Here is a 57,671-nt window from a genome sequence, read left to right on the forward strand (position 1 = left end):
ACGCTGCCCAAGTTTTTTCTCAGCATCATAAACACCGTGATATCCGTATACTTCTAGGTCATTTATATATATTTTATCCATCTCATTCACTCCATCTACCTATCACTTTTCATTATAGCTTCAGTCATGACTGCAGCTCTTAAGTTTTCTTTAACATCATGAACACGTATAATACTGCAACCTTTCATAATCCCTATGACAGTGGTAGCCACAGTTCCCTCCACTCGCTGCTCCACGGGCAAATCTAAGATTTTACCTATCATAGATTTTCGTGAGGTACCTAATAGTACTGGGTAGCCTAAATCAAAGAATTCTTCAAGATGGTTCATGACAACTAAGTTATCTTCAACTGTCTTAGCGAAACCTATTCCAGGATCAAGTATAATATTTTCTTTTTTGACCCCCGCTTCTAATGCGATGCTAATTGATTCTGCTAAGTCTTTTTTCATATCTTCAATTAAATGCTGATAATCCTTATTATCTCGATTATGCATAAGGCAACATGGGACATTATATTGAGCAGCCACTCTGGCTATTTCTGGTTCAGCTTTAAAACCCCAGACATCGTTAATTAAGCTTGCCCCCGCTTTAATTGCAGCTTCAGCTACTGCAGCCTTGGATGTATCAATGGATATGGGCACATCGATATGTTGAATAAGTTCTTCAATAACTGGTACAACCCTATTTATTTCTTCTTGTACACTAACTGATTCATGACCCGGCCGAGTAGATTCACCTCCAATATCAATGATAGCCGCTCCCTCTTCTATCATTTTTTTCGCATGACTAATAGCGTTCTGAATAGTCGTATATTGCCCACCATCCGAGAAGGAATCAGGCGTTACATTGAGGATCCCCATAATATAGGTATTGTTTTCTAAGTCAAATTTTTTATTTCCAATTTTCATGAATCTTCCTCCTATGTATATATTATATCAGGCGCTTTTCGGATGTTTCCTGAACGCCTTCTACTTGAGAAAACATGACTAATATGGTAAAATATATAAATAACATCCATTTATGAAGGAGAATACATATGATTAGAAAACTGGACTATATCCTATTTTTTGCTTTGCTTTTCACAAGCTTCCTAGGTTACTCCATACTAAGGGATGCGCTTCAACTTAATATTCTCTTAGGTCAACTGGTTTTCTCGATTTTTATGACTCTTATTCTCGGTACGATAACCAATTTTATATTTCAGTCAAAAAATAATACTAAACTCTAATTTGTAAGTTTTTTAAATCCTTATCCCAATAACATTGACCATTAACATCACAACTATGGCACTCTCTTGACATTTTATCCGCTTTACATATGATACCTACCAGTGACTTTTCATCAATACGCTTAAGATTATTATGATTTTCTATGGCTTCTAAAATGTTTGATATTGCCTCTGAATCAAAGCCCACTTCCTTTAAAAGCCCTTCTGCTAAGTGGGCACTTACTATGCTGTGTTTTGTACCATCTTCATATTGTTTATACTTACCGATATCATGTAACAAAGCAACGGTATAGATATATTCTTTTGGAATATCTAATCCCATCTCTAATGATAAAATATAGGCAATTCGAGCTACGTTTAAAAAATGAACCATATCGTGCTTACAAAATAACCGTTCTTTTTCATGTTCTTCAATCTTGGTTAACCACTGCTGATATTGAGGATGTATGAAGATTTTATTTAACTTTTCCATTCATACTCTCCTCTCTTAATCTTAATAGATTTTTCATAAAGTGCCCTTACTTTAATAATACTCTCTTGTATCCCTATTTCCTTCTCAAAATACGTCACCGGCATGATACCCATTAAACTGTTGGTTAGAAACATACCATCGCAAGACCTGAGAAAATCTAAATCAATTCTTTCTTCTCTCACTTTAAAATGGTTAATAACCCACTGTCTAACAATTCCCTTTAATAAGCCAGTATCAGCATGGGGTGTATAGATACATTCACCTTTAACAGCAAAGAGATTACTAATACTACCTTCTGCTACTAGGTTATGTTCATTTAAGAATAGGCATTCATTAAATCCTTTATCCAATGCTTTTTGTCTCGCAACAATATTATCACCAAAATTAAGTGTCTTCATGTAAACAAAGGGGGATGTTGAATGTCGCTTAATTGGTGCAACAGTTAACCTAAAACCTTTTAAATAGTCTTCCTCAACATATGGTATTTTCCTAATGTTGTATATGGTGTTTTCTTCCGATACCATGATTTTTAAAGCACAAGACTTTATCCCCATCTCTTTGATTTTAAGCCTCACCTCATCAATATCAAGAGCTTTATTCAGGTCTAATTGAGTTAAAGTGTAATTAAGTCTCTTTATATGTGACTCTAAAAAAACCGCATGGTCTGTAATGAGTATGGTTTCAAAAGCCCCTATACCAAACATATAACCTTTGTCACAGTTTATAACTTGACTCTTCATAAATCCTGTCCCTCGTTTCCCTTAGGTAAATCTCTCGAATAAGTCCCTAATACCTTATAGCCTTAAATAGTGCTTTAGCTTTTGTTAAGGTTTCCTCATATTCTTCTTCAGGGTTGGATTCCCAAGTAATGCCTCCTCCAACACCTATATAAGCTTTACCATCTTTCATTAGTACTGTCCTTATGACTATATTAAAATCAGCATTACCATCAAAACCAATATACCCAACGGAACCAGTGTAAATGTTTCTTTTAGTAACCTCTAACTCTTCAATGACTTCCATTGCTCGTATTTTAGGTGCACCTGTAATAGATCCTCCTGGGAAAGTAGCCTTTAATAGATCAACTATAGAAGTATTTTCTTTTAAAGCTCCTTTAACCGTAGAAACCAGATGGTAAACTGTAGGATAAGCCTCTAATTTGAAGAGCTCTGTCACTTCAACTGTCCCTGGCTTACATACCTTACTTAAATCATTTCTCTCCAAATCAACGATCATGAGTAACTCAGATTTATCCTTTTCACTTTCCAGCAATTCCTTTTTATAGAGCTGATCTTCTTCTACATTATTTCCTCTTGGTCTTGTCCCTTTTATAGGTCTCGCTTCTACAATACCATCACGTACTTTAAGAAACCTTTCTGGTGAAGAAGATACTATAGAAAAATCCCCTAAGGGTAAGTAAGCTGAAAATGGCGCTGGATTAATTTGTCGTAGGTGCTGATACAATGTACGACTATCCTTATTAGTCTCACACGTATAGGTATGAGTCATATTGGCTATGTAAATATGCCCTTTTTTAATAAACTGCCGCATTTCTTCTACAGCTTCCATATAGCTATCTCTAGTAAAAGGAGAAATAAAAGTTTCCTTATCTTCTTTTCCTATCATTTTTGTTGAAGTATCAATACTTGCTTCAATAATAGCTATGATCTGCTGACAAAGTACCTTTGATTCACCACGTACCCCTAAGCAGCAAACATAATGTTTATTCTTCTTGTGATCAATAAGAATATAGCTGTCATAGATATTAAAATAGCAAAGTGGTATAGATACCATTTCATTTGACATAGAGGGTAATTTCTCAATTGCATCTTTTAAATCATAACTTAAGTAACCTATCGCTCCTCCGACAAAAGGTAATCCAGTATCATTTTTCAGCTTATATTGCTTAATAAACTGATCTAACTCTTCAAAGACATTTCCCTTGTATTGTCGTCCATCACAGTTACAATAATCATTTTCATAGGAAAAATGATGTACAGGGTGAAAAGCTATAATAGAAAAATCCCCCAAACCATTATTATGCATAGAGCTTTCAAGTATGACGCTCTCTCTTTCATGATGAAACAATGTATAGAGTTGAAATGGATCAAGCTCTGTCTTTAATTCAGCAATATGATAGTTTAGCATTTCTTATCTTCGCACCCTTCAATAAAGTTCTGAAGCATTTTATGACCATCCTCTGTAAGCACTGCCTCTGGATGAAATTGAACTCCTTCAATGTTATACTCTTTATGGCGAATCCCCATAATAACTTGATCTTTAGTTTTACTCGTTATCTTCAGCTCATCTGGTAAGCTTTTTCTGTCTGCTATTAGAGAGTGATAACGTGTTACCTTTACAGATTCTTTTACACCTTGGAATATCCCCAAGCCATCGTGTTGAATAGAAGAAACCTTACCGTGGACGGGCTCCTTCCCTTCAATAATATTACCACCAAAAGAGTGAATAATAGCTTGATATCCTAGGCATATACCGAGAATAGGGATTCTCCCCTGAAAGGCTTTAATGATATCCAAACAAACGCCAGCATGAACTGGAGCCTTCGGACCTGGTGATATAATGATTCCTTTAGGATTAATGTGCTCAATTTCCTCAATGGTTATTTCATCATTTCTATATACTACGATTTCTGTACCTAATTCTTCAAAATAGCGAACAAGATTATATACAAAAGAATCATAGTTATCAATCATTAGAAAGATACAGACCACTCCTTTAAAATTGATTAATACTATTTAAATATCCCTTAAGTCTAAAGAGAGCACATGACTAAATGTCTTCAACAGTACTTTGTACTACTTCTACATTAATCATGTGCTTTTAGGCATAAATCTACTTCAACATTAAGCATTATACAATAACATTAATTGATTCTGAAGTACTGGATTGGTTTTAAATTGACCTCGTAAAGTTGTTGTTAAAGTCTTAGCATTATTCTTTTTGATACCTCTAGTTGTCATACAAGCATGTTCGCCTTTAATAATAACTGCAATATCTTTTGAATCAGTTATTCTACTCATAACATCAGCAATATCTTGTCCAATTCTCTCTTGAAGTTGAAGACGTCTACCAACCATATCCGCAATGCGCGCTATTTTACTCAATCCAATAATCTTCTTGTTAGGTATATAGGCGATGGCAACAGTCATATTATACATAAGTGCTAAATGATGCTCGCAGTGACTAAAGATCTCAATGTCTTTCATAAAGACCATGTCCTTGTGTTCTTCTTCAATCATAACATCTTCTTCAAAAGTCTTATTAAACATATCAGCAATTTCATCGTTGCTATATTGCATGCCTTCAAATACTTCAGCATACATACTCGCCACTCGTTCTGGTGTATCTTTTAATCCTTCTCGCTCTGGGTCATCACCGAGCGCTTCAAGTATACCCCTGATGTGATATGCAATTTTGTTTTTATCAATCATCAATATACCCCCTTTTTTTGGGATATTTTTTTACTTCTACAAAAGAATTTCTTCATCTTTTAATATAATCATAAAACTACGTGAAAGTCAATATTTAATAATATTCCAGTAGAAATTCCTTAATAAAAAAACATCTCGCAAGGACTTAGTTCTTACGGGATGTTTTAATGTTTTAGTTTTCAATAATAACTTCTACTATAATATTGTTTACTACTTTAAACTGAGCATAGTTACCAGGGCTTAATATCTCTGGATTAGCACTTAGTAAATCTTTACTTACTAGATGTTGTGCTGTTTCACCATCTACAATACCTATTATTAATTTCATTCCTGAAGTTGTGAAGGATACCTCAATGATTTCACCAGTAATTTGTTCTACATTGTCTTCTACAGCAATTTTTGTAACTACATTATTTTGTAACTCAACCTCTACATTCATATTTACAACTATATCTTCTAATAAAGAATTTACTCCATTTACTATTATCGTTTCCATATTCTCAGCTAGATCATATTGTTCTTCGTCTATTCTTATACTTCTTTCTTCAAGGTCTATTTTCGTTAATAATCCTTGTACTTCTAACACTTCACTTTGCTGTATGCTGTTAGCATTTATTATTTCTACTAATCCATTATCTATTTCTATTTCAATCTTCATTTCAACTTCTAAATCTATTAATGTTGCTTCTGCTTCATCGATGAATACTTCTACTTCATCAGATAAGTTATATACTGCTTCATTCATTTCTATCTTTCTTTCCTCTATATTTATACTTGTTAATAATCCTTGAACCTTAATAACTTCTGAAGTCTTAGCATCTATTTTTGTTACTAACTCATCTTCAACAAACACATTAGCTTCCATACCTATCTCTAAATCTTCTAACGTTGCTTCTTTTCCGTCTATTGTAACTTGTATTTCTCTTGATAATACATATTCTTTAGCCCCTACTTTTACATAATAAACTCCAATTAGATCAATATCTTTTATTTCTCCTAATACTCTTTCTCTATTAACCATTGTAGCTTCTATCTTAATTATATCGTTATCAACTAAATAAATTATCGCTGACATTCCTAACTGTAAATCTTCTATTTGTGCTTCTTCTTCATTTATAGTTACAATAGCTTTACTTAAAAGATCATACTCTTGATCATCAACAGACAGATGATATATACCTATTAAATCTAAATCTGTTATTTCGCCTTCTAGCTTACTTGTCTCTATTATTTCAGCGTATATTTTAACTATTTCTCCATGACTTAACTCCGCTTCTACTAACATACCAACTATTAAGTCTTCTAATGTTGCTACTTTTTCATCAACTTTTACTATTGTCTCTGTTGCTAACTGGTAGTCTACTCCGCCAATTTCTACGTACCTGTCTTGTAAATTTATAGCTGATATCTTTCCTTGTACCTCTAAAATTTCTTCTTTAAATGCATTTATCTCTGCTATTTCACCATTAACTTCTACAGCATTAATTTCCATTTCTAAGCCTAAGTCTTCAAACATTGCTTCTTCGTTATTTAATCTTATTTCCACTTCTTTAGCTAACTTATATTCTACTTTATCTATTACTATATATCTATCTTCAAGATCTATACCAGTTATATTTCCTTCTATTTCTTCAATCTCAAACTCTACATTTACTTTAACAACTATCTCTTTCTGCAATTCTACAACAACACTCATACCTGTTTCTAGATCTTCTAAATCACGCGCGAAGCCATTGATAACTACTTGTGCATCTCGAGATAATTTATATTCTGCTTCATCTATTGTTATATGGTAAGTTCCTATTAAATCTAAATCTTCTATATTCCCTTCTATTTCTTCATATCCTATGCTATGAGCATAAATTCCAGCTACTTCTTCATCAATTATTTTAATTTCAGCTTCCATTCCAACTTCTAAATCTTCTAATGTTGCCTCTTCTTTATCTAAAATAACTTCTACTTCTTCTGCTATTTTATATTCTTCTTTATCTATTGTTATATGGTAAGTTCCTATTAAGTCTAAATCTTCTATATTCCCTTCTACTTCTTCATATCCTATGCTATGAGCATAAATTCGAGTTACTTCTTCATCAATTATTTTAATTTCAGCTTCCATTCCAACTTCTAAATCTTCTAATGTTGCCTTTTCTTTATCTAAAATAACTTCTACTTCTTCTGCTATTTTATATTCTTCTTTATCTATTGTTATATGGTAAGTTCCTATTAAATCTAAATCTTCTATATTCCCTTCTATTGTTGCTATTCCTTGTACACTTTCAGCTTCTATTTTCGCTTCTTCATCTTCAATTTCAAGTTCTACTTCCATTCCAATTTCTAAATCCTCTAAATCAGCCTCTTCTCCGTCTATTTCAATTTCTACTTCTGCTGGTAATTCATATTCTTTACCATCTATTTCTAGAACTTTATCTTCTAAGTCTATATCTGTTATATTTCCTTTTACTTCAATTTCTTCCTCTTTGTCATCTTCGTCATCATCATCTTCATCGTCACCTGAATATATTTCTTTTAATACTCCTCCTGGTAGACCATCTAATATTCCTTCTTCATCGAGGTCCTCTAATGAATCTTTTGATAAATCTAGTCCCAGAATTATTTCTTTTAAAACTCCTGGTGACAAGCTTCCTGAATTTTCTATAATTAGTTCTACTGCTTCTTCCTCTGATAAATCTGATTTTAAGATCATATTTTTCAATAATCCTGGTGCCATTCCACCTTTCCCTGACTTTGCGAATACCACTGGTGCTCCTGTAAGAGATAAAATAGTTATTACTAAAACAATCGATATTATTCTTCTTAATTTCATTCTTTCGACCTCCTATAAACTAAATATTATTTAAACTGCCAAACTAAAATATGTACATGCTCTTTTATCCAAAACCACTGTTTTCTTTTACTCATTATCATCCAATAACATGATGATATATTTTTTTACTTTAATACCTTGAACCACATCCCCTCTTTTTTTTATAGTACATCCTAAGTCTTAGGATTACATCATCTTAAGACAAGCCTTTTTCATACACATCCTTGTTATCTTTCTTCTCTTCTTTCTCTACTTCTTTTTCTGATTTTTTCTTTCTTGTTCTATTTCTTTTTCTGCCTTCTTGTTTTCCGGTTCTATCACTATTTCTTTTTCTGCTTTCTTTTCTTCTTGCTCTATCTCTTTTTCTGCTTTCTTCTCTTCTTGCTCTATCTCTTTTTCTGCTTTCTTCTCTTCTTGCTCTATCTCTTTTTCTGCCTTCTTCTCTTCTTGCTCTATCTCTTTTTCTGCCTTCTTCTCTTCTTGCTCTATCTCTTTTTCTGTCTTTTTTTCATCTTGCTCTATCTCTTTTTCTGCCTTCTTTTCATCTTGCTCTATCTCTTTTTCTACCTTCTTTTCTTCTTGCTCTAACTTTTTTTCTACCTTCTTCTCTTCATTCTCTATCTCTTTTTCTACCTTCTTTTCTTCATGTTCTAACTTTATTTCTACCTTCTTTTCTTCCTTTTCTTGCTTTTTCTCATAGCTTTGGTCTTGCCTTGCTATATCGATATCACCAATCATTGTAGTCACTTCTGTTGTAGTAGGGTTATTCTTAAGTTCGTTTTTAGCCATTTTACCAATAGACTCTTCTTTTGCTTCTTTTGAAATAATAAACTCCGCAGAAACTTCTACGTAAGTAATATCAATGTTTCTACTCCCATAGGCTTCTACAATTTGGTTGATCTCATCACTCAACCTTATATTACTATCTTCATTTAATATTCCTCCTGCAATGAAGACTGTATTGTTTTGAGTGGATAAATAGTTGAGTTCTACTGCCCTGTCAATAACCCTATTAATAACTTGCTCAACAGACATTCCAATATATTTTTCTGAGAGAAGTAACTCTGCTTCTTCATTGTACGGCTTAATGGATTGTACCCTTCTGTTTTCATCTATGTAAAACTCCATGCTTGGATTAATATCCACGCTCACAACTGCTATAGCATTTGATACCATCGGTTTATAAAGATTATAGCTCATCAAAATGATGATAAACATGAATGATGCCGCAATTGCCACCCATCTGTTTACAGATGTTTTTGATTCTTGAAATAAATCTTCCTCAATAAAATATATTTCATTACCTATCTGTGTTTTTATATCTTTCTTCACCTTGACATACTCACATTGATCAGTAAAAATAATATAACATTTCTTAGATTCCTCAATAACCGTACCCTTATACATCATCTTGACTCACCTCCATTTCAGTCATATATGTTTTTATTCTGTCAAATGAACTATTATATATAATGACACTTGCTATGATATAGTTTCTATGCCTTTTTATAAATTTAAGTGAATAACCATAAGTTCTACTTAACTTCGTACTAGGTAATTTTTTCTTTCGATATAAAGAGTTAAGTAATTCACTATTTGAGTGAACCACTTTCGCTGCTGCTATACATTTCCTTCTTGTGTCAATCCCTTTTGGTACCTGATCTGTTAAATTAATCAAAGATATTTTAAAGGTTTTCAATTCTTCTTTTAATAATTCCATTTCTTCTTTCAAAATATAATGTTCTTGAATATTTTCATGACTGGCTTCATTATATCTATCTATAGAAATAACCTGATTATTTTTTTCCTTTCGGATGTAATCAATAATGCGATTTCGAATAATCAATTCCGCAAAAGAAAAGAAATTACCTTTCTTTGGATTAAATTTTTCTATCGCTTCACTAAATGCAATCAATCCTATACTAAATTCATCATCATTTTCCGTACTAATATAGCGTTTAGTCGTCTTGGAAACAATGCTTATAATAAACGGCATATATTGTTTTATGAAAGCTTCTTTTTTTACTTCATTAGAAATTATGCTTTCTATATCAATTTGTTCCACTCTAATCCTCCTATCAGCTAAGTTAATCATTGGTACGTTTCTTTTCTTCATTATAGTTTAATTCCTAGTAAATGAAAAGATTAATCCACCCTAGATGGCTGTATTCATAGAAGAAATATTTGTCAACTAAATGAGTATACCGCTAATAACAATTCAGACTTTAATAAAAAGTAAGGTTCCTTACGAGCAAAACTCACTATTGCCCTATACTAAGAAAAAAGCGGGAAGGATCTCCCACTTCAATAGATCTTATCAATTAATTATCTTTTATTCATTATCACCATCGTATAAATCAAATTGCTCCGCAATAAACTCTAAAGGTGCATAGGGTACTTCTTCTGGATCAAGTAGATGAACTTTATCATTAACTATTACCACTAAATGATCGGTATCAAACTCCATCCAAGTGTCTCCATCTGTAATGATTACTTCATTATCTCCATCATAATATAAATCTAGCCCCATACCATCTACAATCATATTCGAAGGAATAATGATTGCTTTTCCTTGAATAAATTCCGGAACCTCATCTTCCTTGTCTTCGTCTTCCTCATCCTGATCCTTATCATCTTCTTCAAGATCAAGTACTTCTTCAATTTTTTCGATTTTATTAAGTATAGCTTCTCGCTCACTCTTACTAATATCTAAGTCACTAATTACTTCTTCAATGTCTTTCAGATATCCATAAATCTCAATAACATCATCATCTTTGTAAACATCAAAATCGGATAGATTATGCTTTTCAATATAACGTTCTGCATTACGCTCATGTACTTCTTTACTTTTTTCCTGACCATGATTAGTTTTTGTGGTTTTTGCCGAAGCTGTTAAAGTTAACATAAGCAAGAATCCTATTGTTACATACATTTTAAAATATTTCATCTTTCATGCCTCCAAATTTTTCTATTATTATATTATTCGTAAATACCATTTAAAAAAGGGACCAGAAATAAAAAAATTTTAAAACCCTACTAGACTAAGTTAGTAGGGTTTTAAATACTCTCAATTTATTTAACTATATGGCATGCAACAAAATGACCTTCTGATACTTCTCTAAATGCAGGACAGGCTTCTTTACAGATATGCTGTGCATAAGGACATCTTGTATGGAACTTACAACCTTCTGGTGGATTAGATGGAGATGGTATGTCACCTTCTAATACTGAACTGTCTTTCTTCAATCTTGGATGTTTCGCAGGTATTGAATCAATTAAAGCCTTTGTATAAGGATGTTTTGGATCCTTGTATATTTGATTCGTATCTGCTAACTCTACGATATTTCCTAAGTACATAACGGCGACACGATCACTGATATGTTTGACTACACTGAGATCATGGGAAATAAAGAGATAACTAAAGCCAAATTCCTCTTGCAAATCCATCATTAGATTAATAACCTGGGCTTGAATAGAAACATCAAGGGCTGATACTGGTTCGTCCGCAACAATAAATTCAGGTTCAAGGGCCAAAGCTCTTGCGATACCAATACGTTGTCGTTGACCACCAGAAAATTCATGAGGATAACGATTCATATGATAGGCACTTAGTCCACTTCGCTCTAGAGCCATGATCACCCGTTCTTCTATCTCTTTCCCCTTGCAAATATTGTGAGCTTTCAAAGCCTCTCCAACTGTCTGCATAACATTTCTACGGGGATTCAGAGAACTATAAGGATCTTGAAAAATGATTTGCATATCTGTTCTAAGTTGCTTCATTTTACTAGAGCCGTAATTATAAATATTCTCGCCCTTATAGTAAACTTCTCCTTCAGTAGCATCTAAAAGCCGAAGTAATGTTTTACCTGTTGTTGATTTACCGCAACCAGATTCGCCTACAATACTTAAAGTCTCTCCCTTATGAATAGAAAAGTCTACTCCGTCTACGGCTTTACAGTAACCAACAGTACGTTTGAAAAAACCTTTCTGTATGGGGAAGTATTTTTTTAGATTATTGACTTGTAATAAAACCTCTTGACTCATCTCTCACCCTCCTCATACAAAAGACAGCTAACTTTATGTCCTTCAACTACTTCTCTTAACTCGGGTAGTTTTTCTTTACAGAGTTCCGTTGCCTTTTCACATCTTGGATGGAATGGGCATCCCTTTGGCATAGATAATGGATTGGGTACAACCCCATCTATATTAGCTAGACGTTCTTTATCATTATCGATATCAGGAATAGAACCTAATAATCCTATTGTATATGGATGCATCGGATTATCATAGAGCTCAAGTGAATCAGCCTCTTCAACTATTCTACCAGCATACATAACTACAACATGATCCGCCATCTCAGCAACTACACCTAAATCATGGGTTATAAATACAATCGACATACCATACTTTTCTTGCAATTCATTCATCAACTCTAAAATCTGAGCTTGAATCGTCACATCAAGAGCTGTTGTGGGTTCATCTGCAATCAACAATTCAGGTTCACAAGCAAGGGCCATGGCAATCATAACACGTTGGCGCATACCGCCAGATAATTGATGCGGATATTCATTAACAACCTCATCCGCACGAGGTATACCTACACGAGTTAATAATTCAACAGCTTCTTTTTTTGCCGCTTTCTTTGACATTCCTCTATGCAAAATCAAAGGTTCACCTACTTGCCTTCCAATGGTGAAAACAGGATTAAGGGATGTCATGGGCTCTTGAAAAATCATGGATATTTTATTCCCTCGTACTTGACGAATTTCTTCTTCTCTATAATGAAGCAAATCTTTACCTTGAAAATTCACCTGTCCACTTATAATTTCGCCCTTTTTATCAATCAATTGCATGATGGATAGAGATGTAACACTCTTACCACAACCTGATTCGCCTACAATACAAAGGGTTTTCCCCTTGTCCACACTGAAATCTACTCCGTCAACTGCATGAACATCTCCCTTTTTCGTATGAAAATATGTTCGTAAATCTTTTACCTCTAATAATGTATTTTCCATGTCATCACCTACTTCCTACTCTTTGGATCGAAGGCGTCACGTAATCCTTCTCCGATAAGATTAATACTTAATACAGCTGTAAATAAGACTAAACCAGGTAAAATCCATAGCCACGTACGTTCAGTAAATATATAATAGTCTCTGGCAGAATTGATCAAGTTTCCCCAACTGGGTACAGGTGGTACTATACCAAGACCAATATAGGATAATACTGACTCAGTTATGATAGCTCCAGCCAAACCAAAAGTAGCACTAACGACGATATAACCTATAGTGTTTGGAATCAAATGCACAAAAATTTTCCTCATTGTCGATAAGCCCAGTGCAGTAGTAGCTTGCATAAATTCCTGCTCTTTTAAAGAAAGTATTTCACCACGTATCATCCTTGATAAGCCTGGCCATGACATGAGCCCCAGTAATACCATTACCAAATACATTCTATTTTCTGGTCTGATTATATCCATCGTCACAGCCGATATGGTAATCATCAGTGGTAAAAAAGGTAAACTCATAACGATCTCTGCAAAACGCATGAGAAAATTATCGATACGTCCTCCAAAATAACCAGCACTACCACCCACTATAATGGCCAAAATAGTACTAATGGTTGTCGCTATTAGACCAATTAATAGTGAAACTCTTCCTCCATAAAGAATTCTTGTTAAGTAATCACGTCCAAGATCATCGGTCCCAAACCAATGCTCCTCATTAGGCTCTAGATTAGAGTTCAAAAAATCCATGGCATCCCTTTCATAAGGCGTTAGTAGAGGTGCAAAAATAACAGCAAATAATATAATTGAAAAGACAACAAGTCCAAATACAGCTAGTTTATTATCTGTAAAGGCTTGCCATCTCAGCTTTCCAGGGCTTTCAATGGACTCTAACTTAACCTGCACTCTGCTTTTTCTTCTAGGTATAATTTTCACTCTGCTCCCCCCTTAATCCACTTTGATCCTTGGATCTACCACTGCATAGCATATATCCGCAAATAGATTACCGATTAAAGTTAGCAATGCAAAGAAAACCAAGGTAGCCATCATTAAATTATAATCCCTATTAAAGACAGAATCTAACATAATCCTACCAATTCCAGGCCAATTAAATACTGTTTCCAATACGGCTGCTCCAGAAAAAAGTAGTGGTATTTCAAATCCTAATAGGGTAACAATGGAAATAAGAGAGTTACGAAAAGCGTGAGAATAGATTACTTTACGCTCTGAAAGTCCTTTCGCCCTAGCTGTACGTACATAATCTTGATTGATGGAGTTGAGCATATTCATACGTACATATCGTATATAACGAGGAAGACTTACAATAATTAGCGTTAATGCTGGTAGGAACATATGATGTAAAACATCCATGAAGCTTTTGACACCTTCATAATGAGCTCCTGCGGTAACCATACCTGATACAGGGGTCCAATCTAGCTTGATGGAGAACAAAAAGATTAAAACTAGTCCCACGAAAAATGTGGGAAATGACACCCCTACATAAGACGTGACGGTGACAAAACGATCAAACAGTCCATCCTTATGAACCGCCACATATATCCCCAGAGGAATTGCTAAAAGGTATGTAAAAAGAAATACAAAAACATTGAGCTTCAAAGAGTTAATGATATAAGGTACTATGACTTCTTCAACAGGTTTGTTATAGATAGTTGATTTTCCAAAATCAAGTTGAAGCACATTAGTTATCCAAATACCATATCGTACATGTATCGGATCATTTAACCCTAATCGTTCTCTCTCTGCTTGTTTTTGTTCTGCTGTAGCTCTAGGATCCATATTGGCACCTATAGGTTCACCAGGCGTTAAAACAATAATGGAGAAAATGATGATTGATATGAGAAACATTACAGGTATCAGTTGCAGTAATCTCTTAATGATATATTTAATCATGTTCTACCCTTCTTTCTTGGTTAAAAGAGCCAAGAAATCTCTTGGCTCTTTTTTATTCCTTTGATTACTTAACAGCAATATCATGAATAATCATATCAATATCTACAAATGGAGACGTTGTATAGTTTTCAACTCTACCATTAACACATTCTAATTCTTCATTATTATTGATGAGTATATATGGTAATTCCTCATTAAATAACAATGCCCATTCTTCAAAGATTTCAATTTGTTTATCCAAATCAAATTCTGTAGAAGCCATATCTAACAATTCATCATTTCTTGCATTACGATACCCTACACTATTGTTTCCATCTGGTACATCAACACTTGAATGGAAAGTGGTATAGTTAGAAGTAGGAAGATTGGTTAAGCTCCATGCCATGTTATAGAGTTGGAAATCTCTCTCGAGATATACCTTTTCAACCAATGTATTAAATTCCATTTGTTCTGCTATAAGCTCAACGCCAACTTCTTTCCAATAAGCAGTTAGCATAGGAATTAAGGTTTCTACATAGCGACTATCTGTATAGGTTAACCATTTTAATTCAAGCTTTTTACCATCTTTATAGCGATAGCCATCATCGCCTGTCTTCCAGCCAGCTTCTTCTAATAAAGCAACAGCTTTCTCTTTATCGTATGTATAAGGATTAACCTTAGATTTAAGTGATTCTGTATTAGCATAACTTACTTCTGAGAAAGGTACATCAAGGACAATTGAATGACCATCATAGTATTTTTGAACAAAAGCCCTTCTATCAAATGCATAAGTTAATGCTTGTCGAACCTTCATATCGGATAAGATTTCATCACGCATATTAAAGCCCATATACCCATATCCATTTGATGGGAAAGTATGTGGCATAACATAATCTAGGCGATCAACTACACCAAAGTTTTCAGGTGTAGGAGCAACGTTAAGAAGGATATCTAAGTCGCCTTTTTCTAGTTCTGCCATTTGCGTATCCACAGTAGTCATTTTGTAGATTAATTTTTCCATCTTAGGAGCACCTAAGTGATAGTCATCATTACGTTCAAATTCAATAAATTGAGTAGGTTCAAAATGAACAATCTTGTATGGTCCAGAACCAACCCATTCATAAGCATTCATTTGATCTCTTAATTGTTGCGTATTACCATATTCATAAGCATAAACAGATTCAGGCATGATCTGCGTAGTCATATTACTTATATTATCAAATCGAGGTTCAGTAAATGTAAAGGATACTGTGTACTCATCGAGGACTTTTATACCTGTTACATCATCTGCCTCTCCATTTTTATAAGCTTCTACACCTTCCATAAATTCTACGACTGAGAAATAACGACCATCATAACTAGGATCAGCTAAAATCTCATATGTAAACTTAACGTCATTAGCTGTCAATGGCTCGCCGTTTGTAAAATTGATATTATCTTTCAATTTGAATGTGTAAGTTAAGTTATCTTCTGATAATTCATAACTTTCAGCCACGTCTGGAATAAACTGGCCTGACTCATCTACAGATAGTAAGCCATCGAAAATAATACCACATGTATAGCCATCATATGTTGTTGAGTAATACACTGGTAAAGCTTCTCCTTTTGGAGCTGGCATACCAACAACTAATGTATCTGCTGCATTAGCTCTTGTACTAGCCGGATTAGGGTCTTCTGTTGGTTCTTCTTTCTTGTCTTCTTTCTTTTCTTCTTTTTTATCTTCTTTTTGTTCCGTCGTAATACTGTTTTCTTCACCACTTGCATCTTCTGTTTCATTTGAGCCACAACCTACTAGGAGTAATGATAAGACAAAAACCATAGTCAACATTAAAGCAAAAACTTTTTTCATGTTTTCCCCTCCTTAAAAGGTAGATCACCCATCTTGGGTAATCATTATTAAAGTTTACAAATATCTACATTTGTAATAAATTGATTATAATATACTCGCCCACTATTGTCAATATGTACCAACTACAGCAAATTTTCCAGTATTTATAACTGGTTACCAATAAAATTGTATGTAATTTAATGAATATTATAAATATTTTAAATTAAAAAAAGGCATATAATTATTGATGAATTCTAATCATATGCCTATAAAGAGTACATTAAAAATTAATCTTCCGTAAGATCATCAATCTTAACAACCCGAGTACCATAGTCATCACTTAAACCTTCTACCTCAGCTTTATTTTCTTCTTCATTTAACCCTTTAATCCAAATAGAAGTCCCAAAATATGTGACGTCAATAACACCTTTTGATTCATATATTTCTTTCGCTCGTTTAAAATTCATGGAACTAACCTCCTTATAGATTCACTTTTCTATGTGCTTATTATGGCACTCTTATAATTTTTCATACCCAGTATAAAAAGAATTTATTTGATTCTGACTCAGTGAAATTGTCCAATACTTATACAGAAATTTTTTTTGCTAAAGCTTTAAAAAAATATTAAATAAATTTTACAATTTTATTACACTAAAGTATCAGATGAATTATTTTACAATGAGTATTACTTTGTTTCATACCAGTCAATAAGGAAATTAACAGGTTACTGGCTCTTTAAAAATCTATATAAATATGCAAGAATAGTATTATCAGAAAATCAAATGATTTTTCAATTTATTAAAGGTAAGGACGTTGATCATGATCTTTTTAGATTTTAAATTAAAGAATGATTCATCAAAATATATACAGATCGCTGATTATATTAAAGAACGAATTGTTGATGGGGCACTACGAACTGGTGATAAACTCCCTTCAACCAGACAGCTAAGCGCATTATTGAAGTTAAGTCGTACAACTATACAATCTGCCTTTCAGCTTCTTGTTGATGATGATTTTATCTATAGTCAGCCTGGTGAAGGTTATTATGTTTCTGATAAAGATCCAATCCTTAGAACGCCTTCACACATTCAATGGAAACATTATTTCAATACTAATGGTGAACTAGCGAAAAATATGGACTTAATCAAAACCGAGTTGCCATGGAAAAAGAATATGATTTCATTTACCAGCATCGCTCCTGACTCAAGCTACTTTGACACCGATGCTCTAAAAAAATCTTTTCTTGATATATATAGCCTTGAGAGTAATAAGCTTCTTAACTACGGTTATGCTAAGGGGTATCAACCTCTTATTGACACTTTAAAGACTTATATGCACTCAATGGGTATTCATCTTAAGGATAAAGACGTACTTATTACGAATGGCTTTACAGAGGGACTCAATCTTGTCTGCAATACCCTTACAGAACAAGGTGATTGTATTTTATGTGAGAATCCAACCCACCATACTGCCCTAAAAATATTTATGACTCATGGCTTAGTACCCATTGGCATACCACTTTCCGAAAATGGACTTGACCTTCAACTCCTTGAGGCTAAAATTCAAGAACATCAACCAAAGTTTTTATATTTAACTCCCTCATATCATAATCCTACTGGAATGGTCATTTCACCACAAAAAAGAGTTGCTATCATTAACCTTTGCAAAAAGTTAAATATTCCAATTCTTGAAGATGGTTTTAATGAAGAACTACGCTTTTCAGATATCCCCATCAGACCCTTAATGAGTTACTCCGGTTATGGGAATGAAGTCATTTACATCGGCAGTTTTTCCAAAATTCTATTCCCCGGTTTAAGACTGGGATGGGTCATGGCAGACCATGACGTCATTGATATTTTGGAGAGTTTTAAAAGGACTATGACGATTCATACTTCTACTCTTGATCAAGCTGTGCTTTATCAATACATGAAAGAAGGATACTATGATAGGTACTTAAAAAAAGTTCGACAACATTATAAAGAACAATATCAATACGCAGTTGATGAACTGAAGAAATACATTCCATACAAAAAACTCTATGGAGAAGGTGGCTTACACCTCTTTATTGAAGTCCAGATCAATGCAAGACAACTTCTAGAGAAATGCTATGAACGGGAAGTGTTATTTTTACCTGGAGATATCTTCCACCTTGATGATGAAGGCAAAAACACGCTACGATTAGGCATCTCTCGTGTTACTAAAAGCGAAATCACAGAAGGCTTTAAGATTATAGGTAACTGTTTGGAGGAATTACTATGACAGTCAGTATTATAATGGGTGGCCCCTCCAGTGAAAGGGATGTATCCATCCATACAGGAAATGAAATTATGAAGTATATTAATAACGATTATTATGATGTCAATCCTATATTATTTGATGATAAGCAGCAGTTAATCGATCAATTAAAAGGCACTGAATTTGCCTTCCTTGCTCTACATGGTGCATACGGTGAAGACGGTGTCATTCAAGGAACTCTTGAATCTTTAGGTATTCCTTATTCTGGATCTGGTCTCTTATCCAGTGCCTTATGCATGCATAAAGCTAAGGCCAAAATGCTCATGGAGCATCAGGGTATACCTACCCCTAATTGGCAGCTATTAACATCGGATAAATATTATTGGGTAGATAGAAATCGAATAAAGGTGGATCTCCCTTTGGTGATTAAACCCAATGCATCTGGTTCGAGTATAGGCACTTCATTGGTTAAGACAACTGATCAATTTGAAGCTGCTCTCAAACAAGCTTTTCATTATGATCATCAGGTATTATTAGAAGAATATATTGATGGATTGGAAATCACATGTTGTGTTTTAGGTGGCACTCTGTTGCCAATACTGAGTATACAACCTGAACATCAGTTTTTTGATTATACATCCAAATATGAAGAAGGTGGCGCATTAGAAGAAGTTATCACACTCCCCACTTCACTTCATACCAAAGTAGAAGAAACAGCTTTAGCTTGCTATCATTTATTTGAATGTAAAGCTTATGCAAGAGTAGATATGCTGATTAGAGATGATGAACTGTTTGTACTTGAAGTCAATACCCTTCCAGGTATGACTAAGAACAGCTTGTTTCCAAAAAGCGCTGAAGCCCAGGGTTTATCTTTTACAGAACTTATTGATCAAATCATTCAGTTATCCCTAGCGCCATGTTGTTAACTAATAAAAGTACTAAGGTAGGATTAGATAAAAGTTTCCTGAATCACAGAAAAAGGTTGGCTCATTTAGAACCAACCTTCGTTTCATTTATTGATTTTTCATGGCTATGGTTAGGCAAATACCAAATCCACCCCATAATAATCCCATTGCAATAATAGCAAAGATAATCGCGCTAGTACTCATTACATCTCAACTCCTTTAGAAATGTTAGCTTCGTAAGTTTGTGATCCCTTAATACTCTTAAAGATAAAGGCTGCAATAGCTGTTACAATAATTGTACCAACACCAAATACCATTAACTCTGATACGCCATAACCTTCATAAGGAACTGTTAGGTCAATAAACGTTTTATAAATAAACATAGTACCTAATAAAACAGGTGTTAAGAATTTAAGTGTAAAATTCCACCAACGCGCTACAGTGAAATCTGATAATCCATTGGCATACTTACGAATTCCTTCAAGGTTAAAGAACCATGCAATAAAAATAATCTCAAGTAAACCAGCAATAGCAATACAGTAAGTATTGATAAAGTGATCGACGATATCTAGAATGAAGATACCAGCACCTGTTACAAATAATAATGATATAGAAAAACCAACTAGAGTGGCTATTGTTAATACTTTCTTACGTGATGCATTAAACTTGTCCGCTGTACCTGCAACAAAAGTCTCCATGATTGACATACTGGAACTTACTCCTGCAAAGATCAAGCATAAGAAGAATATGGCTCCAAATGCAGCATTAAAACCTGGTAAAGCATTAATAGCCATAGGGAATACGATAAAGGCTAAACCAATACCGCCGGTTGCTACTTCTTCAACTCCTACACCTTGAGATGTAGCCATGAATCCTAGCACACTAAATACAGCTATACCTGCTAATAAACTGAATGAACAGTTACCAAAACCAGTAATAAATGCGTTATTAACGATATCTGTTTTCTTAGGTAAATAACTTGAATAAGCCATCATAACACCGAAACAAATACTTAATGAGTAGAATATTTGGCCATATGCGTTAATCCACACTTCTGGATCAGCTAAAGCTGAAAAATCAGGTGTGAAGAAATAATCTAAACCAGCACTTGCACCGGGTAAAGTAATACCTCTTATAACAATAACTAATAAACAAATGATTAACAATGGCATAAAAATCTTATTTGCTTTTTCAATACCGCCTTTAACTCCAGCCATTAAGATAACATAGTTAATTAGCCATACAAGTACTAAAGGAATTAATACAGCAGAATTAAATCCTCCTAGTTGGAAAGCTCCTTCAGTAACATTAAGGAATTCCCCAAAGAAGAAAGCTTTTGTATCTGTTCCCCAAGCACCACCTTGTAATGCAAATACAAAATAGTTAAAAGCCCATGCTATAATAGCAACGTAATAAACCATAATCGCAAATGAAATAATTGTTTGGAACCAACCTAGTGTTTCAAACTTTCTATTAATTTTACCAAAAACACCTGGTGCGGATGTTTTTGTCTTATGTCCAAGTGAAAACTCTAAAATCAGAATTGGTATACCTGCAGTTAACAGTGCGAATAAATAAGGTATTAAGAATGCTCCTCCACCATTACTTGCAGCCACATATGGAAATCTCCATATATTCCCTAAACCGATTGCGGATCCAATTGCGGCTAGAATAAATCCCATCCGTGAACCCCATTGACCTCTTTCACTCATAAAATTCCCCTTTCATATTTTGATATGAATATTATATAATGTTGTAAATAGTTTGACAATAACTATTTGTCAATAAATGTAAACACCTTTAAGCACATACTCTTTATCTATATATTATCGCTAAACTAAGCAAATAATGCACTTTTAGGATGATTGATGTTATTATACTTTAATAATCTGCTAAATGCAAGTTGAAAAACCCCCTATTCATCAAGTTTCAAATTTTTATCCTATATCTTTTGATATACAAAGTAATTTATCAAACTAAAGTGCAAAAGCGCTAAAATTTCATGCTTCAAATTAGTGTAGAAAAAATTTTCATTCAGGTCAACCAAGTACATTCTATAAATATTTCTTATAACTCCAATATTTTCTACTTAAATTAAAGTATTTATTCATCATTTACATAAAAAGTAATATGAACTTAGAAAGAGAGCTCACGAATGAGCCCTCTCAAGCTGTCGACGAAGTCAACGGTATTTTTATTAGTTATCATTTCAAGTCACTAGACTCGTTAGTTTCAATAATGTTAAGAATCACAGTTGCAGCTTCTGCTCTTGTCAATGTATCTTTTGGAGCAAATACACCATTTCCACGACCTTGTAGAATGCCAATACCAACAACATAATCAATACTCTCTTTCATAGTATCAGAAATGTTCTCAGTATCACTAAAAGTAATAGGCTTTACAGGATCAATAGGATCAAGTTTAGGTTCGAAGGATTTTCCTGATCGTAAAGCTATAGAGATAATAAACGCCATTTCTTCACGAGTAATGTTTTCATCTGCTTTTGCTTTGTGGACCTCAGTAATAAATCCTTCATCTAATGCTGCTCGCATATATACTTCATACCAGTCTCCAGTAATATTATCATCTAATTCGATGTCAAGAGTTACTACAAGCATCTTAATAAATTCTGCGTAAGTGACAGTACCTTCTGGATCAAAGATATTGTTTCCTCTACCACTAACTATTCCAAGTGAGGCAAGCTTCTCTATTCTATCTTTAGCCCAATGACCTTCCTTAACATCAGTAAAGGAGATTACTTTGACATCTACTTTATTTTCTTTTTCACTTGATGCTGAACTGCTAGACCCGCTTCCAGAATCATGATCATCATCGTCGTCATTGTCATTATTATTGTTGTTATTGTTGTTATTATTGTTATTGTTGTCGTTATCATCATTACCATCATCAGGATCAGTTGGAGTATCGTTATCTTCTTCAAGTGTAACAGTTAGTGTATAACTCCCCTTATTACCTACTTTATCCTCACCGGTAACAGTTATGTTATTTTCGCCTACCTTTAATGGCACTTTATACTCTTCGAGTTGAACGATAACTACACCATCTTCAGGTGTGTATTCAATATAATTCTTATCAATTGTTTCGACATGATGATTATTAACCCTTACTTCAAGGAATGCATGGTCTTCAGTGACAGTGGCGTAAACAGTATAATAGTATTGATCATTTTCCTTAACAATTTTACCTCTATTTCCGTGAACTCTTACAATAGGGTCTATTGTGTCAAAATATAGCTCATGATCAAATTCAATCGTATTTCCTGCCTTATCTTTTCCTCGTACACTGATTGTATTCTTTCCTTCATACCCATCATAAGGTACACTAAACTTCCATACTTCCTCATCAAAATCAAAAGTAGTTTCTACTTTCTTATCATTTATTTTAACATACTTGAGCGCTGAGTCATCTTTAACATATCCTTCAATCATAACAGATTTATAATCAAATGCATTTAAAAATCCCGGAGATGTTATCTTAATATATGGCGGCATACTATCTCCATCAGCAATACCCTTAGGTTCTTCTGTCTCGATCACGGTAACTTGTAAAGGCAAGACAAAATAGTCTTTTCCATCCACATAGCCTTCTAGATCTTCCATCTCTACTGCTGCAGAGGTTGTCATACTAACTACTGATGAAGATGTTGTATCAGCTTCTAAATCTTCTGTATTAGTAATTGATTCGTAAAGATCATCATTGGCTATATAGACAACTTGAGTAGTCGTTACACCTACACTCTCAGCTGATATGATTAAAGTTTCTTCATCGATATTAATAATTTCCTCATCATACCCATCCATTACAAAAGTTCGCTCTTTTTCTCCATCCTGTAGGATATAATTATTTGCATCATCAACAATACCTAACTTAATTGTTACTCCTATAGTTTCTTCTTTATTTGAAGACAAATTAAGTACAATATCATCATTGTTTAACATAGCACCTTTTACACCATTTGTCTCAAAATCACCATTGATTAATAACCCAGTATCAGTTATAAAATCAACTGATTCATTCCAACTTTGAACGCCTGGAAAAAGTATAATTGGCTGAGAACCTAATTCCTTTTTAACATCTTCCAAATTAATAATCGCTGAATCACTTATATATAGGTCTGTAGAACCATCTAATAGATTTTCAGCTAGTAACATGTACGCACGGATACCTCTGCCTTGTTCATTGGCATCTATGGTAAGTGTATTGTTATCTAATAAAATATTTTCTACTGTTGATTCACTATGGTCAACGTAAACAGGGTAATCATATTCTTGCCATTCTGCACCTACAAAATCTATTTTTGCGCGAACACGAATATAGTATTGACCATCAGAAACAAGTTCACCATTTACAGTCATATCCCACGCGAACTCATCTTTCAGGATATATTGTTCATCATCTGATAATGTAGATTTTCTTGTCCTTCCATCATTACCCAATTCTCTAATTACGTTCTTTTCTTCATCAAGTACTTCAACAATTATCTCATCTGTATTACGAAGTAACGAAATTACGGGATTTGCAACTTTGTTACTCAACTCATCATCCAAATTACCAATGACGATGTTTTCCATAAGTAAGTTGCCATCTATATCTTCACCGAGGAAGAAGTTATTTTGATCTACTAGAACAGCTCCGGTTGGTAAACAAGAAGGTCTTGTTTCCTCTCCATATACTGATGCTTCAATAATCGGTGCATCATCCCACTCACCATAAAAGCCCATGAAAGGAATACTTAGTTGAGGTGCAGTATCATTTTGACTATCAAACACAATATAACCATCAATAAAAGTACCATTTGGATAAGCATCATTTATTGGTCCACCATAATAAAGCTCTCCTCCTGTAAGGTCAAAACTAACATTTACATCAATACTACCATTAGCTGGTACTGTAATTTCATCTTCATTTCCATTAAAGGCTATTGGTAACCGTATTATCCCCTCACTTGATGGGTCTGGTAGAGTAATAGCTGTACTATCAGAAACATTTAGTCCAATAATTGTACCATCGGAGTTAACTTGACCCGACATATCATAAGTAATATCATTATCTGAGAAATTAGTTAGTGTAACTTTAAAATCAACTTGTTCATCGATCTCCCCTAATACGACTTTAGAATCACCTAAGTATTGGTCTGTTATAACCACAGGAGTTGTTATAGCACCATATAAGTCCATAACCCCTGCCCCAGCTCTTCTTGGTGATACATATGATTTAAAAAGATCACTATCATCAAGGTCTTCATTTAACATCCCTGCTGAAAGATGAGGTGTAGCTGTACTCATCGCTAAATTCTTAGCCATCTGAACTCTATCAAATCCAGTAAGTTCTGGAAACTCTTCATCAACTCTTTGCAATACTAAAGCCATTCCACCTGCTACATGTGGAGCAGCCATACTTGTTCCACTATTGGAACCATATGTATTATCATTATAAGTAGAATAAATATTACCACCTGGTGCTGTAATCTCTGGCTTCAAATCTAGTGTTTGTGGTGGTCCCCATGATGAAAAACTTGACATCTGTCCTGCAGATGGGCTTTCTATATTAAGGTTACCCTCTACAAAACTTAATGTATTTACAGTTGAATCTTTGAGCTTCAATCCATCGGAGTTCTTAATAAAAGTCGCAGGTATTTTAATATTTTCAAGTCCTCCCATGAACATAAGTTCCTCAAGTCCATCTTTATTAAAGATAATAACGGCAACAGCACCATTTGCATAAGCGTTATCAACTTTTTCAGAGAAATAATAATTTCCTCTCTGAATTAATGCCACTTTACCATCCACATCTAAACCTTCAAAATCACCAGGTCCGCCAAGACCACAATAAACATACTCATATTCCTCAGTCCCTAATTCTTCTGAAGGTCTGAATGGTCCATTAGGAAGATGCTTGATTTCAAGCTCTTCATCACCATTAACTTGCTTAAGCATCCCTGCTCCAGCTAGGTGCGTATTTTCTATTGATGCTACTTGAATAGAATTAAGTGCAATACCTGGTGCTCCAATCACTGATGTTTCTGGATTGGAAGCATAAGAGTATGGATAACCTTCTGTAAAATCGGAACCAAAGTGCCCAGAATTACCTGCTGAAATAGAGCAAACGATACCATTATCTACCGCTCTTTGTACGGCTATCTGTTCAAGATCGGAGCTATCTTGGAAGCCAGCTGATGCACCTAAAGACATATTAATAACGTCGGCTCCCATAGCTATGGAATCATCTATTGCTGCTATAATAATATCACCATAAGTTGAGGGGTATGCTGGATTATTTGAAAATACTTTCATACCAAGAATTTGACATTCTGGAGCGATACCCTTTAATCCATCTGTATCAGCACTATTTGCACCAACAGTACCGCTAACATGCATACCATGTGCTTCAACATCATATGTATCTTTTATTGTCTCATTATTATCAAAATAGTTATAACCATACGGTACTTTTTCAGTATAATACTCACCTTCTAAACCTTTTACCTTGATAATTGACTTTACATCTTTTTTGGTTAGTTTCACATCTGTTTCTTCTGATATTCGCATATCTTGGTGTAAATGATCAATACCTGAATCTATAACAGCGACAACCATACCTTCACCATTATATTTTCCATCATAATTAATTAATGTATCTTTATTGATAATTGAACTACTGCTAAACATTTCAGGACGCTGATACTCTGTAGCTAAATAAACATTTTTAACGGCTGGCATGTCCTCAATTTTTTTAGCATTTTCAAAGGTTGTTATCGTGCTAAATCCATTGACTACATTAGTAAAGGATTTCTCCACCACCATACCATTTATTTGTTCTTCTATACTTGCTATAGAACTTTCCTGCTCCAACTTAATAGAATCAATTATGCTCTGATTCTCATCGCTATTAATACTTCCTACATTAAACCCCTTGTAGTTAACTGCAGGATCACTATCAAGTTCAACAATTATTCTTACTTCTTCTTGGTCTTGAACACCTAATAGATCTTGAACAACTTCTAGTCTAGTTTGATTTTCTGTACTATCACTTTTCCATATTTTCGCAGACGTAGGCAACATGTTAGTTAGAACCAGTGTTACGATTAAGAGAAAGCTTAGAAGTTTTTTTCTCATCACTTAGACCTCCTATAGTATATTTACAAATTACGTATTGGTAATTTATGGAATCATTATATACCAGAAGGAAACTAATTGTCAATATTTACCAATTTTATTCAAGCAAAAGTAATACACATTACATTATTACTAAATTTTGTAATATTTATTACTTTTGCGCAAAATTAAAACACATAATCAATGTTTATGGAAAAAATAATTCCTTACATTAATTATGTGTTGCATACATAGTTACATTATCCTTCAAACCCAATTAAATCTTTAACTACTTCAGATGATATAATTAGACCAACAACTGAAGGAACAAATGCCACGCTACCTGGTATTTGACGTCTCTCGACACATGTACGGTCTTTATTAGGACAAATACAGTGTTCTTTGCACCCTCCACCAAGTTCAATTGGCTTCATAGGTTTCTCTTTTGAATAAACGACCTTCAGTTTCTTTATTCCCCGTTTTTTTAATTCAGAACGCATTACTTTTGCTAATGGGTCGTATGAGGTCTTATAGATATCTGTTACCTCAAACATGGTTGGATTTAATTTATTACCTGCTCCCATACTGCTTATAATTGGAATCTGCATATTCTTACAGCGCTGAATTAAGTCTAATTTTGCTGATACCATATCAATGGCATCTATAACGTAATCGTATTCTGCTCTTAATAATCGCTCTGCGCTCTCAGCATTATATAATTCTTGATAAGTTTCAACATCAGCTTTAGGATTAATAGATAAAATACGTTCTTTCATCACTTCTACTTTAGGCTTACCTACAGTCTTACGAGTTGCATGTATTTGTCGATTAATATTGGTTAAACATACCTCATCATCATCAACTAAAATAAATTTTCCAACACCGCTACGTGCAAGACCTTCAACAGCATAAGTGCCAACTCCGCCAATACCAAATATAGCAATCGTACTATTTTTCAATTTATTTAAACCTTCTGTTCCTATAAGCATTTCTGTCCTAGAAAATGAATGTAGCATTCAGTCATCACCTCATTACAATTTTTTCACCACTTCATTATATTATACTCCCTCCTTAAAATCAATGAGGTTTTATCTCATGGTGTTATGGAAATTAACGGAGCTTATAACTTTTTTATTTACATGGAGGCTGAAATTTAGTATTATTGAATAATGTGCGTTTTTTAACCTTATTCAAAGGGTTTTAGCGGAATTTTAAAAGTATTGCATAAGAAAGGCGGATTTTGACTTTATGTCTATAACTCAAACTAATAAATTGATTCAAGAATATGGATATGATCAAAAAATGATCAAAGACCTTTTTCCTGAAATGAAAGAGCCCTTTAAACTCAATGATTTTTTAAATAAGATGCCTAAAGCAGAATTGGATCAAATAAGACGTAATTTGGATATTAAAGGGGTTAGTCAGTTAAAGAAGGGGGATCTTATTAATGCATTATACCATACCATCGATGAGAAATTGCCACACCTCTTATCTTATATAGATGATCGACAATATCAGTTTTTATATCAACTTTCAACCAACGCATTTCAAACTATTGATGATTTTGATGATATACCCCTTATCTATTTTTATCGTCAAACTGGTTTGGTTTATACCTGTACCTATGAGAATAGATTAGTTTATGTTATGCCAGAAGAAATACGTTCAATAATTACCGAACTACCCAAAACTGACATTATATCTCGAAATGAGGAATGGGTCAGACTTGCACAAGGTATGCTTTATTACTACGGTGTTCTTGAAGAAGAAAAGCTGATAGAACTTATTGAAAAAAACAGTAAATACAAAATGGATCGTGAAGCATTTTTGAAGGTGCTTGATATTGCATGTATTATTTATGAGCAAATCATTCGTACAGATTATGGCTTCTCTTTTTGCACGTTATTGGATCCAGAATTTATACTTACTCAACAAAAGAAATGTTCAAAGGATTATAATTCTGTTAGTTACAAAGAGCTCTATAAAGCTGGTGAATTAGATTTCATCGAAAACTCCTACCATGTGAAACAGTTATTCTCTTTTTTAATGAGTCACTACGATATCAGCTATGACATGGTCGATGATATTGTGACTGGATCAATTTTTGATATCAAAAACTTGATACCATTGGATAACATTCTATTATCTTTACAGAGTGCTATACAAATAGATAATCCTGATTTATTGAAATCTATTACTTCTCATCTGTATAATATAAAAGACCATACTCCTTTATGGTCTCTGAAGGGTTATTCAGAAAAAGAATACGATTCTGGTTACAGTGTACTTGTATCCAAAAAAAAATCCAATGTGGTTCAACTTACTAATAAAAAAATTAGCAGAAATGCTCCCTGCCCATGTGGTAGTCAAATTAAATATAAATTTTGTTGTGGCCAAGAAAAGTAATGAAAAGCACCCCAAAGCTAATATGCAAATGGGGTGCTACTTTTTATACTTATTTTATAACTCTTTCAAAATGGCTCTAATAGGAGACCCTTCTAGTCCTTTTAACTTCAAGGGTAATCCAATAAATTCATATATTCCTTCTCTTATATTTTTGAGACGAAGTCCTTCAACTATGGGTATCCCTGCTCCTAGTATTTGTCGATGAGTAGCATAATCTGATTGGCTACGCTCTATTCCTAATGAATCAATTCCTACTAACATTATTTGCTTCTCTACCAAATAATTAGCAGCAGTATGATCTACATAGATAAAATCCATATTAAAGGTATCATCATTGGAGTTCTTTGTTTTCAATAAGATGCGATCACCAGCAACTATATCTTTATTTATTAAATCCTCTTTAGATATATGATCTTCTATTTGAGTTAAGTCTAGTACCTTACATGGTCCCATACATTTTTCTAATGTTGTCTCATCGATGGTTGCACCATCCTTTAGCATATGCAAAGGAGCATCCATGTGGGTTCCTGTGTGCAAATCCACTTGTATAGTGCTTTCATAATGCTTACCATTATCATGATTGGCTCGATTGATAAACTTTGGTTTTTTTTCCTCTTTATTTTTGTATACCATCATTTCCTCTTGAACAGTCATCGATATATCATAAATATTCATCAACTTTCACCCCCTGTCCACCAAGTACGATGATCTTTTTTTAGTAACCATTCTGCTTCATTTGGTCCATTACTTCCTATTTCGTAGGAAGTAATCAGCTGTCGTTTATCTTCTAGACTTAAATTTGTGATGATACTTTCAACAAAGCGCCATGAGCTTTCTACTTCATCCCAATGGGTAAACAAGGCTGCATCTCCCTTCAGCACATCCCAAATCAAGCGTTCATAGGCTTCAGGTGACTTATAGTCTAAGTTACAATTTTGACAAAAATCCATTTTTGCAGGAAGAATATTATATAGACTACCTGGTTCTTTCATATTAAACCGTAAATAAACACCTTCAAAAGGTTGAATACGGATAACTAAAAGGTTAGGATCGAGCATTGTTTGATGCATAAAGTTTAACTCTGGAGCAGACTTAAACTGTATGCTTATATAGGCTGCTTTATCCTTCATTCTTTTGCCTGATCGTAAATAGACAGGAACCCCTTGCCAACGCTCATTATCAATATATAATCTTATGGCAGCAAATGTTTCAGTTATAGAATCAGGTGCTACATCAGCTTCTTCGAGATAACCTTTTTCTTTACCATTACCTGAATATTGACCTAGTATAACATTATGCCGCACTTCATTTTGCTCCATTAATCTAAGTGATTTTAACACCTTTACTTTCTCATTCCTAATTGCTTCAGTAGTAAAACTTACAGGAGGTTCCATGGTTACTAATGCTAAAATTTGAGATAAATGATTTTGAATCATATCTTTTAGAACACCGGATTTCTCATAATACCGTCCCCTGTTTTCGATTCCTATTGTCTCTGAAACAGTAATTTGTATATTATCTATATTATCTTTATTCCATATAGCATCAAAAATTCGATTAGTAAAACGAAGGTACATAATATTTTGAATCATTTCCTTACCCAAATAATGGTCAATACGATAAATATCCTCTTCTTTAAATACTTTACTTATTTTTTCGTTTAAATAAACAGCAGATTCAAGATCTCTGCCGAAAGGCTTCTCAATAACCACTCTTTGAAAACCAGCTCCACTTTGATTAACAAGATTATTACGATTCAAAAAATCTACAATAACCTCGAAAAATCTAGGTGCCGTTGCTAAATAAAAAACTCGGTTTCCTTGTGTCCCTTTAGTCTTATCTGTTTCCTCTAAATACTTTTTCAAAATACTATAACCAGACGGCCTAGTAAAATCAAATTTTACATAAGTAATCCGCTTTTTTAGCCTTTGCCAAACAACATCATCTATTTTTACTTTTGCATACTTTTTAACACCTTCGAAGATTTCCTTCGTATATATATCACTATCTTTATCTCTTCGCCCTATAGCAGCTACCTGAAAATTCGGGGGTAACATATTCTTAAACTCAAGGTTATACAGGGCAGGTATTAGTTTTTTATGAGTCAAATCACCCGTTGCTCCAAAGATAACAAATACACTGGACTGATCCATCATTCCACCTCCAATATATATTAAACCCAAATAATAATTCGAGGTTAACTTATTTTGTTTTATTTCTATACATGTCTTTTGCCTATCTACTTCTTATGAATATAATGCCCTCCAAATTGATTTCTCTGAGCTGCAACTACTTTTCCTGAGAAGGTATCCTGTTGCTTTGAACGATAGCGAGTAAATAATGCTTGTGTAATAACTGATGCCGGCACTTGTAGTTCAAGTGCTTCTTCAACTGTCCATAACCCTTCTCCTGAGGAATCTACTATTCCTAAAATATTCTCAAGCATTGGATCTTCCCTAAATGCTTGTTCTGTCATCTGCATAAGATATCCTGAAATAATTGAACCATTATTCCAAACACGTGATACTTGCTCCATATCCAAATCAAACCGACTTTGTTGTAAAATTTCAAACCCTTCACCTATAGCTTGCATCATACCATATTCTACACCATTGTGAATCATTTTAACAAAATGCCCTGCACCAGCGGGTCCCATATGTCCATATCCATTCTCAACACATAACGCTTTAAATGTTGGTTCCAAATTCTCAACTACTTCACTGTCTCCACCAACCATCATACAAGCACCATTACGAGCCCCTTCTGTACCACCTGATGTCCCGGCATCAACTAAATGAATGCCATGATCTCTTAACAACTTATATCTTCTTAATGTATCTTTATATTTTGAATTACCGCCATCAATTATAATATCTCCTTCATCTAACATTGGTAATAGTTTATCTATGGTATCGTCTACTGGTTTTCCTGCAGGAATCATTAACCATATAATTTTGGGCGATACTAGCTTGTTAACCAATTCTTCAAGACTGTAAGCGCCTTCTATCCCACTCTCTTCAATTTCTTTAACTTTATCCAGCGTACGATTGAACGCAACCACATCTATATGATGATCTTTCATATTTTTTGCTAAGTTTGCTCCCATTTTTCCTAATCCGACTAGACCAATCTTTATCTCCATTAACTTCACCTCATTTTTATTTAATAATTATTATTAACTACAACTTATAATTATTTTATGTTATTTTCTTCCGACTGTCAATGTTATTTTAACCAAAATTAAACCTGATACAAGTATATTTTCATAGAATATTATATGAACTAATTTGAGGTGCTCTTATGAAATTTTATAATATGTTAGCTAGAGCTGATTTAAAAGGTAGTTCCAAATATCCTGACATAAAAGGTACTGTTTGGTTTCAGGATGTCCCTTTAGGAACAAATGTATGTGCCTATGTTAAAGGTTTACCTCCATATCAACCAGCTCACGATAATGAAGCTCCAATAGGTCCCTTTGGGTTTCACCTTCATGAATTCGGCAATTGTAGCATCGGTGATGAGGAAAATCCTTTCCAAGATGCTGGTGGTCATTATAATCCAACAAATGAACCTCATGGTAATCATGCAGGTGATTTTCCTGTACTATTTTCTAACGCTGGTATAAGTAAGATGTGCTTCTTTACAGATAAATTTCACGTCGAAGATATTATACAACGAAGTGTTATTATTCATGAGAACCCAGATGATTATCGTAGCCAGCCTGCTGGTGATGCTGGTAAACGAATCGCATGTGGTATTGTTCACTCTATAACTCCCTATAATTTTTACCCCATCTTTTTTCATTAATAATGAGTAAGCCAGGATTATTCATGATAAACGTTGATGAAATGTGCTAATTTAGGATTAATAAGTGTTCTTACATTTAAAAATTGTACCTGGAGGGTTCATTTTAAAATTGTAAGGATGCTTAGAGATTCAAATTATAAAATTCACTGTTTTGGATATAATAAAACCTCATAGAACTTCATCTTACGAAGTACTAAAATGATTATCGATCTTGGTGAAATGAATGAAAAAATTTGAATTGGTACAGGGCAAACTTCTAAGGAAATTACTAGAATATATTAACCCTTTTAAAAAATTAATTATTACAACTGAATGCGAGGTTCACGTCTTTAATAACATTCAGGCACTTGAAGTACTTAGAAAATTTAATTATTCTAAGGAATATAATTTGCTAAATGACTATCTGAGTTTCATAAATAAAGGCTCAATATGGGCTGATCAGGATTTTAGAAGCATAAATCATTTTTATAGCCCGAATAAAAAAAGAGGATTATTTGGTCACAGTAATGCTCTTAATTTAGCATCAGATTATTATGATAAAGCTTCCTATTTTTGGCGTATTAATGATAAGGATTTAAGCATGTTTTATTTAGGTGCTTGCGTGCACGTTATCCAGGACGTTACGATTCCTCAACATGTAACTATTCGACTATTATCCAAACATCGTCATTATGAAAACTTTGTTAAGTATACTTATGACCTTATTAGTGAGTATAAAGCAACTGAAAAACCTATCTTTCTAAAATCTCCAGAAGAATATATTCAATACAATGCCAAACGAGCATATTACGTAGGCTGGAAATTGAGACCTCTAGAAGATGACAAACTAAGGTTTCATAAACAGACATTGTATTCTCTTCCATTAGCTCAAAGAACAACTGCGGGTGTTTTTCTTATGTTTTTGAACGCCCATCCTCAAAAGTAACTAACACCCCTTTTCTAAATTATAATAAGCCGATAGATCTAACTCTATCGGCTTTTGCTTGATATTTTATGGTTATTCAAATTTGATATCCCAAGACATCTCTGCTACCTTGGAAATAGTTTGATAAATTGAGCAATATTGTGAAGCAAGTTCCATAGACTTAACTAAGCCCTTTTCCTTCTCGGCATTTTTTATAGTAACCTTAACATTTACCCATTTCAAAGTTGTTGGAACCTCTTCACGCTTTTCTCCACTCACTTCAAAGTGTGCAGCATCAAATCCAATACGTTTTTTCTGAGCTATTTCTAAAAAAGTAGCATATAAGCAAGATGCTAGACCGCCAAAAAGCATATCATATGGCGCAATAGTCCCTTCCGCACTACCTATTTTTGCGTTTCCATTTGGTGCAACTAATTCACCTTTAAACTCATTTGTAAAATTAACCTGTACTTTTTTTTCAGACATATTCTACCTCCGATATTTGTCATTTAATATATTTAGGTAATTTACCTCACATAACTCTATTATAATATATTCTACTATTTTAACAAGAATAATGTTGACTTCATCCATGCAAAAATGATTAAAGACGTCGTGGCATGTTCGTATAAACGAGTATTACTGTGAATAATTGATTGGCTCAATAGATTGCATATTCAGCCAATTTATCGCTTCAACTTCTAAGGAATACTTTAGTCTTGGCAAAACAATTTCTCCCCATGCTCTTATGAAATAGTTTCTCGCTTTTCTCCAATCCTCACCTTGTCCAAACCCAATGTTTCTAAAAACTATTCTTGTTTTACCACTTTCCTCAAATAAATAGAAGCTAGCCATTGTTCTTTGTAGCCTAATGGTAGGTATCTCAGGGGGTGCACTCCAAGTAAAGGAGAGTAGTTTTTCTTTTTCTAAGGCAAGGATAGTCATTCCCTCTGATCCTTGCTTGCCGGCTTCTTGTGCCGTATCAAAAAGGATTTCAAACCTACCTCCAACCTCAAAATCTACCTTGAAATGAGGCGCAAAAAAGGACTTGATACCTTCTTCCGTTGTTAATTGCTTCCAAACACCACTGACTGGAACATTAATAACAAAATCAAAGTAAATATCATTGTTCTCAATTATAGTCTTAAGTTTCCTACTCATGCTTATCCTCCCTTATTATCGTCCAAAATTTATACATCTTTTAAACTATCCGTAAAATATTTGATGATATCAGCAGTAAACCCCCAAATAATGTAATCCTTATATTCATAAAAGTATTTAGTATTATTTCCTGTTCTGAAAGGATAGTTCTTCCCACCCCTTATTTTATCAAATGGAAAATCCTTAAAATTAACAGGTCCCACTTTGATATTATAACCTTTTGGCTTTTCCTGTATAAAAAAATCAAGAGGAACATAAAAAATATGGTCTACTTCATCACTATTGGGGGACATAATAACATTGTTATCTAGAATACCAATGTGTGGATAGATTCGAATACCATAGGGATTTTCTAGATAATCCATGGCACCAATATACTGAATGCCACTTTCATCTATTCCAAGTTCTTCAACTGTCTCTCTAATAGCAGTATCTTTATGTGTTTCATTAAGATCTCGTTTACCACCAGGTAAACAGATATCCCCAGGCTGGCTATTGAGATGAAATGCCCTAACTTCAAACACTATATGCCAAACCTCTTGAACTTTTTTTAATAGAATCATAACTGCACTTTCTCTATATGTAATCATTGAATCAGGATAATGATTTTTATATTTATTAATTATTTTTTCAATCATTAGATCACCTTCTATAAGCCATTTCTTCTTGTATTATAGCACACTATTAATAGCAAATTAAAGTATGCTTATTCTCTTTTATTTCTTAAATAATTCAAGGTTAACTTCAATAATATAGAATATATTTCTTAGATGTAGTCTATCTCTTTTAGATTGTCCTTTATTAGTGCTATAATACACTTAAATGATATAAAACTTATTAATTATATAGGGGAGGTTATCGGGATGAAAAAGGGTGATTTTATATGGGGAGCCATCTTACTTTTAGCAGTATTTATTATCATTTCTCCATTTACTAAAGATGCTTTTATCGCTTTCACAACAAGTTATCCCTACCTAGGGGGCTTTCTGAAATTTGCTTTATTAGCTACAATGGGAGAGATGCTTGCTGTCAGAATTAGATCTGGTAAGTGGGTTAAACTCAGTGGATTGGGTTATCGTGCATTTATATGGGGTTTTATAGGTGTTGTCATTACTTTAATTTTTGTTATATTTGCTACTGGAGTAGAGGGAGCTATGGAAAAAAATTATTTACCTGGTCTTCATTCACCATTTCTAAGTGCATTTTTCATTAGTACTATTATGAATATCATTTTTGCACCTACAATGATGGGTTTTCACAAGTTAACAGATTCATATATTGATTTGAAGTTCGGCCAAAAAACAAAAGTAGTCAAATTGGAGCAAGTTATAAATCATGTTGACTGGTATGGATTTATTCATTTTGTTTTATTCAAAACAATTCCACTCTTTTGGATACCAGCACATACTATAACCTTTCTTTTACCACCTGAATATCGTGTAGTCGTTGCTGCCCTTTTATCTGTAGCTTTAGGTATCTTACTTGCTATTCCCAAGAAAAAATAATGTGTCCCAATGAGGAGTTGACTTTAGCAGAGATAATTATTTTCTCTGCTTTTTTTGTGACTGACGTCATTTAACAACAATCATGATGAAGACGGATACAAAAGTTTAATGCAACTTGTCCAGCATCAGGAAAACATATGGTAACAGTAAGAATTGAATCAATGTCTGCCATTATTATAGTTCTTGTGTCGACTAATGTTAGATTAAAAAATTCTAAAGTTCCATCCTTTTTAAAGATAATAACAAAAAAAAGCGAAACTGTACCAGTTTTTTCAGTATTGAAACTCATTGTAGCCACTTGATTAATTAAACCATTTGAAACCCATATTTGATCAACTCTAATTGTAGATGCATCGCAAGGAAAAAGAAAACACTGCTTCACTTCATCCGCTACTCTTTTTGAAGAACAATTGTTCATTATTATCAACTCCTTTCTCATCTTTTCTTCTTTAGTATATTAGAGGTATTTAAATCTTAATAACTAACAACATTCATAATTGCAAATAACGCAAAGCTTAAATCTACAAACACCAGTACCAGCAATACATACAACATCAATTTGTGTAAGAGGGCTTGATGAAATAATAATGGATTGTCCTGAAAGAAGAGGATTTGTATTAATTACTGTAGCACCACCATTTAAAAGAATATTGACGCCTGCACAAGCAACATCAACAGACAATACTAATGTTCCACATGGATTAAGAATGCCATCACTACTCCACACAGTCTGCGTCGTTCCATCACAATTCAATTCAAAACATTCTTCAAAAATATCTTTTTCTATTCTTTTATTGCAACCTGATAGCATACTTTGACATGTACAATCACTCATGATATCACCTCCTAAGTCACAGAATTTTGAGAACGGTTTAACAGCAATCATAGTGTATTAACATACAGAAAAATACTACACAACCATCATTATCTGTTCCAGCTATACAATCTGCTGTAATCGAATCAATTCGATCTACTGTTATAGTTCTTGATTCTCCCTGAAGTAAATTATCAATCTGTATTGTATTGCCATTTGTTTGGTTGATGGTAATATTGACACCACCGGCGGCAGAGGTATCACAAGCCTGCTCTACATTAAAGATAAGAGTGGCACATTGATTAACCAAACCATTTGAAATCCAAATTTCATTATCAGTGGAACCACATGCTAGTCGAAAACATGCTTTAGCTTTGTCAGTATCTCTTCGTGAATCTAAACAACAAAAACTCATTCATTTCTCACCTCCATGATTCTAGATTAGTCTGTATTTTACAATTACCTCCTAATTCTCTCTAGGTACATCAATATCTGGCTCATCCTTTCAATGTCCTTTATACTATTTAAAGCTTGTCTCTCTTTATTATTATATTCACTATCAAAGTAGTTGGTTCTCTACATTTCTTCTCAACTTCGTTTTACTTTAATATAAACACAGAGTTTTTTATATTTTCATATATTATATAAGAAGTTTTTTCTGCTTATGTAAAGAACTACAATATTTCTTTAATACTTTTAAGGGAGTTGATATTATTGAGTTGTTGTTTATCCAATGAAAGACAGATTTTAAATACTTGTTTTCAGAATCAGAAGTATACTCTGAATTGTACCAATGACGCTGATGATCTCACATTATTATGGGAAGCCGATGGTTTATTTAACCCAAGTGGAACATTTATTATTACTATTGTTAAAGCTTGTTTTCAAGTACGTCTATTTGTTAATGACGATGAGGTAGAACTTGATAATAGTATTCAAGAAGGGGATACACTGGCCTTTACCTTTGACCCACTAGAGAAAATTGAGGCAAGGTGTACTGGTAGTCTAGTTGATGGTTGTGAAATCCTTTTATCTTTATCTGTTAATTACGATGCGTAAGCTTCATTTTATATTAGAAATGTAACCATTATTTCTTTCAATATCTGCAAAAACAAGGAAAGTATGATTCCTTGCTTGATCATTTCGCGTAACGAAATGCATCAAACATAATGAGATTCGATACCTCATACTTTTATAAACAAAATGCGAGCTTTCCTACACTAAAATAAAGGGAATAGCCACTGGCCATCCCTTTATTTTTTCTATAATCCATTACGAATTTGTTTAATCTCTTGATTACAGAAATGTCTAGACTCTCTCCTGCAATCATCTTCAGGATAATGTATAAGTAAGCCTATACATCCTGAACACTTCTTCTCTCTACATGCTCCAATACATGCAAGCTGAACACTAATTATACATGTAATCGTAAATATCTTTTCAGTGCTAGGAGGTACTATAGCAAATATAGGTTTTTGGTCATTACTTCTTTTTATTATAACAATCATATAACAATCCGATGTGTTTTGGATTTTTACTGTTCCAGATGGCAGCACGCCAATTGCCTTCCAAATAACTCTGAGAATACCGTCACAGGATTGATTTATTTTACTGCAAATTTCTTCTGTTATTAACTGTTTATATTTTTTATAATGGCAATCGTACATAGAGAGTAAGCACCTCCCAATAATACTTCTCAACATTATTATATTCCACGATCATGGACTTAGTTCTTATCATTATGCAACATAAAATAAAACTATGGCAGACATATAAATACAATAAGTTACTGTAATTAGTAAGGTTCGCTTATAAAAAATATATAGCTCATATGTATTTGCAATAAGTCCAAAGCATCTCCCAAATAATTCTAATATTCCCACTAAACAAAAGTGAAAACTCTACAGCAAACAAATAGCCGCATTCATCACATAAGCCTTCTATTTCAACACATCTTCCACATATGTATTTCTTTCTATCTTCAATAACGATACACTGATAGCAAGGTCTCTTCCACTTGTTTTTCATATATGTATCTAGTGCACTATACAAATTAAAAACTGGGATATTACTCTTCATCATCTTTTTTATTTTGCTCACTACCAGTTGCTTTTCTTGATAATTGAGTCGAAGATGTTCTGTTCCTTCATAAGGAGTATGGAAATTAAATGAGATGGCTTTAATATGAGGGTGTTGCTTCGCAAGTTCACCAACTTCTCCAATTTCATTATAGTTCATCTTATTAACTGCCATGTAGATACAAATATTAGAGTCATTAGCCTTATCCAAGTTCTTTATAATAGTGTCAAAGGTTTCACCTCTAATAAGATCATGAGTCTGTTTATTACCATCAATACTCAGAAAGATCAAATCTGCTTCTGGAATATTTAGATTTATAGTTCCGTTTGTAACAACATTAACGATATAGAATCCCATGGCCTTTGCTTCTTGAACTAGATGCCTTATGTTCTTATTCCCATCTTGCCACAGCAGTGTCTCACCACCACAGAAGAATAAAATTCTAATTCCCTCTGAATATAATGATTCCATGTCTTCCTTTATATGTTCATAAGAATATATTTTTTTATTAATATTGCCTACAGCACAGTGTTGGCAATTTAAGTTACATTGATCCGTAAGTATAATAGTTCCCAAGATTGCTTTTTTCTGTCTCATTAGTATGGTTTTCACCCCAAACCATGATAGAGAAATAAAGTGATTTATTTTCATGACCTACCCCCATCTACAATTTTACTTCCTCTATCCATGGCTTTCTCATGGATATTTCCCATAATCTATTTAAGTAATGAATTGAATATTGCTTTTCAATGTAGTGGTAAATAAAACGCCCTAGGTTTGTTAAAACAATATTATCCCCTTTATTCTTTGTCATACCAAATAGCTTGGCAATTCTAAAAGCTAGTTTAAATTCTTTTAGCATATCCTTATGGAACAAATTTTTAAATCGCTTTTGATTGATGACTCCTTCATAACATCTCCAGAAAAACCAAAAGATCATTTTCTCTCTTTCAGACATCCTATTGACAAGATTAATTGGCTTTCTTCTAGCCTCTATAGCTTCAATATATGCGTTAACGTTAAAGGTATTAAGATAAAAGTATGTATCAAAGTGAGAACTAGCTCCTGCGCCAAAGCCAATAAATGTTTCTCTTGTCACTGATGTATACCGGTTACTCTTTGATTTACCATATGTCCATACAGAACTTCTATCATAATCGTATTCCTTGGATATTATATCAATAATTTTTAGTATTTTACCTTCTTGCAACTCACTAAATCGACTTAATTTATTCTTTTTTATAATCTGACTCATTGGGGTCAAAGGAAATACTATTAATGGATAAATGGACAACTGATCAATATCATAGGAGTATACCTTTTTTAGATCATACTCAATATCTTTTAAGGTTTGCCCTGGTATATTGGTCATGATATCCACATCAATGCATTTAAAATTATATTGTTTAACTAATGTGAGAACTTGCTCTATTTCTCTTTCTCTATAATCTCTCCCTAGGAATTCTAAAGCTCGATCATTAAACGTTTGTACTCCAATGCTAATTAGATTAACTCCCATTTCAAGTAGTTCATCTAATAATTGGTTATTGACCTCTGTTGGGTAAACTTCCACACCTATATTCCCACTAAATCCATATAACTCTTTAAGAAGATTTATTACTTCTTTCAATGTAGGCAGCATTAGAGTTGGTGTACCTCCTCCAAAATAGACAGAAGTAATTTGTTGGTTATTAAATTCATCTCTATAATAGGTAATTTCTTTTAATAAAGCTCTTCTATAGTTTTCTGCAATTTTCTTATTATAGAGCGTCTTATTGTAAGGACAATAAGGACAGATTTTCTTACAAAAAGGAATATGTATATAGAAACCTATATGGTCATTAATACTATTAAAATCAATCATCCCATCCATATAGCTTACAAACTTAAATTTCTCTTTTTTTCCGAGTATGACTCGACGTAATATATTAGTAAGCATTTTTTCCCCCTTATAGCTTTTGGTAAAATTTCTACTAACCCCCATTTTAAACTAAGCTCCTTAACAAGTAAACAAATAACAAATAATTTTAAGTATATTTTAATAAGAAAGTGACTATTGTCATGTTTTATTTATGAATAAGAAAAGTAGAGTGAATCCTCCTAAAGTTTCCACTCTACATACTACTATTCTATCCTGTTACCTTGTGCCATCTCGCGCTCCACTCGTTCAATCATACGTTTTACCATCTGGCCACCAATATTTCCACCACTTTGGACTTGTTGGTTAACGTGTTGTGGTTCATCAGTTATATTACTCATCTCCTGTGTATTTGCAATTCCTAATTCATTAGCTATTTCCATTTTGAATTTAGCTAACGCACCTTCAGCATTTGGTATTAGTGGTCGTTTTGACATATTTTCACCTGCTTATATTTTTTCCTTGTTGCATTATTTATTATCTCTCACTCTTGCTTTAATAAACAAATCACTATCTACCATTAATTCAATTTTTTCTCATTGTAAACCATTGACTAAAATCAAGTTGACAATATATCTATATTTTTTTATAATAAGATAAGTCTTTATAAAAATTAATTTGAATAAGTATATTCATCTTATGAATTAATCTTAGTATAAGATAGCTAATGTTGCTTTAGCTAAATTATAAGAAGACTAATAAAAACAAGTTAGAAAGAAGGCATCATCATGAGTCATCTGTTTATAACTGGATCTGATACTGATGTTGGAAAAACCTTTGTCACAGCCGGTCTTACCCATGTCTTACATAAAAATGGAAAGAAGGTTTGTCCTTATAAGCCTGTTCAAAGTGGTGGAGAGATAGGCGAAACAGGGCTTGAGCCTGGTGATTGTAAATTCGTCAAAAATATGACAGATCTACTATTACCCTATGATTTAATGAATACCTATTGTTTAAAAGAACCCATTTCTCCTCATCGAGCAGCTGAGAAGGAAGGTGTTCATTTAGTCCCTGAAAATATTTTAGACCACTATTATTTCCTAGAAAATAAATTTGACCATGTCCTAGTTGAAGGAGCTGGTGGTGTTGTTGTTCCGCTTCTAAGAAATAGTTTCTATATGTATGACCTCATGAAACAACTTGGAATACCTGCTATTGTTGTTACTCGAACTGCAGTTGGAACTATTAATCACACAGCTTTGACTGTGCATTATTTAAAAAGTATAGGTATACATATAAAAGCAATTATTTTTAATGGTTATGAGGGTCATGATTATGAGGATGACAACATCAAAATCCTAAAGGATATCACTCAAATTGAGCAAATCTTTGTTTTACCTAAAGTAAAAGAGTTCTCTCGTGAGAAAGTTCAGGAGGTTTATGAGAAACATTTACCTTTTGATCAAGTTTTGAATCTACTGAAATGATGGAGGTATTTTTTCACCACACCTTGATGAACTTGATATTGATTAGTAAGTCATCAATTACGATGAGGAGTTAGGTTTCTAACTCCTTTCTCATTCCCTGAAACAGCTTTTAGTTAATATTAATTTATTTGCAATTTATTTGCATTAATAACTTTTTCATGGTATAATACATATGCATTTTTTATTTTGATAATCAAAGTATTCTTGAGGTGGTACATGTGAATACACAAATGTTGAAAAACCTTTTAGCGTCTAAAACTATAGCAGTCTCGATACTTAACACAAAAAAACTTGACCAATTAATATATTACATGAACGATACATGTAAAGAGTTCTTACAGTATGACCAACATGAACTCAATCAAGTAACATTAAAAGCTATTATACATAAAGATGATCTCCATAGTTCAACTCAGATGCTCCATAAACTGTTAAATTCTGAACTTAAAGAGTATACAGCTGAAAGAAGATATGTACGTAAAGATGGTAGCGAGTTTTGGGGATTACTTACTCTAAAATGGCTAGATGATACTTTTATTCTATGGACGATACAAGATATCCAAGAAAAAAAAGATATAGAAGAGGCTTTTATTAACTTTATTCATCAAGGTTCGGTTAATAGAATTTCTTCTGAAGACTCTTTCGAACATCCGACAATGGACTCTGAACTATCTATAGGTCCAAAGAGTAATAGGAAATATTTTAGAATTTCATTAAAATGTCCGATTTGTTCAGAACTTCGAATCCTTCGGGAAGGTAAAGGCTCTATGGCAACTTCTTCATCAACTAATATTTGTATAAAAGATATTGGTCCAGGAGGGTTGAAATTTAAAAGTGATCTAAAATTACCTGTTGACTCACAATTGACCTTGGAATTTAACTTTCAGCTTCTTGGTATAAAATTTAATCTTCGTGGAAAAGTGGTTAGAGCGGTTACTAAAAAAGGCTATTACCAATATGGCGTTCGATTTTATATCGATGAAAAAAATAGAGCTTTGTTGGCTAGAACTTGTAATAATGTAGCAATCTTATATCGTAATCGTATAGCTTTATACGATACCCATTTATGTGAAAAATCATGTGACTAACTATAGGTGTAAATACATATAGTCATACATATTAAAGAGGGCTCAAAGTTGAGCCCTCTTCTTATATTAAATTACTTTTGATTAGACCTGCACGTACATATAAAGTTATACTTGATAATAAGATACATGATAATATATCACCACCAACTGATACTAAGAAACCGTATTGAATAGCTAACATGATTGAGAATTCTGCACCAACGAATAAGTTCTTTGCCATATATAAGTATGGTACACCGGTTATATAGATAACTATCATGGCGATTAGTGATGCAATAATATACCATTTAAAAGTATAAGTTCCTTTTAATTCTATGATTTTACCAGCTACATATGCGCCTAAAATGAAACCAATCAAATAACCGAATGTTGGTGTGAATATATAATAAATACCACCCCCACTAGCAAAAACAGGGACACCAATTAAGCCAATGATGACATAAATCAACTGTGATAACATACCTAACCTAGAACCCAATAATAAACCAGACATGATGCAGAAAAATAATTGCATAGTAAATGGTACATAAGGTAGTGGTATTTTTATCCAAGCCCCTACCGCAGTTAATGCAGCAAATAATCCAACTAGAATTATATTCTTAGGATTAAGATCCGCCTTATACATATTATAAACTGTGATAGCTCCCATAATAATAAAAGCACCTACAGCAAGTATCAATTGTAACTCTGTACTCATAAATATTGTTTCCCCTCTCTTTAAGCATACTATTTTAATGTTAACTCCATTATATAAGACAACCTTTTTATTGTCAACTAATTTACACGATTAGGTTAACAATAAACCAAAAAAGCTCAGGTGTAAAACCTGAGCCCTATCTGATTCATCACTTATGCATTTTTTAGTTTACCAACTTTTTCATAGTTTTTTTTATAACAGATTAAATAGTAAATACTTATTCCTAAAGTAAGTAGTTCAGCAAATGTAATGGATAAGAAAATACCTGCCTCACCTATAAAAATAGGCAACATATAAATTCCAATGACTACAAACAATAAACTTCTTGATAAAGATAAGATTGCTGACTTTACTGCTTCTTCTATAGCAGTAAAGAATGAGGATACAATAATATTAAAGCCCATTAAAAAGTAGGATGTTATAAACAGCTTGGTCATATAAACAGTCATATCTATCAATTCTTTATTTTCCTTGGCAAAAATATTAATAATAGGTTCTGACTTAAAAAACATCCAGAAAAATGCTGTTATACTAATTCCTTCAGCTGTTATAATTGCCACCCTTAAGGTTTTATGAACTCTTTTATAGTTTCCAGCACCTAGATTATAGCTAACTATAGGTTGAAGAGATTGGGTTAATCCGAAGATAACCATAATCACTATTGTATTGATATATAGTACGATACTCATCGCTGAGACACCCATTTCTCCAAGAGCTTTCATAATAACAATGTTGAATAAAAGAGTAGTAACAGAAGTTGAGACCTGAGTTAAAAATTCTGAACTTCCATTGAAAATTATTTTTCTGAAAACCTCTATTTCAGGTTTGAAAAGAGTAAATTTCAGTCTAGCTTTCTTAGAAAGGAAGTGGCCTATTAATAGAGTTGTAGCTAATAGACTTGAGGTTACTGTTGCAATTGCTGCACCTTTTAGTCCTAAGCCTATGATGCCAATTAAAACAAAATCCAATAGGATATTTAAAAGAGATGAACTAATGGCAACTACCATACTATAGTTAGGTCTACCATCTGTCCTAATAAAAACATCAAATAGCATTGGACCTTGAGAAAAGATTAAGCCAAAGAGCATGACGTATAAATATTCTTTTACAAGAGGTGCCAATGTTTCATTTGCACCTAATAAATTAATTAATGGATCAATAAAAATTAATCCTAGCACAGTTGAAAGAATACTTACTGCTGCTGCCAATGATACCGTAAAAGAAAATATCTGAGAAGCTTTCTTCATATCTCCTTTACCAGCATGAATGGTTGCTACTACATTACCCCCTATGGCTATCATACCTGTAATACTACCTACAAATGTAATAAAAGGCATTGCCATATTTACAGCTGCTAAGCCTAGATGTCCTACATACTGTCCTACAAAAATCCCGTCAACAATGACATATAATGAGAGTACAACCATACCAATAATTGATGGTATCGCGTACTGAAAAAATATTTTTACAATTGAGTCATTTCCTAAATCTAGTTGCTTCATGAGCTCCACCTCCAACAGGTATCATACACGTTAGAGTAACTCTAATGTCAATAATTAATTTAAAAAAATTTGAAACTCTGTGATGTAACGAGTCTCATCACCAATCAAAAGATAGTTTTCATTCATGTATTCTATTAGAAATTGATTTTCTAAACCTTCTTTTTCCTTCATTTCAATCAAAAACTCATTAATGTTTCTTTTCAATTCATCTTCTGTACCTTCTAGAAGTAAGCTTATATATTCACCTGCAGGTATAAGTAGTATTTCATTCTCCTCTTTCACTTTCCCCTTTTCTTCTTCAGTTAAGGTAATGTATAGATTTTCTATATTTTCTTGTTGGTGTAGTAAAGCTCGATTAAATAGACTTATTTGTCCATTATCAGTTATTTGCTTGATCGTATTTTCTTCAATAATGGTCCTATCCTCTGCATCAATTTCTCCTACTTTAATTGCCAATCGCTCTGGAAATTTTTTTACTATTGGTTTATTCAGATACTGCTTATAGTGATTATAAAAATTTATTTTCTTATCTAATAAATCTTTAGTTCTTTCAAGGTCTCTAATCTGATTTTCAATTTTTTGCTTATTATCCTGTAATAGCTGATTATACTCATCTGCTTTAAAAGGATTACTTAATCTATCTTTAATTTGGACAATGGGAACATTCATTTCTCTTAATAAACGTATAATGCTCAATTCAAATATATGATCGTCATTATAATAACGGTAACCATTCTGATCATACTTGGGGTTTATGAGACCAATCTTGTCATAATATCGTAATGTATGTTTACTTAATCCAATAAGTTTAGCCATCTCATTAATGTATAATTTCATATTCTTTCTACTTCCTTCCCTTCAGAAGCCTTCATTAAGTAGTTCTTCAAGCTTCACATCAATTCTATTATACAATTGTTCAGGGGATTCAGCTATAATATTTTCTGCACGTATAACTGCATAAAATTGCTTATCACATAAGGAACATTGGCCTAAACATGGTTCTATGAAAAAGGAAACCATGGGGTACCTCTCTTCTAATTTTTTAATAACTGGCTCAAGTCCTTTACTTATATTGTTTTCACAGAGAAAAACTTCTTCTATCATGGTGTCATCTCCTTCAAAATACTGTTATTACTAGTATTTCATACTTAATTACTAATAAACATCCCATACAAATACAAGAGAAGTGACTGACTGTTTCCCACACTACAAGAAAAAGTACATGATCAAGTCTTTATTACCTTAATCATGTACTTCTTAATCCTTAAATTCATTACATCGCATCTAACATAAAGTATGCCCCTGTAGCTAATCCCGCTCCTAAAATAGTTACAATAGCTACTTTTAGCTTATCAATAGGTGTTTTCCCTTGAACTTCACCTGTTTGACCATTAACTAAAAAATTATATACCTTATTATTGAAAGTATAGGAAGCAACCCATATTGGTAAAAGGATATGCTTATAAGTAACATCTTGAAAGTTTGTACTACAACTGAAGTTTCTAATCTCATCACCATGTAAGTGACTTCTGATAGTACTTTCTATTTCACGTTCCATATCATTCTTTGCATGTTGCCATCCACCTTCTAAATCAATACCATATTTTTCTGCCATAAAACCAGATAAATATTCATGTTTAAAGGGTACTAATTCATTAAAATGAAAGGGCTCCAAGGCTTCGATCATATTTTGATCCACATTCTTGGATGCATTAACTAGTTCATCATTAAAAAACATTTCATGATGACCGCTTTCTCGATGCCAGCGTGTTTTTCGAACTCGTTTATCATCTACAGTAACATAATAATGCTCCCCGATACTAGCAGAATAACGTGAATAGGTTTGGCTATCAAAAGTCCAGTGTGGTATATAGACACCTTGAATCTTATCCAAAATATACTCTTCTTTGACAGCTTTAGGTGCAAAAAATTTTCCTTTAATCCAATCTTTAAATAAACTTTTTGCCTTATCTTTATGAATCTTAAAAGGAATTAATGATTCGGGTCGAATAGATGATCTTTCATTTTCTTCCTTTACCTCACAAATATGTGGCGAATCACAAAAAGCACAACGACTTGCAGTAACTTTTACATCTAAAACAGTGGTTGCTCCACAGTTTTCACATTTGATTACTCTTTCCTTTTCTTCATCCATCCAGTCCTCAGTCTGATTAAGTCCACTAAAGAAATCCCTTTCTTCAATGATTTCATCATCGTCTTCGATTTCTACAATAGTATTACAGTAGGGACATTTAAGTGCCTGGCTGGCAGGGTCAAATTCAAGGTCAGAACCACAAGATATGCAATCATAGACCGTTGTATCTGCTTGAATATTATCAAGGACTTTTTCTCCCATCTTCCCTTCCTCCTAATCTACTTTCGTTCCACATTCAAGACAAAACTTTGATCCTGGTGCTAGTTCAGCTTGACAATTGGAACATGTTAATTCCTGTTTTGCACCGCACTCTGAACAAAACTTAGCCCCCTTTGCAAGTGGTGCCTGGCACTTAATACAAAGGTTTTCTACTCGTGTTTTATGCCCACAAAAACTACAGAACTTGCTGCCTTCTGGAATATCTTTTTGACAGTTCTCACACTTCTTCATTAAAGATGCTTGTGATTGGGTTTGTTGTACAACTTGCTGTTGATTAGTTGATGGTGCACTTTGCTTCTGACTCAAAGCATTACCCATCATATTACCTATAGCAGCACCTGCCCCTAAACCTACTCCAGCATTTGCAAAATTAGAACCTTCATTTTGAGCCGCATCTCGAATAGCTTCAGCCGTTTGATATTGGGCATACTTATTCATATCACCTAATACACCCATTGAAGTTCTTTTGTCGAGTACCGCTTCGACTTCTTCTGGTAATGAAATATTTTCTATATAAAAAGAGATGAGCTTTAATCCAAAAAGATCAAATCGTTCTTGCAATTTATGTAATGCTTGCTCACTGAACTCATCATACATCATGGCTAAATCAAGAGCTGGAATCTTAGACTCTGCAATTAAATCAGTTAACCCCGACACAATTGAACGCTTTAATTGCCCAGTTATTGAATCTTTATCATAAGTTCCATTAGTACCAAATACTTCTTTGAGGAATTTAGCTGCGTCATGTACCTTAAAGGAATAGATACCAAAGGCACGTAATCTGAGCATCCCAAAGTCGGCATCACGCATCATAATAGGATTAGCAGTTCCCCATTTTTCATCTGTAAATTGTTTAGTATTAATAAAATAAACCTCTGACTTAAAAGGTGAATCAAACCCATATTTCCATGACTTTAGTTTCGTTAAAACTGGTAAGTTAGCAGTTGTTAATTCATAACGTCCAGGTGTGAATACATCAGCTATTTGTCCTTCATTAACAAATATAGCTATTTGTGATTCACGTACTGTCAATTGAGCCCCCATTTGAATTTCTTTATTTTGTGTTGGAAATCGATATACCATAAGGTTACTCGAATTATCTGTCCACTCAATCACATCTAATAATTGATTCTTAACAAAATCAAATAATCCCACTTTCACTACCTCCTACATATTTATCTTTATTTTAATGATGATAACAATTTATCTTCTTACTAATACATGTTATATTTTATCATTTCACCTATTTAATTTCAATTACGGTTTATTTACAAGTTTAATGAAAACCATAGAAAGACTAATAGATTTATTCTACGTATTCTATCTATGGTTCAGAGCTTTTTCTTTTTACTTATTCAATAATAATCTCATCTCCTAATTGATCAATAAGTTTATTTTTCATATTCTCAAGAGCTTTTTCTTTACTCTGACTTCCATTCTCAATACTTTTAATAGCATCATACAATGCTTCTGAAAAAACCAGATAGTTTTCGTTCTTGGGTAATAAAGTTGTATAGTCCAAAGTATAAGCTATGGAACTTAAATACTCATCTGCTTTGAATTCTTCTAACTGAGCTGTACTACGATTGATTGGTAAATGACTTGTCTCAATAGCATGCTTTGCTTGGTACTGAGGACTTGCAACTTGCTCAAGAAGTTGAATACAAAGTTCCCTCTCTTGTGTTTGTGATGATAAGGTATAAATCAAAGGTCTTGATAAAGTTAAGGGTTTACCTCCTTGTTGAGCTGCTGGAACAAGCATGAAATCAAATTGCTCTAACATCTCATCATAATCAGCACCTTGTTCAACATAGTTGAATACATTCCAAATTCCACCGTGATAGAACAAAGTGTCTCCCTGAATACTTAATTGATGTACTTCTTCACTGCTCATGTTCATAAGATTTGGAGGTGCTAGTTCTCTATTCACTAACTGCTCAAAGTAATAAAGCGTTTTTAGAAGTCCTTCCTCATCAAAGACAAACTTATCTTCTAATGGGTCATATAACTCAGTTCCAAAACCTTTTGCCAGCATATAAAAATCTGGTCCATTTAATGGTCGATGGATAATGCCATATGTGCTCAGTCCTTGACTAACTGCTTCTTCCGCTACCTTCATCATATCACTAAGAGTAAACTCTCCTTTTAATACCTGAAGTGGCAACTCTTCAATTTCTTTATCCGTCCACCCTAATTGTCTTAAGATTTTCACATTAACAAAAACGGGTCTTGCTTCCGTATCTTGTAACGCTCCCCATGTTTGCCCCTTCCAAGTAACAGCTTGCCAAAGTGTATCATACACGTCGCTATATGCTTCAGATTCTTTAATCTCATCTACAGGTTGGATGTAATCCCCTTTTGCTAACCAAGGAATTTCATCATGTCCTATGGTATAAACATCTGGTCCATTACCTGATTCAAATTCTAGAATAAATTGCTGCCGATACTCTTCCCAGTTTCCTTCGAAAGCGTATCCTTCAACTTTTACAATAGTCTTCTCTCCTTGTTGACGTAAAAACTCACTTAATTCTTCAGCAGCTTCTTCTAAGTTAGAAATTCTAGTTAACTCTGCGCCTTTAGTCCACGCACTTATGGTAATTACTTCTTCTTGACCTTGATCTTCTGTATCAGCCATAGCAATATCAACATCTTTACTCTCTGAGCATGCTATTAATAATACTACTAAACTCAATGTAAAAAGCACTAAGCTCATTTTCCTGCTCCCCATCATCATACTTGCTACGCTCCCCCCACATGCATTTATCCTTTATTGAATTAAACATTCTTCTATGGTAAAATATAGTCCTCAACTTATATACGATTTTGCATTAAACATTCTTCTATGGTAAAATATAGTCCTCAACTTATATACGATTTTGCATTAAACGATAGTTTTATGTAAATTTTGGGTAATTATTAAAGATAAAACTCATTAGAAAAAGAATACATATAAGCATATTTTATCATTAAACAAGAAATATTTCACTAATAAAATATAAATTCTCTCATAATATAAATCTATTTGAAAATTCACATAAGTAATATTGGGGATTGGTGGCCTATCATGATTGGAATATCTAAAAAAAGAAAACCTCGATTAATCTACAAGCAAATAATAAAATCTCATTTAATACTCACTGTTTCAACCATAGCTATCATTGCCATCTCAACATGGACTATTTTTTATATAACCCTCTTTCATAAGGTTTCAGAATCAAGTAATGAAAACTTATATTTTATTAATAATCAAATGGATAACTACTTCAATCAAATTCTTGGTCAACTGGATAAAATAGCAATTAATCCTGATTTAAGGCGTTACCTTATTTTGGAAGATCAATTCTCTAAGAATAAAGATATTTATCAGCCAGCAGATATTTCATCTTTATTAGATTCCTATTTTTATTTAGAAGATGCCTTTACAATCAACTTATTTACGACAACCAATATAGTAAAAAACCCTAAAATATTGAGGTATCAGAATGATTATTCTCTTAATGAAGAAGCATGGTTTAATGGTCTAATCGCCAATGAAATGGACTATTTTATCTACTCATCCGAGCCTCATTACACTAAACAATCAAGAAACAGTCTTTCGATTATTTATCCCGTTAAAAACTACGCCGGTGATCAAACCATCGGTTTTATAAGAGTTGATATTCCTCATACTTCTCTTGAGAATTATATAAAAAGGAATGTCCCTGCTAAATTATCTTTATTAATCACTGATTATAATAACACCGTACTCTTTTCTACCTTAGATAACATGCCATTGACTGATACTATTATTAGTCAGGGAAGCACCTTTATTGATGAAGTTAAGATAAATGTCAATCACGAGAGTTATCTGATTAATAAGCGAAGGCAATCTTTATCCAACCTATTGATTTATACACCTGTTTCTCTGGAAAATGAAATGAGCCCTATTGCAGACCTTATTGTTATCATGTTACCTATTATCGTCATATTAATAGCTTTAGATATCTGGATGACCTATAAGACTTCTTATAACTTAACTGCACCTATTAATGACCTTATTCGAGTCATGGTAGATACAGAAAGCGGTAATTTTACAACCTACAATCAGTATCATTCTGATTTTATTGAAATTAACCAGTTATCCCATTCTTATGATGCTATGATGGCTGAGATTAATCGATTAGTTGATACGAACTATAAAAATAATTTATTACGATTAGAATCCCAGCTCCAGGCTATACAGCAAAAAATTAATCCTCATTTTCTTTTCAATACACTGGAAACGATTAATGGACAAGCTATTTTAGAAAATGCCCCTGTTGTTAGTAAGATGACACAGACACTTGGCAATCTATTTCGCTATAATTTAAGAGCCAATGATCTGGTTTCACTAGAAGATGAAATTAAATATATTCAAGATTATGTCTATCTCATACAACTTCAAGGTGAAAAGGAGATAGAACTGTATCTTAATATTCATCCTGCAACTGCCCTATTCAAGCTTCCCAAGCTTACATTGCAGCCGTTAATAGAGAATGCTATTCGTCATGGGTTTAAGAATAAGAGAAGTGGGAAGATTACTGTGAAATCTTTGCTAATTAATTCTGGTATAGAGATCATTGTTGAAGATAATGGTCAAGGTATACACCCCTCTGCAATAAAAGAATTAGAAACTGAACTCCTCATGGATGAGAATAACTTGCAACACTTCATTGATCGTCATCAGCACATAGGTATGCGAAATGTAAGTGCTCGTTTATGCCTTAGTTTTGATACATCTAATTGCTTCACGATTGAATCCATACCAGATAAATATACCCGTATTACACTAACATTACCTGAAAAGAAAGAAGAAATGGAGAGCTCATGATGTATAACTTATTGATAATTGATGATAACCCCATTATACGTAAAAGCTTAATAGCACGCATTAACAATATCCGTAAGGATTTTCATATTATCGGTGAAGCTTCAAACGGGAAAGAAGCCATAAAAATTATCAATGCCGAATCTGTGGACATAATTATTACAGATATAAGAATGCCTGAAATGGATGGATTAACCCTCTTAAAAAAAATACGTCTTGTTGATGAAAACATCCAATTTATTGTTATATCTGGGTACGATAATTTTGAATATACAAAGCAGGCTCTTATTTATAATGTGGTCAATTACCTATTGAAACCAATCAATGATTCAGAATTATTAAATGCTTTACAAAAAGCTAAATCAAATATCTTAACCATTAAAAAGATTCAACAACAAGAAGAGATAATTAAAGAGCTTAATTATTCACAAACCTTTGAGAAAAAGAGTAAAGAATTTGTTGCCTTCTATAATGATCGAATGAACTTTCACCAACTTATGGAACTACCCTTTTGGTATGATTATCTGAATACTTATTCTTCATTCCAAGTCGTAGCAATTTATTCAAAGCTAATTAATCGTATCGAGGATTGCTTTAAATTACAGACTATGCTCGAGAAATCAACGACATTAAAAAATACTCAGATCATTTATTATGATAAATCCATCGCCTTCGCTATCATTGGTTACGAATATTATAGTGTAGAACAGCTAAACACTTTTCTAGAACTATTTAAGCATGAAGATTACGAGCACGCTTACAGGTTAAGTATTTCTGAAATTGTTAATCAACCGCTTATGATCAAGAAGATTATTGGATCAAGTATACATCAGTTACACTACCACCTCATTAAACCAACAACACAGGTAATTTACTATCAAGAATTTGAAGAAGATATTGAAACTCTCAATACTATGCATCCTATGTTGGATCAACTCCGTTTGACTCTCAATTTAGGATTGTATGAAGAATCCATTAGTCATTATAAATCAATACTGAAAAAATGTCTTGATAGCACCGATACAATAAAATTACTCATATTTTTTCAACGCTCACTAATCCACCATATGTCGGAAATAGTCATTGAGAAAAGAATTAAAGAAAAGATTATTCCAGAATATTTATATAGACGTTATGCGTTACTCCACTATAGTCAATTATCTGAGTGGAGTGAGCAGATGTTAAAGATTATACAATCCCTAAGCCTTGAAATTCAAAAAAAGAAGGCATCAGTCAATCATCAAAGTATCATTCAATATATCAACATACACTATAATAAGTCTCTATCACTTTCTGAATTAGGACAAATTTTTGATATGAATGCAAATTATATCGGTCAGTTAATAAAAAAAGAAACAGGCTTAACCTTTAAAAACTATTTACACCAATTTCGAATTAATCAAGCTAAAAAAATGTTGGTTAGTGAACCTGATAAGAAACTTGAAAAAGTTAGTTACGAGTTAGGATATAGAGACCTCCAATACTTCTCCAACACTTTTAAAAAATTGACTGGTATGTCCCCAAGTCAATACCGTAAGGAAAATTAAGCTGACCCCAGCTCATTTTGTATTAATATGTTGTTTAACGTAGACATTTTTATATTGAGTTGGGGTCAGCCCTTCTATCTTTCGAAATACTTTAAAAAAATACTTTTCATCTTCATAACCAACCTCATAAGCTATTTGCTTAATCGTTTTATCTGTTTTAAAGAGAAATTCTTTTGCCTTCTCTATTCTTTGACGATGAATAAAATGATTGATGGTCATACCCGTTTGATTTTTAAAATAACGATTGAGATAATTTTTATTATAGTTAAAAGCTTTAGCTACATCTTCATAAGTAATTGGCGCATCTACATGGCTTTTGATCCATTCAATAATCATGATCAATTTTCTATTTTGTTGTTCACCCTTGGTACTATTCATTAATTGCAGGTATGTCTGTTGCGTCATTTCTATGAGGAGAGATGTTAAAGCATAGTCTTTAGCGCATCCACTATAATAGTTATCACCATATATATGCATCATTTGATTAAAGAGTATGGTAAGACTATGAATAGAAGACCACTTTTGGTATAAAGGTATAATAGCAAAATGTTCATTAGCCTCTTGTAACCCTGACTTTATCTTATAAAAATCGATTACTGCATCTTCTTCGCTAATTATTTCAGTTTTCCCCTTAAAATGATACCAATAAAATGAGACTGATTCAGTTGATACTTTATAACCTTTATGCTGAATGTCTGGTAACAACACAACGCTCTCATTTTCTTTTACTTCATACTTCATATCACCATGTTGAATATATGCTGTCCCTTTCGTACAAAGGATAATCTCTGTATTATCCAGGGTCCGTTTTGGGTGTATCCAATCACCATTTGAGATAAAATGACCTGCGCCTACGACAGAACAAGGGTGACTTATACCTATTTTAAGATATTCCATAGTTTCCTCCACTAGATTACTCACATTTTCACTTTTTACATTACTAGAACTAATGCCTCTCATTCATATAACTTGATTAGTATTATTATATATGATTTAGGTGATATATTAAAGCACCCTTCTCATCTAAAGGGTGCTTTACATTTTATATCGTCTTAAATTCGCCTGTTTGCTCTTTTAACTGAGCTGCAACACTTTTTAATGCTACCATTTTTTCTTCAACATCATTAAATGACTGGACTTGATCGTTAAGGGCATTTTGCATATGAGCAATTACATCAGTCGTCTCCTGAATATTTAGGGTTATTTCGTTAAGACCTTGAGACAGATCTAATGAAATCTTAGCTTGATTTCTTGATGAATCGGTAACGTTGTATATTTTCTCATTATTACTTTCCATTAATTCAAGGATATTATCAAAATGCTGACTCACTTCATTTGTTTTATCTACAATAACGTCAACATTAGAATGCCCTTTTTGAATGGCTTCTGCTGCATTATTTGACTTACTAATAATATCACTAATAAGGGATTTAATCTTTTCAGTTGAATTTTTACTTTCTTCAGCTAAACCTCGAATTTCCTCAGCTACTACTGCAAACCCTCGTCCATTCTCTCCTGCTCGCGCAGCTTCTATCGCTGCGTTGAGTGCCAGTAAATTAGTCTGTTCAGATATGCTATTGATTATTGTAACAATCTCTTCAATCTCACCGGATGCATTTTTAAGAGATTGAATTGTTTCAAATGCTGTTTCTGTAGTATTTTGTAACTCTTGATTTTCCATAACAATACCGTTTAGTTCGCTAACACCGTTTTGCACATAATTCAAAACATTATTGCTGTTATTGGATACATCATCAGATTCATTGGATATGACTTCAGAGCTTCCAGCCATTTCTTCGATACCTGCATTAGCTTCTTCAACACTAGCAGCATTAGATTCAGAACTTAAGCTTAATGATTCAATGTTATGCGTAATCTCTCTTGACCCTCCATTAGCATTCTCAATCATTGTTAGCACATGTACAGATGAGTCTGATAACATATCTGCCGTCTTTTGGATACTCTTAATCAACTCATTAATCTTAGATATAAATCCATTAAAGTGATTTGCTAATTCACCTATCTCATCCTTTGATTTTACATTTATTCGCTTAGATAGGTCTCCTTTACCATTCGCTATTTCTTCAAGTATTGCGTTCACTTCATTGATTGGTTTAACTATTGCACGAGCTCTGTTTAACCCTATTATAAGTGAAAGAATAAGACAGATAATAGTTGTAGCAATAATTATGATGCGTCCTATATTCGCAAGATTATCCAGAGTATTGATTTGATTGTCTATCACATTGTAAATAGTTTGCTCCAATTCTCCTATCTGTTGCATTATCTTCATAGATGCTTCTTCTATTGCCTTCATATCAGTACTACCAGTTTTCATGCCTTCAATAGCATCTTTAAGGTCGTTTAGATACTGGGTAAGTTCTGTATAATAGTTTTTTATAGTAGCAGATGTAACACTATCCACATCTAACTCACCTTCATCATTCTGTACGATTACATGACTGAAAATATCGTTAACACTGGCAATTGATTGATCGACTTGCTCTATTGCTGTGTCAAAATCAGCTTCATTACCTGTTTGTCTACTAGTCTCAAAGGATTTTTGAACTCCCGCAAGATGATACATAATTTTTCCTGTATCAGCTATTTGAGTGAGATATGTATTGACTAACTTTTGA

The 57,671-nt window shown here is 33.3% G+C and carries 54 protein-coding genes (2 of these 54 only partly in view); 11 read left to right on the forward strand and 43 right to left on the reverse strand.

Annotated elements, in window-relative coordinates:
* The 17 genes from folK to C1Y58_RS09190 form a co-directional block, all read right to left on the reverse strand.
* Window positions 1–81, reverse strand: partial view of a 2-amino-4-hydroxy-6-hydroxymethyldihydropteridine diphosphokinase gene (folK, locus tag C1Y58_RS09105; RefSeq protein WP_105615701.1) — the start only. It extends 741 nt beyond the left edge of the window; 81 of the gene's 822 nt are visible here — the first part of the coding sequence; it begins with the start codon at window positions 79–81; the stop codon falls past the left edge of the window.
* 14 nt (window positions 82–95) lie between these two features.
* A complete protein-coding gene (gene folP / locus C1Y58_RS09110; RefSeq protein ID WP_105615702.1) occupies window positions 96–908 on the reverse strand; it encodes a dihydropteroate synthase in 813 nt (270 codons plus the stop codon).
* A gap of 309 nt (window positions 909–1,217) precedes the next feature.
* Window positions 1,218–1,700, reverse strand: coding sequence for an HD domain-containing protein (locus tag C1Y58_RS09120; protein WP_105615704.1), 483 nt, complete (start codon window positions 1,698–1,700; stop codon window positions 1,218–1,220).
* On the reverse strand, window positions 1,688–2,440 hold the full coding sequence (locus C1Y58_RS09125) for an aminotransferase class IV (protein WP_105615705.1): 753 nt from the start codon (window positions 2,438–2,440) through the stop codon (window positions 1,688–1,690). The genes C1Y58_RS09120 and C1Y58_RS09125 overlap by 13 nt, the downstream gene beginning before the upstream one ends.
* 46 nt (window positions 2,441–2,486) lie before the next feature.
* The gene (gene pabB, locus C1Y58_RS09130) at window positions 2,487–3,848 is read right to left on the reverse strand and encodes an aminodeoxychorismate synthase component I (protein ID WP_105615706.1); all 1,362 of its coding nucleotides are present in this window, start codon (window positions 3,846–3,848) and stop codon (window positions 2,487–2,489) included.
* Window positions 3,842–4,414, reverse strand: a complete 573-nt coding sequence (locus C1Y58_RS09135) for an anthranilate synthase component II (protein WP_330404409.1) — start codon at window positions 4,412–4,414, stop codon at window positions 3,842–3,844. The genes pabB and C1Y58_RS09135 overlap by 7 nt, the downstream gene beginning before the upstream one ends.
* A gap of 150 nt (window positions 4,415–4,564) precedes the next feature.
* Complete coding sequence (gene folE, locus C1Y58_RS09140; protein ID WP_334293834.1) at window positions 4,565–5,155, reverse strand: GTP cyclohydrolase I FolE; 591 nt, start codon at window positions 5,153–5,155, stop codon at window positions 4,565–4,567.
* Window positions 5,156–5,324: 169 nt separating this feature from the next.
* Window positions 5,325–7,976 carry a hypothetical protein gene (locus tag C1Y58_RS09145; RefSeq protein ID WP_105615708.1) on the reverse strand — a complete coding sequence of 884 codons (2,652 nt, stop codon included), beginning with the start codon at window positions 7,974–7,976 and terminating at the stop codon, window positions 5,325–5,327.
* A gap of 249 nt (window positions 7,977–8,225) precedes the next feature.
* Window positions 8,226–9,386, reverse strand: a complete 1,161-nt coding sequence (locus C1Y58_RS09150; protein WP_105615709.1) for an anti-sigma factor domain-containing protein — start codon at window positions 9,384–9,386, stop codon at window positions 8,226–8,228.
* The gene (gene sigI, locus C1Y58_RS09155) at window positions 9,376–10,041 is read right to left on the reverse strand and encodes an RNA polymerase sigma-I factor (protein WP_157950030.1); all 666 of its coding nucleotides are present in this window, start codon (window positions 10,039–10,041) and stop codon (window positions 9,376–9,378) included. Before sigI ends, C1Y58_RS09150 begins: the two co-directional genes overlap by 11 nt.
* A 267-nt stretch (window positions 10,042–10,308) precedes the next feature.
* Complete coding sequence (locus C1Y58_RS09160; RefSeq protein ID WP_105615711.1) at window positions 10,309–10,923, reverse strand: hypothetical protein; 615 nt, start codon at window positions 10,921–10,923, stop codon at window positions 10,309–10,311.
* A gap of 125 nt (window positions 10,924–11,048) precedes the next feature.
* A complete protein-coding gene (locus C1Y58_RS09165) occupies window positions 11,049–12,020 on the reverse strand; it encodes an ABC transporter ATP-binding protein (RefSeq protein WP_105615712.1) in 972 nt (323 codons plus the stop codon).
* Window positions 12,017–12,994: an ABC transporter ATP-binding protein gene (locus tag C1Y58_RS09170; RefSeq protein ID WP_105615713.1), complete on the reverse strand. Its 978-nt coding sequence runs from the start codon at window positions 12,992–12,994 to the stop codon at window positions 12,017–12,019. Before C1Y58_RS09170 ends, C1Y58_RS09165 begins: the two co-directional genes overlap by 4 nt.
* Window positions 12,995–13,002: 8 nt before the next feature.
* Window positions 13,003–13,920, reverse strand: coding sequence for an oligopeptide ABC transporter permease (gene opp4C / locus C1Y58_RS09175; RefSeq protein WP_242985365.1), 918 nt, complete (start codon window positions 13,918–13,920; stop codon window positions 13,003–13,005).
* Window positions 13,921–13,932: 12 nt separating this feature from the next.
* Window positions 13,933–14,895 carry an ABC transporter permease gene (locus C1Y58_RS09180; protein ID WP_105615714.1) on the reverse strand — a complete coding sequence of 321 codons (963 nt, stop codon included), beginning with the start codon at window positions 14,893–14,895 and terminating at the stop codon, window positions 13,933–13,935.
* A 64-nt stretch (window positions 14,896–14,959) separates the two neighbouring features.
* Window positions 14,960–16,723: an ABC transporter substrate-binding protein gene (locus tag C1Y58_RS09185; protein ID WP_105615715.1), complete on the reverse strand. Its 1,764-nt coding sequence runs from the start codon at window positions 16,721–16,723 to the stop codon at window positions 14,960–14,962.
* Window positions 16,724–16,989: 266 nt separating this feature from the next.
* Window positions 16,990–17,169: an H-type small acid-soluble spore protein gene (locus C1Y58_RS09190; RefSeq protein WP_105615716.1), complete on the reverse strand. Its 180-nt coding sequence runs from the start codon at window positions 17,167–17,169 to the stop codon at window positions 16,990–16,992.
* A gap of 352 nt (window positions 17,170–17,521) precedes the next feature.
* On the opposite strand from C1Y58_RS09190, the gene pdxR reads away from it, so the two are divergent.
* Complete coding sequence (pdxR, locus tag C1Y58_RS09195) at window positions 17,522–18,961, forward strand: MocR-like pyridoxine biosynthesis transcription factor PdxR (protein ID WP_105615717.1); 1,440 nt, start codon at window positions 17,522–17,524, stop codon at window positions 18,959–18,961.
* The gene (locus tag C1Y58_RS09200) at window positions 18,958–19,863 is read left to right on the forward strand and encodes a D-alanine--D-alanine ligase (protein WP_105615718.1); all 906 of its coding nucleotides are present in this window, start codon (window positions 18,958–18,960) and stop codon (window positions 19,861–19,863) included. The genes pdxR and C1Y58_RS09200 overlap by 4 nt, the downstream gene beginning before the upstream one ends.
* Window positions 19,864–19,950: 87 nt before the next feature.
* Here C1Y58_RS09200 and C1Y58_RS09205 read toward each other — a convergent pair whose 3' ends face one another.
* The 4 genes from C1Y58_RS09205 to C1Y58_RS09220 all read right to left on the reverse strand — a co-directional run bounded on the left by C1Y58_RS09205 (window position 19,951) and on the right by C1Y58_RS09220 (window position 27,973).
* A complete protein-coding gene (locus tag C1Y58_RS09205) occupies window positions 19,951–20,046 on the reverse strand; it encodes a MetS family NSS transporter small subunit (protein WP_105615719.1) in 96 nt (31 codons plus the stop codon).
* Window positions 20,046–21,554, reverse strand: coding sequence for a sodium-dependent transporter (locus C1Y58_RS09210; RefSeq protein WP_105615720.1), 1,509 nt, complete (start codon window positions 21,552–21,554; stop codon window positions 20,046–20,048). The genes C1Y58_RS09205 and C1Y58_RS09210 overlap by 1 nt, the downstream gene beginning before the upstream one ends.
* A gap of 492 nt (window positions 21,555–22,046) precedes the next feature.
* Window positions 22,047–26,978, reverse strand: a complete 4,932-nt coding sequence (locus tag C1Y58_RS09215; RefSeq protein ID WP_105615721.1) for a S8 family serine peptidase — start codon at window positions 26,976–26,978, stop codon at window positions 22,047–22,049.
* A 239-nt stretch (window positions 26,979–27,217) separates the two neighbouring features.
* The gene (locus C1Y58_RS09220; RefSeq protein WP_105615722.1) at window positions 27,218–27,973 is read right to left on the reverse strand and encodes a tRNA threonylcarbamoyladenosine dehydratase; all 756 of its coding nucleotides are present in this window, start codon (window positions 27,971–27,973) and stop codon (window positions 27,218–27,220) included.
* A gap of 232 nt (window positions 27,974–28,205) precedes the next feature.
* Between C1Y58_RS09220 and C1Y58_RS09225 the strand changes: the two genes are divergently transcribed.
* Window positions 28,206–29,363, forward strand: a complete 1,158-nt coding sequence (locus C1Y58_RS09225) for an SEC-C metal-binding domain-containing protein (protein ID WP_105615723.1) — start codon at window positions 28,206–28,208, stop codon at window positions 29,361–29,363.
* A 54-nt stretch (window positions 29,364–29,417) separates the two neighbouring features.
* Here C1Y58_RS09225 and C1Y58_RS09230 read toward each other — a convergent pair whose 3' ends face one another.
* From C1Y58_RS09230 to gnd, 3 genes are all read right to left on the reverse strand, one after another.
* Complete coding sequence (locus tag C1Y58_RS09230) at window positions 29,418–30,038, reverse strand: cyclase family protein (RefSeq protein WP_105615724.1); 621 nt, start codon at window positions 30,036–30,038, stop codon at window positions 29,418–29,420.
* Complete coding sequence (gene zwf / locus C1Y58_RS09235) at window positions 30,038–31,516, reverse strand: glucose-6-phosphate dehydrogenase (RefSeq protein ID WP_207655730.1); 1,479 nt, start codon at window positions 31,514–31,516, stop codon at window positions 30,038–30,040. Before zwf ends, C1Y58_RS09230 begins: the two co-directional genes overlap by 1 nt.
* An 86-nt stretch (window positions 31,517–31,602) precedes the next feature.
* A complete protein-coding gene (gene gnd, locus C1Y58_RS09240) occupies window positions 31,603–32,505 on the reverse strand; it encodes a phosphogluconate dehydrogenase (NAD(+)-dependent, decarboxylating) (RefSeq protein WP_330404410.1) in 903 nt (300 codons plus the stop codon).
* A gap of 158 nt (window positions 32,506–32,663) precedes the next feature.
* Here gnd and C1Y58_RS09245 point away from each other — a divergent pair, with 158 nt between their 5' ends.
* Window positions 32,664–33,170, forward strand: a complete 507-nt coding sequence (locus C1Y58_RS09245) for a superoxide dismutase family protein (RefSeq protein ID WP_105615726.1) — start codon at window positions 32,664–32,666, stop codon at window positions 33,168–33,170.
* Window positions 33,171–33,393: 223 nt separating this feature from the next.
* Entirely contained in the window at window positions 33,394–34,095 is a 702-nt protein-coding gene (locus C1Y58_RS09250; protein WP_105615727.1) for a zinc dependent phospholipase C family protein, read from the forward strand.
* Window positions 34,096–34,167: 72 nt separating this feature from the next.
* Here C1Y58_RS09250 and C1Y58_RS09255 read toward each other — a convergent pair whose 3' ends face one another.
* The 3 genes from C1Y58_RS09255 to C1Y58_RS09265 form a co-directional block, all read right to left on the reverse strand.
* Complete coding sequence (locus C1Y58_RS09255; protein WP_105615728.1) at window positions 34,168–34,560, reverse strand: OsmC family protein; 393 nt, start codon at window positions 34,558–34,560, stop codon at window positions 34,168–34,170.
* Between the two features lie 153 nt (window positions 34,561–34,713).
* On the reverse strand, window positions 34,714–35,235 hold the full coding sequence (locus C1Y58_RS09260; protein ID WP_105615729.1) for an SRPBCC family protein: 522 nt from the start codon (window positions 35,233–35,235) through the stop codon (window positions 34,714–34,716).
* A gap of 29 nt (window positions 35,236–35,264) precedes the next feature.
* Complete coding sequence (locus C1Y58_RS09265; RefSeq protein ID WP_105615730.1) at window positions 35,265–35,873, reverse strand: NUDIX hydrolase; 609 nt, start codon at window positions 35,871–35,873, stop codon at window positions 35,265–35,267.
* A 225-nt stretch (window positions 35,874–36,098) separates the two neighbouring features.
* Here C1Y58_RS09265 and C1Y58_RS09270 point away from each other — a divergent pair, with 225 nt between their 5' ends.
* The gene (locus C1Y58_RS09270) at window positions 36,099–36,740 is read left to right on the forward strand and encodes a hypothetical protein (protein WP_105615731.1); all 642 of its coding nucleotides are present in this window, start codon (window positions 36,099–36,101) and stop codon (window positions 36,738–36,740) included.
* A 70-nt stretch (window positions 36,741–36,810) separates the two neighbouring features.
* Here the strand turns inward: C1Y58_RS09270 and C1Y58_RS09275 are convergent, their stop codons facing one another.
* The 3 genes from C1Y58_RS09275 to C1Y58_RS09285 form a co-directional block, all read right to left on the reverse strand.
* Window positions 36,811–37,158, reverse strand: coding sequence for an S-Ena type endospore appendage (locus C1Y58_RS09275; protein ID WP_105615732.1), 348 nt, complete (start codon window positions 37,156–37,158; stop codon window positions 36,811–36,813).
* 63 nt (window positions 37,159–37,221) lie between these two features.
* Window positions 37,222–37,575 (reverse strand): S-Ena type endospore appendage, encoded by a 354-nt coding sequence (locus C1Y58_RS09280; protein WP_105615733.1) that lies wholly within the window; start codon window positions 37,573–37,575, stop codon window positions 37,222–37,224.
* A 37-nt stretch (window positions 37,576–37,612) separates the two neighbouring features.
* The gene (locus tag C1Y58_RS09285; protein ID WP_105615734.1) at window positions 37,613–37,969 is read right to left on the reverse strand and encodes an S-Ena type endospore appendage; all 357 of its coding nucleotides are present in this window, start codon (window positions 37,967–37,969) and stop codon (window positions 37,613–37,615) included.
* A 299-nt stretch (window positions 37,970–38,268) separates the two neighbouring features.
* Here C1Y58_RS09285 and C1Y58_RS09290 point away from each other — a divergent pair, with 299 nt between their 5' ends.
* Complete coding sequence (locus C1Y58_RS09290; RefSeq protein WP_105615735.1) at window positions 38,269–38,613, forward strand: S-Ena type endospore appendage; 345 nt, start codon at window positions 38,269–38,271, stop codon at window positions 38,611–38,613.
* 203 nt (window positions 38,614–38,816) lie between these two features.
* Here C1Y58_RS09290 and C1Y58_RS09295 read toward each other — a convergent pair whose 3' ends face one another.
* The 4 genes from C1Y58_RS09295 to C1Y58_RS09310 all read right to left on the reverse strand — a co-directional run bounded on the left by C1Y58_RS09295 (window position 38,817) and on the right by C1Y58_RS09310 (window position 41,988).
* Entirely contained in the window at window positions 38,817–39,221 is a 405-nt protein-coding gene (locus tag C1Y58_RS09295; RefSeq protein WP_105615736.1) for an S-Ena type endospore appendage, read from the reverse strand.
* Between the two features lie 160 nt (window positions 39,222–39,381).
* Entirely contained in the window at window positions 39,382–40,284 is a 903-nt protein-coding gene (locus C1Y58_RS09300; protein ID WP_105615737.1) for a radical SAM protein, read from the reverse strand.
* Window positions 40,285–40,297: 13 nt separating this feature from the next.
* Entirely contained in the window at window positions 40,298–41,572 is a 1,275-nt protein-coding gene (locus tag C1Y58_RS09305) for a coproporphyrinogen-III oxidase family protein (protein WP_105615738.1), read from the reverse strand.
* Window positions 41,573–41,757: 185 nt separating this feature from the next.
* Complete coding sequence (locus C1Y58_RS09310; protein WP_105615739.1) at window positions 41,758–41,988, reverse strand: alpha/beta-type small acid-soluble spore protein; 231 nt, start codon at window positions 41,986–41,988, stop codon at window positions 41,758–41,760.
* A 291-nt stretch (window positions 41,989–42,279) separates the two neighbouring features.
* Between C1Y58_RS09310 and bioD the strand changes: the two genes are divergently transcribed.
* The gene (gene bioD, locus C1Y58_RS09315) at window positions 42,280–42,978 is read left to right on the forward strand and encodes a dethiobiotin synthase (protein ID WP_105615740.1); all 699 of its coding nucleotides are present in this window, start codon (window positions 42,280–42,282) and stop codon (window positions 42,976–42,978) included.
* Window positions 42,979–43,196: 218 nt separating this feature from the next.
* On the forward strand, window positions 43,197–44,066 hold the full coding sequence (locus C1Y58_RS09320) for a PilZ domain-containing protein (protein ID WP_105615741.1): 870 nt from the start codon (window positions 43,197–43,199) through the stop codon (window positions 44,064–44,066).
* A gap of 61 nt (window positions 44,067–44,127) precedes the next feature.
* Here the strand turns inward: C1Y58_RS09320 and C1Y58_RS09325 are convergent, their stop codons facing one another.
* From C1Y58_RS09325 to C1Y58_RS09355, 7 genes are all read right to left on the reverse strand, one after another.
* The gene (locus C1Y58_RS09325) at window positions 44,128–44,763 is read right to left on the reverse strand and encodes a biotin transporter BioY (RefSeq protein WP_242985366.1); all 636 of its coding nucleotides are present in this window, start codon (window positions 44,761–44,763) and stop codon (window positions 44,128–44,130) included.
* Window positions 44,764–44,915: 152 nt separating this feature from the next.
* Window positions 44,916–46,265, reverse strand: a complete 1,350-nt coding sequence (locus tag C1Y58_RS09330) for an MATE family efflux transporter (RefSeq protein WP_105615742.1) — start codon at window positions 46,263–46,265, stop codon at window positions 44,916–44,918.
* A 54-nt stretch (window positions 46,266–46,319) separates the two neighbouring features.
* Window positions 46,320–47,102, reverse strand: coding sequence for a MerR family transcriptional regulator (locus tag C1Y58_RS09335; RefSeq protein WP_105615743.1), 783 nt, complete (start codon window positions 47,100–47,102; stop codon window positions 46,320–46,322).
* 21 nt (window positions 47,103–47,123) lie between these two features.
* Window positions 47,124–47,369 (reverse strand): DUF1450 domain-containing protein, encoded by a 246-nt coding sequence (locus C1Y58_RS09340; protein ID WP_105615744.1) that lies wholly within the window; start codon window positions 47,367–47,369, stop codon window positions 47,124–47,126.
* Window positions 47,370–47,538: 169 nt separating this feature from the next.
* Entirely contained in the window at window positions 47,539–48,621 is a 1,083-nt protein-coding gene (locus C1Y58_RS09345; RefSeq protein WP_105615745.1) for a TFIIB-type zinc ribbon-containing protein, read from the reverse strand.
* A 12-nt stretch (window positions 48,622–48,633) separates the two neighbouring features.
* Window positions 48,634–49,794 (reverse strand): SPFH domain-containing protein, encoded by a 1,161-nt coding sequence (locus C1Y58_RS09350; RefSeq protein WP_105615746.1) that lies wholly within the window; start codon window positions 49,792–49,794, stop codon window positions 48,634–48,636.
* A 196-nt stretch (window positions 49,795–49,990) separates the two neighbouring features.
* Window positions 49,991–51,352 (reverse strand): sugar ABC transporter substrate-binding protein, encoded by a 1,362-nt coding sequence (locus tag C1Y58_RS09355; RefSeq protein WP_157950031.1) that lies wholly within the window; start codon window positions 51,350–51,352, stop codon window positions 49,991–49,993.
* Between the two features lie 351 nt (window positions 51,353–51,703).
* Between C1Y58_RS09355 and C1Y58_RS09360 the strand changes: the two genes are divergently transcribed.
* Window positions 51,704–53,488, forward strand: a complete 1,785-nt coding sequence (locus C1Y58_RS09360; RefSeq protein WP_105615748.1) for a sensor histidine kinase — start codon at window positions 51,704–51,706, stop codon at window positions 53,486–53,488.
* Window positions 53,488–55,032 carry a response regulator transcription factor gene (locus C1Y58_RS09365; RefSeq protein ID WP_170311558.1) on the forward strand — a complete coding sequence of 515 codons (1,545 nt, stop codon included), beginning with the start codon at window positions 53,488–53,490 and terminating at the stop codon, window positions 55,030–55,032. Before C1Y58_RS09360 ends, C1Y58_RS09365 begins: the two co-directional genes overlap by 1 nt.
* A 12-nt stretch (window positions 55,033–55,044) precedes the next feature.
* Here C1Y58_RS09365 and C1Y58_RS09370 read toward each other — a convergent pair whose 3' ends face one another.
* On the reverse strand, window positions 55,045–55,929 hold the full coding sequence (locus tag C1Y58_RS09370; protein WP_170311559.1) for an AraC family transcriptional regulator: 885 nt from the start codon (window positions 55,927–55,929) through the stop codon (window positions 55,045–55,047).
* Between the two features lie 145 nt (window positions 55,930–56,074).
* A protein-coding gene (locus C1Y58_RS09375) for a methyl-accepting chemotaxis protein (RefSeq protein ID WP_105615751.1) crosses the window boundary here: on the reverse strand, window positions 56,075–57,671 show its 3' portion. 113 nt of this gene lie beyond the right edge of the window; only the last 1,597 of its 1,710 coding nucleotides appear in the window; the start codon falls outside the window, past its right edge; it ends in the stop codon at window positions 56,075–56,077.

This window comes from Vallitalea okinawensis, assembly GCF_002964605.1.
Classification (GTDB): Bacteria; Bacillota; Clostridia; order Lachnospirales; family PQDH01; genus Vallitalea_A; species Vallitalea_A okinawensis.

Coding starts and splice junctions, on each gene's coding strand:
- folP (WP_105615702.1), bottom strand. CDS start 908: ATGAAAATTGGAAATAAAAAATTTGACTTAGAAAACAATACCTATATT.
- C1Y58_RS09120 (WP_105615704.1), bottom strand. CDS start 1,700: ATGGAAAAGTTAAATAAAATCTTCATACATCCTCAATATCAGCAGTGG.
- C1Y58_RS09125 (WP_105615705.1), bottom strand. CDS start 2,440: ATGAAGAGTCAAGTTATAAACTGTGACAAAGGTTATATGTTTGGTATA.
- pabB (WP_105615706.1), bottom strand. CDS start 3,848: ATGCTAAACTATCATATTGCTGAATTAAAGACAGAGCTTGATCCATTT.
- C1Y58_RS09135 (WP_330404409.1), bottom strand. CDS start 4,414: ATGATTGATAACTATGATTCTTTTGTATATAATCTTGTTCGCTATTTT.
- C1Y58_RS09145 (WP_105615708.1), bottom strand. CDS start 7,976: ATGAAATTAAGAAGAATAATATCGATTGTTTTAGTAATAACTATTTTA.
- C1Y58_RS09150 (WP_105615709.1), bottom strand. CDS start 9,386: ATGATGTATAAGGGTACGGTTATTGAGGAATCTAAGAAATGTTATATT.
- C1Y58_RS09160 (WP_105615711.1), bottom strand. CDS start 10,923: ATGAAATATTTTAAAATGTATGTAACAATAGGATTCTTGCTTATGTTA.
- C1Y58_RS09165 (WP_105615712.1), bottom strand. CDS start 12,020: ATGAGTCAAGAGGTTTTATTACAAGTCAATAATCTAAAAAAATACTTC.
- C1Y58_RS09170 (WP_105615713.1), bottom strand. CDS start 12,994: ATGGAAAATACATTATTAGAGGTAAAAGATTTACGAACATATTTTCAT.
- C1Y58_RS09180 (WP_105615714.1), bottom strand. CDS start 14,895: ATGATTAAATATATCATTAAGAGATTACTGCAACTGATACCTGTAATG.
- C1Y58_RS09185 (WP_105615715.1), bottom strand. CDS start 16,723: ATGAAAAAAGTTTTTGCTTTAATGTTGACTATGGTTTTTGTCTTATCA.
- C1Y58_RS09190 (WP_105615716.1), bottom strand. CDS start 17,169: ATGAATTTTAAACGAGCGAAAGAAATATATGAATCAAAAGGTGTTATT.
- pdxR (WP_105615717.1), top strand. CDS start 17,522: ATGATCTTTTTAGATTTTAAATTAAAGAATGATTCATCAAAATATATA.
- C1Y58_RS09200 (WP_105615718.1), top strand. CDS start 18,958: ATGACAGTCAGTATTATAATGGGTGGCCCCTCCAGTGAAAGGGATGTA.
- C1Y58_RS09205 (WP_105615719.1), bottom strand. CDS start 20,046: ATGAGTACTAGCGCGATTATCTTTGCTATTATTGCAATGGGATTATTA.
- C1Y58_RS09210 (WP_105615720.1), bottom strand. CDS start 21,554: ATGAGTGAAAGAGGTCAATGGGGTTCACGGATGGGATTTATTCTAGCC.
- C1Y58_RS09215 (WP_105615721.1), bottom strand. CDS start 26,978: ATGAGAAAAAAACTTCTAAGCTTTCTCTTAATCGTAACACTGGTTCTA.
- C1Y58_RS09220 (WP_105615722.1), bottom strand. CDS start 27,973: ATGCTACATTCATTTTCTAGGACAGAAATGCTTATAGGAACAGAAGGT.
- C1Y58_RS09225 (WP_105615723.1), top strand. CDS start 28,206: ATGTCTATAACTCAAACTAATAAATTGATTCAAGAATATGGATATGAT.
- C1Y58_RS09230 (WP_105615724.1), bottom strand. CDS start 30,038: ATGAATATTTATGATATATCGATGACTGTTCAAGAGGAAATGATGGTA.
- zwf (WP_207655730.1), bottom strand. CDS start 31,516: ATGGATCAGTCCAGTGTATTTGTTATCTTTGGAGCAACGGGTGATTTG.
- gnd (WP_330404410.1), bottom strand. CDS start 32,505: ATGGAGATAAAGATTGGTCTAGTCGGATTAGGAAAAATGGGAGCAAAC.
- C1Y58_RS09245 (WP_105615726.1), top strand. CDS start 32,664: ATGAAATTTTATAATATGTTAGCTAGAGCTGATTTAAAAGGTAGTTCC.
- C1Y58_RS09250 (WP_105615727.1), top strand. CDS start 33,394: ATGAAAAAATTTGAATTGGTACAGGGCAAACTTCTAAGGAAATTACTA.
- C1Y58_RS09255 (WP_105615728.1), bottom strand. CDS start 34,560: ATGTCTGAAAAAAAAGTACAGGTTAATTTTACAAATGAGTTTAAAGGT.
- C1Y58_RS09260 (WP_105615729.1), bottom strand. CDS start 35,235: ATGAGTAGGAAACTTAAGACTATAATTGAGAACAATGATATTTACTTT.
- C1Y58_RS09265 (WP_105615730.1), bottom strand. CDS start 35,873: ATGATTGAAAAAATAATTAATAAATATAAAAATCATTATCCTGATTCA.
- C1Y58_RS09270 (WP_105615731.1), top strand. CDS start 36,099: ATGAAAAAGGGTGATTTTATATGGGGAGCCATCTTACTTTTAGCAGTA.
- C1Y58_RS09275 (WP_105615732.1), bottom strand. CDS start 37,158: ATGAACAATTGTTCTTCAAAAAGAGTAGCGGATGAAGTGAAGCAGTGT.
- C1Y58_RS09280 (WP_105615733.1), bottom strand. CDS start 37,575: ATGAGTGATTGTACATGTCAAAGTATGCTATCAGGTTGCAATAAAAGA.
- C1Y58_RS09285 (WP_105615734.1), bottom strand. CDS start 37,969: ATGAGTTTTTGTTGTTTAGATTCACGAAGAGATACTGACAAAGCTAAA.
- C1Y58_RS09295 (WP_105615736.1), bottom strand. CDS start 39,221: ATGTACGATTGCCATTATAAAAAATATAAACAGTTAATAACAGAAGAA.
- C1Y58_RS09300 (WP_105615737.1), bottom strand. CDS start 40,284: ATGAAAATAAATCACTTTATTTCTCTATCATGGTTTGGGGTGAAAACC.
- C1Y58_RS09305 (WP_105615738.1), bottom strand. CDS start 41,572: ATGCTTACTAATATATTACGTCGAGTCATACTCGGAAAAAAAGAGAAA.
- C1Y58_RS09310 (WP_105615739.1), bottom strand. CDS start 41,988: ATGTCAAAACGACCACTAATACCAAATGCTGAAGGTGCGTTAGCTAAA.
- bioD (WP_105615740.1), top strand. CDS start 42,280: ATGAGTCATCTGTTTATAACTGGATCTGATACTGATGTTGGAAAAACC.
- C1Y58_RS09325 (WP_242985366.1), bottom strand. CDS start 44,763: ATGAGTACAGAGTTACAATTGATACTTGCTGTAGGTGCTTTTATTATT.
- C1Y58_RS09330 (WP_105615742.1), bottom strand. CDS start 46,265: ATGAAGCAACTAGATTTAGGAAATGACTCAATTGTAAAAATATTTTTT.
- C1Y58_RS09335 (WP_105615743.1), bottom strand. CDS start 47,102: ATGAAATTATACATTAATGAGATGGCTAAACTTATTGGATTAAGTAAA.
- C1Y58_RS09340 (WP_105615744.1), bottom strand. CDS start 47,369: ATGATAGAAGAAGTTTTTCTCTGTGAAAACAATATAAGTAAAGGACTT.
- C1Y58_RS09345 (WP_105615745.1), bottom strand. CDS start 48,621: ATGGGAGAAAAAGTCCTTGATAATATTCAAGCAGATACAACGGTCTAT.
- C1Y58_RS09355 (WP_157950031.1), bottom strand. CDS start 51,352: ATGAGCTTAGTGCTTTTTACATTGAGTTTAGTAGTATTATTAATAGCA.
- C1Y58_RS09360 (WP_105615748.1), top strand. CDS start 51,704: ATGATTGGAATATCTAAAAAAAGAAAACCTCGATTAATCTACAAGCAA.
- C1Y58_RS09365 (WP_170311558.1), top strand. CDS start 53,488: ATGTATAACTTATTGATAATTGATGATAACCCCATTATACGTAAAAGC.
- C1Y58_RS09370 (WP_170311559.1), bottom strand. CDS start 55,929: ATGGAATATCTTAAAATAGGTATAAGTCACCCTTGTTCTGTCGTAGGC.